The organism is Nocardia sp. NPDC050710 (assembly GCF_040654375.1).
Taxonomy (GTDB): Bacteria; Actinomycetota; Actinomycetes; order Mycobacteriales; family Mycobacteriaceae; genus Nocardia.
The window spans coordinates 267444-323057 of sequence record NZ_JBFAHV010000004.1; the positions used below are offsets into that span (position 1 = coordinate 267444).

Annotated in this window: 57 protein-coding genes (1 of these 57 cut by a window edge); 35 read left to right on the forward strand and 22 right to left on the reverse strand. The window is 67.9% G+C overall.

What is annotated here, in order from left to right; translation table 11 throughout:
- The first annotated feature begins 65 nt into the window (after positions 1–65).
- The 8 genes from AB0H61_RS11200 (at position 66) to AB0H61_RS11235 (ending at position 8399) form a co-directional block, all read left to right on the forward strand.
- The gene (locus tag AB0H61_RS11200) at positions 66–155 is read left to right on the forward strand and encodes an Ms4533A family Cys-rich leader peptide (RefSeq protein ID WP_309546086.1); all 90 of its coding nucleotides are present in this window, start codon (positions 66–68) and stop codon (positions 153–155) included.
- Between the two features lie 194 nt (positions 156–349).
- Positions 350–1396 (forward strand): sulfate ABC transporter substrate-binding protein, encoded by a 1047-nt coding sequence (locus tag AB0H61_RS11205; protein ID WP_357301946.1) that lies wholly within the window; start codon positions 350–352, stop codon positions 1394–1396.
- Positions 1397–1549: 153 nt separating this feature from the next.
- Positions 1550–2359, forward strand: coding sequence for a sulfate ABC transporter permease subunit CysT (gene cysT / locus AB0H61_RS11210; protein WP_357302305.1), 810 nt, complete (start codon positions 1550–1552; stop codon positions 2357–2359).
- Positions 2359–3165, forward strand: coding sequence for a sulfate ABC transporter permease subunit CysW (gene cysW / locus AB0H61_RS11215; RefSeq protein ID WP_357301949.1), 807 nt, complete (start codon positions 2359–2361; stop codon positions 3163–3165). The genes cysT and cysW overlap by 1 nt, the downstream gene beginning before the upstream one ends.
- Positions 3162–4157 carry a sulfate ABC transporter ATP-binding protein gene (locus tag AB0H61_RS11220; protein WP_357301952.1) on the forward strand — a complete coding sequence of 332 codons (996 nt, stop codon included), beginning with the start codon at positions 3162–3164 and terminating at the stop codon, positions 4155–4157. The genes cysW and AB0H61_RS11220 overlap by 4 nt, the downstream gene beginning before the upstream one ends.
- A gap of 346 nt (positions 4158–4503) precedes the next feature.
- Positions 4504–5637, forward strand: a complete 1134-nt coding sequence (locus AB0H61_RS11225; protein ID WP_357301955.1) for an Hsp70 family protein — start codon at positions 4504–4506, stop codon at positions 5635–5637.
- Positions 5638–5796: 159 nt separating this feature from the next.
- Positions 5797–6798, forward strand: a complete 1002-nt coding sequence (locus tag AB0H61_RS11230; RefSeq protein ID WP_357302307.1) for a diiron oxygenase — start codon at positions 5797–5799, stop codon at positions 6796–6798.
- Positions 6799–6812: 14 nt separating this feature from the next.
- The gene (locus AB0H61_RS11235) at positions 6813–8399 is read left to right on the forward strand and encodes an FAD-dependent oxidoreductase (protein ID WP_357301957.1); all 1587 of its coding nucleotides are present in this window, start codon (positions 6813–6815) and stop codon (positions 8397–8399) included.
- A 119-nt stretch (positions 8400–8518) separates the two neighbouring features.
- Here the strand turns inward: AB0H61_RS11235 and AB0H61_RS11240 are convergent, their stop codons facing one another.
- Positions 8519–9280 (reverse strand): glucose 1-dehydrogenase, encoded by a 762-nt coding sequence (locus AB0H61_RS11240; RefSeq protein WP_357301960.1) that lies wholly within the window; start codon positions 9278–9280, stop codon positions 8519–8521.
- Between the two features lie 578 nt (positions 9281–9858).
- Between AB0H61_RS11240 and AB0H61_RS11245 the strand changes: the two genes are divergently transcribed.
- Both AB0H61_RS11245 and AB0H61_RS11250 read left to right on the forward strand, forming a co-directional pair.
- The gene (locus AB0H61_RS11245; protein WP_357301962.1) at positions 9859–12111 is read left to right on the forward strand and encodes an Hsp70 family protein; all 2253 of its coding nucleotides are present in this window, start codon (positions 9859–9861) and stop codon (positions 12109–12111) included.
- A 633-nt stretch (positions 12112–12744) separates the two neighbouring features.
- Positions 12745–13545, forward strand: coding sequence for an HAD hydrolase family protein (locus AB0H61_RS11250; protein WP_357301965.1), 801 nt, complete (start codon positions 12745–12747; stop codon positions 13543–13545).
- Between the two features lie 7 nt (positions 13546–13552).
- Here AB0H61_RS11250 and AB0H61_RS11255 read toward each other — a convergent pair whose 3' ends face one another.
- Positions 13553–13960 carry a VOC family protein gene (locus tag AB0H61_RS11255; protein ID WP_357301967.1) on the reverse strand — a complete coding sequence of 136 codons (408 nt, stop codon included), beginning with the start codon at positions 13958–13960 and terminating at the stop codon, positions 13553–13555.
- A 91-nt stretch (positions 13961–14051) separates the two neighbouring features.
- Between AB0H61_RS11255 and AB0H61_RS11260 the strand changes: the two genes are divergently transcribed.
- A complete protein-coding gene (locus tag AB0H61_RS11260; protein WP_357301969.1) occupies positions 14052–14993 on the forward strand; it encodes a WYL domain-containing protein in 942 nt (313 codons plus the stop codon).
- Here AB0H61_RS11260 and AB0H61_RS11265 read toward each other — a convergent pair.
- Positions 14970–15671 carry an SGNH/GDSL hydrolase family protein gene (locus AB0H61_RS11265; RefSeq protein WP_357301972.1) on the reverse strand — a complete coding sequence of 234 codons (702 nt, stop codon included), beginning with the start codon at positions 15669–15671 and terminating at the stop codon, positions 14970–14972. The two genes, AB0H61_RS11260 and AB0H61_RS11265, sit on opposite strands and share 24 nt — an antisense overlap.
- A gap of 11 nt (positions 15672–15682) precedes the next feature.
- Entirely contained in the window at positions 15683–17089 is a 1407-nt protein-coding gene (locus AB0H61_RS11270) for an MFS transporter (protein ID WP_357301974.1), read from the reverse strand.
- Positions 17090–17186: 97 nt separating this feature from the next.
- On the opposite strand from AB0H61_RS11270, the gene AB0H61_RS11275 reads away from it, so the two are divergent.
- On the forward strand, positions 17187–17819 hold the full coding sequence (locus AB0H61_RS11275) for a TetR/AcrR family transcriptional regulator (protein ID WP_357301977.1): 633 nt from the start codon (positions 17187–17189) through the stop codon (positions 17817–17819).
- A 36-nt stretch (positions 17820–17855) separates the two neighbouring features.
- Here the strand turns inward: AB0H61_RS11275 and AB0H61_RS11280 are convergent, their stop codons facing one another.
- Positions 17856–18545: a hypothetical protein gene (locus AB0H61_RS11280; RefSeq protein ID WP_357301980.1), complete on the reverse strand. Its 690-nt coding sequence runs from the start codon at positions 18543–18545 to the stop codon at positions 17856–17858.
- A gap of 122 nt (positions 18546–18667) precedes the next feature.
- Here AB0H61_RS11280 and AB0H61_RS11285 point away from each other — a divergent pair, with 122 nt between their 5' ends.
- Positions 18668–20470, forward strand: coding sequence for an Hsp70 family protein (locus tag AB0H61_RS11285; protein WP_357301982.1), 1803 nt, complete (start codon positions 18668–18670; stop codon positions 20468–20470).
- A 94-nt stretch (positions 20471–20564) separates the two neighbouring features.
- Here the strand turns inward: AB0H61_RS11285 and AB0H61_RS11290 are convergent, their stop codons facing one another.
- The 10 genes from AB0H61_RS11290 to AB0H61_RS11335 all read right to left on the reverse strand — a co-directional run bounded on the left by AB0H61_RS11290 (position 20565) and on the right by AB0H61_RS11335 (position 29284).
- Positions 20565–21047 carry a hypothetical protein gene (locus AB0H61_RS11290; RefSeq protein WP_357301985.1) on the reverse strand — a complete coding sequence of 161 codons (483 nt, stop codon included), beginning with the start codon at positions 21045–21047 and terminating at the stop codon, positions 20565–20567.
- Positions 21048–21439: 392 nt separating this feature from the next.
- Positions 21440–22294 (reverse strand): class I SAM-dependent methyltransferase, encoded by an 855-nt coding sequence (locus AB0H61_RS11295; RefSeq protein WP_357301987.1) that lies wholly within the window; start codon positions 22292–22294, stop codon positions 21440–21442.
- A gap of 5 nt (positions 22295–22299) precedes the next feature.
- On the reverse strand, positions 22300–22641 hold the full coding sequence (locus tag AB0H61_RS11300) for a VOC family protein (protein WP_357301990.1): 342 nt from the start codon (positions 22639–22641) through the stop codon (positions 22300–22302).
- Complete coding sequence (locus AB0H61_RS11305) at positions 22638–22814, reverse strand: CopG family transcriptional regulator (RefSeq protein WP_357301992.1); 177 nt, start codon at positions 22812–22814, stop codon at positions 22638–22640. Before AB0H61_RS11305 ends, AB0H61_RS11300 begins: the two co-directional genes overlap by 4 nt.
- Positions 22815–23340: 526 nt before the next feature.
- Complete coding sequence (locus AB0H61_RS11310; protein ID WP_357301995.1) at positions 23341–24171, reverse strand: sirohydrochlorin chelatase; 831 nt, start codon at positions 24169–24171, stop codon at positions 23341–23343.
- A gap of 1 nt (position 24172) precedes the next feature.
- Positions 24173–25468: a GTP-binding protein gene (locus AB0H61_RS11315; RefSeq protein ID WP_357301998.1), complete on the reverse strand. Its 1296-nt coding sequence runs from the start codon at positions 25466–25468 to the stop codon at positions 24173–24175.
- A gap of 1 nt (position 25469) precedes the next feature.
- Complete coding sequence (gene cysD / locus AB0H61_RS11320; protein WP_357302001.1) at positions 25470–26402, reverse strand: sulfate adenylyltransferase subunit CysD; 933 nt, start codon at positions 26400–26402, stop codon at positions 25470–25472.
- Positions 26403–26475: 73 nt separating this feature from the next.
- Positions 26476–27195 (reverse strand): phosphoadenylyl-sulfate reductase, encoded by a 720-nt coding sequence (locus AB0H61_RS11325; protein WP_357302004.1) that lies wholly within the window; start codon positions 27193–27195, stop codon positions 26476–26478.
- Between the two features lie 13 nt (positions 27196–27208).
- Positions 27209–29020, reverse strand: a complete 1812-nt coding sequence (locus AB0H61_RS11330) for a nitrite/sulfite reductase (protein ID WP_357302007.1) — start codon at positions 29018–29020, stop codon at positions 27209–27211.
- A 171-nt stretch (positions 29021–29191) separates the two neighbouring features.
- Positions 29192–29284, reverse strand: a complete 93-nt coding sequence (locus AB0H61_RS11335; protein WP_357302009.1) for an Ms4527A family Cys-rich leader peptide — start codon at positions 29282–29284, stop codon at positions 29192–29194.
- Positions 29285–29497: 213 nt separating this feature from the next.
- Between AB0H61_RS11335 and AB0H61_RS11340 the strand changes: the two genes are divergently transcribed.
- The 7 genes from AB0H61_RS11340 (at position 29498) to AB0H61_RS11370 (ending at position 36373) form a co-directional block, all read left to right on the forward strand.
- Positions 29498–29908 (forward strand): SgcJ/EcaC family oxidoreductase, encoded by a 411-nt coding sequence (locus AB0H61_RS11340; protein WP_357302012.1) that lies wholly within the window; start codon positions 29498–29500, stop codon positions 29906–29908.
- 179 nt (positions 29909–30087) lie between these two features.
- Positions 30088–31272 carry a radical SAM family heme chaperone HemW gene (gene hemW, locus AB0H61_RS11345; RefSeq protein ID WP_357302310.1) on the forward strand — a complete coding sequence of 395 codons (1185 nt, stop codon included), beginning with the start codon at positions 30088–30090 and terminating at the stop codon, positions 31270–31272.
- 115 nt (positions 31273–31387) lie between these two features.
- Entirely contained in the window at positions 31388–31597 is a 210-nt protein-coding gene (locus AB0H61_RS11350) for a hypothetical protein (RefSeq protein WP_357302015.1), read from the forward strand.
- A gap of 657 nt (positions 31598–32254) precedes the next feature.
- The gene (locus tag AB0H61_RS11355; RefSeq protein WP_357302018.1) at positions 32255–33058 is read left to right on the forward strand and encodes an alpha/beta hydrolase; all 804 of its coding nucleotides are present in this window, start codon (positions 32255–32257) and stop codon (positions 33056–33058) included.
- A 206-nt stretch (positions 33059–33264) separates the two neighbouring features.
- Positions 33265–34296 carry a heat-inducible transcriptional repressor HrcA gene (hrcA, locus tag AB0H61_RS11360; protein ID WP_357302021.1) on the forward strand — a complete coding sequence of 344 codons (1032 nt, stop codon included), beginning with the start codon at positions 33265–33267 and terminating at the stop codon, positions 34294–34296.
- A gap of 180 nt (positions 34297–34476) precedes the next feature.
- Positions 34477–35628, forward strand: coding sequence for a molecular chaperone DnaJ (gene dnaJ, locus AB0H61_RS11365; RefSeq protein WP_357302024.1), 1152 nt, complete (start codon positions 34477–34479; stop codon positions 35626–35628).
- A gap of 4 nt (positions 35629–35632) precedes the next feature.
- Positions 35633–36373: a 16S rRNA (uracil(1498)-N(3))-methyltransferase gene (locus AB0H61_RS11370; RefSeq protein WP_357302027.1), complete on the forward strand. Its 741-nt coding sequence runs from the start codon at positions 35633–35635 to the stop codon at positions 36371–36373.
- 450 nt (positions 36374–36823) lie between these two features.
- Here AB0H61_RS11370 and AB0H61_RS11375 read toward each other — a convergent pair whose 3' ends face one another.
- A complete protein-coding gene (locus tag AB0H61_RS11375; RefSeq protein WP_357302030.1) occupies positions 36824–38092 on the reverse strand; it encodes an MFS transporter in 1269 nt (422 codons plus the stop codon).
- A gap of 192 nt (positions 38093–38284) precedes the next feature.
- Between AB0H61_RS11375 and AB0H61_RS11380 the strand changes: the two genes are divergently transcribed.
- From AB0H61_RS11380 to era, 6 genes are all read left to right on the forward strand, one after another.
- Positions 38285–39199, forward strand: a complete 915-nt coding sequence (locus AB0H61_RS11380) for a LysR family transcriptional regulator (protein ID WP_357302313.1) — start codon at positions 38285–38287, stop codon at positions 39197–39199.
- A 108-nt stretch (positions 39200–39307) separates the two neighbouring features.
- Entirely contained in the window at positions 39308–40459 is a 1152-nt protein-coding gene (locus AB0H61_RS11385; RefSeq protein ID WP_357302033.1) for a PhoH family protein, read from the forward strand.
- A 171-nt stretch (positions 40460–40630) separates the two neighbouring features.
- Entirely contained in the window at positions 40631–41185 is a 555-nt protein-coding gene (gene ybeY, locus AB0H61_RS11390; RefSeq protein ID WP_357302036.1) for an rRNA maturation RNase YbeY, read from the forward strand.
- Positions 41182–42561 carry a hemolysin family protein gene (locus AB0H61_RS11395; protein ID WP_357302038.1) on the forward strand — a complete coding sequence of 460 codons (1380 nt, stop codon included), beginning with the start codon at positions 41182–41184 and terminating at the stop codon, positions 42559–42561. The genes ybeY and AB0H61_RS11395 overlap by 4 nt, the downstream gene beginning before the upstream one ends.
- Complete coding sequence (locus AB0H61_RS11400) at positions 42554–42904, forward strand: cytidine deaminase (protein ID WP_357302041.1); 351 nt, start codon at positions 42554–42556, stop codon at positions 42902–42904. Before AB0H61_RS11395 ends, AB0H61_RS11400 begins: the two co-directional genes overlap by 8 nt.
- Complete coding sequence (gene era, locus AB0H61_RS11405; RefSeq protein WP_357302044.1) at positions 42879–43823, forward strand: GTPase Era; 945 nt, start codon at positions 42879–42881, stop codon at positions 43821–43823. Before AB0H61_RS11400 ends, era begins: the two co-directional genes overlap by 26 nt.
- 12 nt (positions 43824–43835) lie before the next feature.
- On the opposite strand, the gene AB0H61_RS11410 is transcribed toward era, so the two are convergent.
- Positions 43836–45311 (reverse strand): amidase, encoded by a 1476-nt coding sequence (locus AB0H61_RS11410; protein ID WP_357302046.1) that lies wholly within the window; start codon positions 45309–45311, stop codon positions 43836–43838.
- Between the two features lie 213 nt (positions 45312–45524).
- Between AB0H61_RS11410 and AB0H61_RS11415 the strand changes: the two genes are divergently transcribed.
- A complete protein-coding gene (locus AB0H61_RS11415) occupies positions 45525–46391 on the forward strand; it encodes an alpha/beta hydrolase (RefSeq protein WP_357302048.1) in 867 nt (288 codons plus the stop codon).
- On the forward strand, positions 46378–46977 hold the full coding sequence (locus tag AB0H61_RS11420) for a TetR/AcrR family transcriptional regulator (RefSeq protein WP_357302050.1): 600 nt from the start codon (positions 46378–46380) through the stop codon (positions 46975–46977). Before AB0H61_RS11415 ends, AB0H61_RS11420 begins: the two co-directional genes overlap by 14 nt.
- A 33-nt stretch (positions 46978–47010) precedes the next feature.
- On the opposite strand, the gene AB0H61_RS11425 is transcribed toward AB0H61_RS11420, so the two are convergent.
- Entirely contained in the window at positions 47011–48030 is a 1020-nt protein-coding gene (locus AB0H61_RS11425; RefSeq protein ID WP_357302052.1) for an NAD(P)/FAD-dependent oxidoreductase, read from the reverse strand.
- A gap of 81 nt (positions 48031–48111) precedes the next feature.
- Here AB0H61_RS11425 and AB0H61_RS11430 point away from each other — a divergent pair, with 81 nt between their 5' ends.
- The 4 genes from AB0H61_RS11430 to AB0H61_RS11445 all read left to right on the forward strand — a co-directional run bounded on the left by AB0H61_RS11430 (position 48112) and on the right by AB0H61_RS11445 (position 50823).
- Positions 48112–48699, forward strand: a complete 588-nt coding sequence (locus AB0H61_RS11430; protein WP_357302055.1) for an XRE family transcriptional regulator — start codon at positions 48112–48114, stop codon at positions 48697–48699.
- 49 nt (positions 48700–48748) lie between these two features.
- Positions 48749–49522 carry a DNA repair protein RecO gene (recO, locus tag AB0H61_RS11435; protein WP_357302058.1) on the forward strand — a complete coding sequence of 258 codons (774 nt, stop codon included), beginning with the start codon at positions 48749–48751 and terminating at the stop codon, positions 49520–49522.
- A gap of 162 nt (positions 49523–49684) precedes the next feature.
- A complete protein-coding gene (locus tag AB0H61_RS11440; protein WP_357302316.1) occupies positions 49685–50395 on the forward strand; it encodes an isoprenyl transferase in 711 nt (236 codons plus the stop codon).
- Between the two features lie 14 nt (positions 50396–50409).
- Positions 50410–50823, forward strand: coding sequence for a hypothetical protein (locus AB0H61_RS11445; protein ID WP_357302061.1), 414 nt, complete (start codon positions 50410–50412; stop codon positions 50821–50823).
- 48 nt (positions 50824–50871) lie between these two features.
- Here AB0H61_RS11445 and AB0H61_RS11450 read toward each other — a convergent pair whose 3' ends face one another.
- On the reverse strand, positions 50872–51846 hold the full coding sequence (locus AB0H61_RS11450) for a WYL domain-containing protein (RefSeq protein WP_357302064.1): 975 nt from the start codon (positions 51844–51846) through the stop codon (positions 50872–50874).
- A gap of 133 nt (positions 51847–51979) precedes the next feature.
- Between AB0H61_RS11450 and AB0H61_RS11455 the strand changes: the two genes are divergently transcribed.
- Together AB0H61_RS11455 and AB0H61_RS11460 are read left to right on the forward strand one after the other, a co-directional pair.
- The gene (locus AB0H61_RS11455) at positions 51980–52375 is read left to right on the forward strand and encodes a RidA family protein (RefSeq protein WP_357302319.1); all 396 of its coding nucleotides are present in this window, start codon (positions 51980–51982) and stop codon (positions 52373–52375) included.
- Positions 52376–52452: 77 nt separating this feature from the next.
- The gene (locus tag AB0H61_RS11460) at positions 52453–52929 is read left to right on the forward strand and encodes a DUF488 domain-containing protein (RefSeq protein WP_357302322.1); all 477 of its coding nucleotides are present in this window, start codon (positions 52453–52455) and stop codon (positions 52927–52929) included.
- 21 nt (positions 52930–52950) lie between these two features.
- Here the strand turns inward: AB0H61_RS11460 and AB0H61_RS11465 are convergent, their stop codons facing one another.
- Positions 52951–53571: a TetR/AcrR family transcriptional regulator gene (locus tag AB0H61_RS11465; RefSeq protein WP_357302067.1), complete on the reverse strand. Its 621-nt coding sequence runs from the start codon at positions 53569–53571 to the stop codon at positions 52951–52953.
- A gap of 102 nt (positions 53572–53673) precedes the next feature.
- On the opposite strand from AB0H61_RS11465, the gene AB0H61_RS11470 reads away from it, so the two are divergent.
- Complete coding sequence (locus AB0H61_RS11470) at positions 53674–54654, forward strand: hypothetical protein (protein WP_357302070.1); 981 nt, start codon at positions 53674–53676, stop codon at positions 54652–54654.
- A 203-nt stretch (positions 54655–54857) separates the two neighbouring features.
- On the opposite strand, the gene AB0H61_RS11475 is transcribed toward AB0H61_RS11470, so the two are convergent.
- Positions 54858–55304 carry a Fur family transcriptional regulator gene (locus tag AB0H61_RS11475; protein WP_357302073.1) on the reverse strand — a complete coding sequence of 149 codons (447 nt, stop codon included), beginning with the start codon at positions 55302–55304 and terminating at the stop codon, positions 54858–54860.
- A gap of 3 nt (positions 55305–55307) precedes the next feature.
- Positions 55308–55614 carry the 3' portion of a metalloregulator ArsR/SmtB family transcription factor gene (locus tag AB0H61_RS11480; protein ID WP_357302076.1) on the reverse strand. Its footprint extends 44 nt past the window's final position, so 307 of the gene's 351 nt are visible here — the last part of the coding sequence; its start codon lies beyond the right edge, outside the window — the gene reads right to left on this strand; its stop codon occupies positions 55308–55310.

Here is a 55614-nt window from a genome sequence, read left to right on the forward strand (position 1 = left end):
ATCGGTAGCTATACAGAAACGCTTCTGATTCGAATTCGGCGCCGAAGCTCTGCTACAGTCGCTGCGTGTCTTCGAGTGCCGTCCCGCAGGTCCGCCATGAATTGGCGTTGATCGCTGTCGGCAATCTCGCGGTCGCGGACATCCTCTGTCGCTGATCGGCGACCGGGCAGGTCTGCGCCTTTCTGCCCCGTAGACTGGCGTGCACCTTTTCGCAGACCTGTCCGAATCCGACGGCCCGTTGCGGCCGAGACGCGCCACTGCCGGATTCCGGCGGCAGGTCTACCGTCACTGCATTTTTCCGCGCTGTCGCATGTCCACCGATGGCGTTCCGTAGGAAGGGTCCACCCCCATGTCTCGCAAATCTTGGCTCAGCCCGCGCCGACGCTATGCCGCCGTCGCGCTCACCGCTATCGCGGCGGTAGCACTCACCGCGTGCGGTGGTGGAGCCAGCGACACCGTGGGCGGCGGTGGGGCCGACGGCAGCGGTGGCACCCTGAACCTCTACGCCTACGCCGTGCCGAAGCCGGGCTTCGACAAGGTCGTGCCCGAGTTCAACAAGACCGATCAGGGTAAGGGCGTCGTGGTCAACGGCTCCTACGGCGCCTCGGGCGACCAGTCCCGCAAGGTCAAGGACGGCGCCGAGGCCGATGTGGTGAACTTCTCCGTCGAGCCCGACATCACCCGGCTGGTCGACGCCGGTCTGGTCGACGCGAGCTGGAATGCCGACGCCAACAAGGGGATTCCGTTCGGTTCGGTCGTCGCCATCGTGGTGCGCCCCGGCAACCCGAAGGGCATCAAGGACTGGGACGACCTGCTGAAGCCGGGCGTCGAGGTGGTCACCCCGAATCCGTTCAGCTCGGGCTCGGCCAAGTGGAACCTGCTGGCCCCGTACGCGGCCAAGTCCGAAGGCGGCAAGAACCCGCAGGCCGGCCTGGACTATCTGAGCCAGCTGGTCTCCCCGGAGCACGTCAAGGTGCAGCCGAAGTCGGGTCGTGAGGCCACCGAAACCTTCCTGCAGGGCACCGGCGACGTACTGCTGAGCTACGAGAACGAGGCGCTGTTCTCCGAGCGCAAGGGCGACAAGATCGAGCATGTGATCCCGCCGCAGACCTTCAAGATCGAGAACCCGTTCGCGGTGCTCAAGAACAGCAAGAGCCCGGAGAAGGCCGCCGCGTTCCGCGACTTCCTGTACACCCCGGCGGGCCAGAAGGCCTGGGCCGAGGCCGGCTTCCGTCCGGTCGACCCGAAGGTCGCCGCGGACTTCGCCAAGGACTTCCCGACCCCGCAGAAGTTGTGGACCATCGCCGACCTCGGCGGCTGGAAGACCGTGGACAAGGAACTGTTCGCGCCGAACACCGGATCGGTCGCGGTCATCTACGACAAGGCCACCGAGTAGCTCGGTGACCTGGGCCACACAGGATACTTGACAACTGTGACTGACAGCAGCACCGCCGAGGCCGAGCTCGTGCCCGGCCCCGGCGGACCTGAAAAAGTGGGCGAACCGGCCCCCGTCGCGGGCGTACCCGCCGCCCGTCGCTCCGGGCGGCGGGTGCTGTCCTGGCTGCGGGTGAGTGGTTCGGTCGGCCCGCTCGGCATTGCCACCGCCGTGCTCTGGCTCAGCATCATCGTGCTGCTGCCACTGGCCGCACTAACCGTCGCCGCCTTCGACGACGGCTGGTCCGGCTTCTGGGAGGCGGTGACCGCGCCCGCCGCGCTGGACTCACTGCGCATCACGGTCTTCGTATCGGTGGTGGTCGCGCTGATCAACGTAGTGATGGGCACGCTCATCGCCTGGGTGCTGGTGCGTGACGAATTCCCCGGCAAGAGCATCGTCAACGCACTGATCGACCTGCCCTTCGCACTGCCGACGATCGTGGCGAGCATCGTGCTGCTCTCGCTCTACGGACCGCAGAGCCCGATCGACATCCACCTCAACGCGACCCAGCCGGGTCTGGTGGTGGCACTGGCATTCGTCACCCTGCCGTTCGTCGTGCGTTCGGTGCAGCCGGTGCTGATGGAGGCCGACCGTGAGGTCGAACAGGCCGCGCTCTCGCTCGGCGCGGACAACTGGACCTCCTTCCGCCGCATTGTGCTGCCCGCGCTGACCCCGGCCATCATCAGCGGCGGCGGCCTGGCCTTCGCCCGCGCCATCGGCGAATACGGTTCGGTGGTGCTGATCGGCGGCGCGATTCCGCGCAAGACCGAGATGGCCTCGCAGTACATCCAGAAGCAGATCGAGATCGACCGGCCGATGAACGCCGCGGCCGTCTCGGTGGCGCTGCTGGCGATTTCGTTCGTGACGCTGCTGGTGCTGCGCCTGTTCGCGGACCGCAGCGCACGCAAGGAACAGGCGAGCTGATGAAACTGTCCCCGCTGACCCGCATTTCACTGCGCACGGTGGCCCTCGGCTACCTGTTCGTGCTGCTGGTACTGCCGCTGATCATCATCCTGTGGCGGACCTTCGAGGACGGCATCGGCGCATTCATCGATTCGATCACCACGCCCGCGGCAATCTCGGCCTTCCAGCTGTCGTTGCTGATCGTGGCAATCGTGGTGCCGCTGAACGTGGTGTTCGGCATCGTCACCGCGATCGCGCTGGTGCGCGGGAAGTTCCCGGGGCGCAATCTGGTTCAGGGCATCGTGGACCTGCCGTTCGCGGTCTCGCCGGTGGTGGTCGGCGTCGCGCTGATCCTGCTGTGGGGTGCCGGCGGCTGGTTCGGCGGACTCGAGGACGTCGGCTTCAAGGTGATCTTCAACCTGCCGGGCATGGTGATCGCCACCATCTTCGTCACGCTGCCGTTCGTGGTGCGCGAGGTGGAGCCGGTGCTGCACGAGATCGGTGACGACCAGGAGCAGGCCGCGGCCACCCTGGGCGCGTCCCGGTGGCAGACGTTCTGGCGGATCACACTGCCCGCTATCCGCTGGGGCCTGACCTACGGCGTGGTGCTGACCGTGGCCCGCGCGCTCGGCGAATTCGGCGCGGTGATCATGGTCTCCTCCGCGTTGCCGGGTAAGTCGCAGACCCTGACGCTGCTGGTGCACGGTCGATACATCAACGACCACAACACCTTCGGTGCGTACTCCGCCGCGACTCTGCTGATGGGCATGGCCCTCGTAGTCCTTTTGTTCATGACCCTCCTCGAACGCAAGCGGGACGCCAAATGATTACCGTGACCAACGCGAAGAAGAACTACGGTTCGTTCGCCGCCCTCAACGATGTCTCGCTCGACATTCCGTCCGGGGAACTGACCGCATTGCTCGGTCCCTCGGGCTCGGGTAAGTCGACGCTGCTGCGCTCGATCGCCGGATTGGAGTCGCTGGACTCCGGCGTGGTGGTCATCGCCGACCGCGATGTCACCAATGTGCCCCCGCAGAAGCGCGATATCGGCTTCGTTTTCCAGCACTACGCCGCGTTCAAACATATGACCGTGCGCGATAACGTGGCCTTCGGCCTGAAGATCCGCAAGCGCCCCAAGGGCGAGATCAACAAGCGGGTGGACGAGCTGCTCGGCATCGTCGGTCTCGATGGCTTCCAGCACCGCTATCCGGCCCAGCTCTCCGGTGGCCAGCGTCAGCGCATGGCGCTGGCGCGCGCACTGGCGGTGGACCCCCAAGTGCTGCTTCTGGACGAGCCGTTCGGCGCGTTGGACGCCAAGGTCCGCGCCGACCTGCGGACTTGGCTGCGGCGGCTGCACGAGGAGGTCCACGTGACCACCGTGCTGGTCACCCACGATCAGGAGGAGGCGCTCGATGTCGCCGACCGGATCGCGGTGATGAACAAGGGCCGCATCGAGCAGGTCGGCAGCCCCGAGGACGTCTACGACCGGCCCGCGAACGAATTCGTCATGTCCTTCCTGGGCGCGGTGGCCCGGCTTAATGGACATCTGGTGCGTCCGCACGATATTCGCGTCGGCCGCGACCCGAGCATGGCGCTGGCCGAGCACGAGGGCACCGCGGAATCGGCGGGTGTCACCCGCGCGACCGTCGAGCGCGTCGTGCACCTCGGTTTCGAGGTGCGCGTCGAGATGCGCAATGCGGCCACCGGTGATCTGTTCGCGGCCCAGGTGACCCGCGGCGACGCGGAGGCGCTGCGGCTCTCCGACGGCGAGACCGTGTACGCCCGCGCCACCCGGATTCCGGAACTGCCCGCGGAGTAGGTCGCGCCCGATCCTGCGCTTGCCGGATGTCCGGGGATCCGTGGGTTCGCGGATGTTCCGGGACGAATGAACGTGTATCCACCCTGACACCGTGGCGTCTCGGCGCGGACCGCAAAATACCGACCGGTCATCATTGGAAATCGCCGTGCCGGAGGGGGATCCGCAGGCCGGGCCGCTCTTCGTGGCGCCCGCCCAGCTCAGGATTGCTGCGTGCTTGCTATATGCCGCTGACGTGGGTACCGGCGGCCGGCGGACAACCGGGTGTCCGGTAGTTGGCACACGGGTCGCCGAGTGGTTGCGTGTGGGGCGTTCGAAGCAAATCGGCTCGGCGATCAGGTGGATTGCGATGGCGGTTGGTCTCGGTTTGAGCATCGGCACGGTGAACACGGTCTCCGCTCTGGCGGAGGAGGGTTCGGCCAAGGCTCCGCCGGGGCGGCGGCGCGGAGTCCAGCGTTCGTCCGCCGTTACCCGGCGCACCACGCTCACCTTCGACAGCACCGGGCTGGCCCGGGTCGGCATGATTCCGCGACATGGTCGCGCCATCGCCGAATTCGCCGATCTCGGTCAGCGCGGCTCCACGCAGGCCCGGGTCGGGCATCGGGTGCTCGCACCCGCGGATCTGGTGGCGGTGGTGGCCGAATGCCTGATCACCGAGGCGCGACGGAATCCCAGGGCGGTTGGCGCGGGGATCGTCCTCACCCATCCCGTCGGCTATACCGAGGCCCAGGTGGCCGACCTGCGCGCCGCGCTCGACGCGCTCGACCTCGACGACGTGGCACTGATCGCCGAGCCGATCGCGGCGGCGACCTGGCTGGAGGCCGAGCGCGGCCCGCTCATGCCGGGGCTGGCACTGGTCTACGACCTGGGTGGGTCCAGTCTCGATGTCACGCTGGTGCGCGTCGGTGCGGGTCGTCCGAGCAATCCGATCGTGGGCGTGCCGTTGCGCTCGGCGGAATTCGGTGGGCGGGCCTTCGGCGCGATGGTGGCCGCCCGAGCGGGCGGCGGCCTACCCGCGGACTCCCTATCGGGAACGGCGCCGAGCGTGACCGCCGATGAACTGCGTACCGATCATGTGCGCGCCTCGCTGGAAGTGGTCTACCGGTGCCTGCGGAGGGCCGACGTCACCATGGTCGACGTCGACTGTGTTCTGGTGGTCGGCGGCGCGGCCAGGCCGGTCGAGGTGGCGCGAGTGCTGGCGGAGGAATTGGCCCGCCCAGTGGTCATAGGGGCGGATCCGGAGCAGACCATCGCTGACGGCGCCGCGATTCTCGCCCGGCGCACCGCCGCCGCGGCCGAGGAGCGGGCTGGGCGTGGACACGGCGCGCGTCGCCGGGTGACGACCCGCGCCCGGGTATTCACCCGCCGCACCCGGCGCAGGTTGGTCAGGGTGGCGCTGGCGGCGGGCATGTCCGCGGCCGGGGTGGTGCTCGCTTTTGCGCTTCCGGCCGATGGGGTAATCACTAGCCTCGGCGTCCGTTAGCAGTTCGTTAGCAAGGTGCTAGCAGTGGCGTTTCGGGCGGTGACCGGCGGCTTTGTTCCGATCGCCGCCGAATGCCGATCTGGGCGGGTTGACGTAACTCTCCGTTGGTGTAACTATGGGATACAGATAATTGGTCTCAGAGGAGAGGCAGTGACGACGATGTCCACAGCCGTGACGCCCGCCATCGATCCCGATCTCGCGAAGGCACAGGAGTACGCGTCCAAGCTGCTGCTGCTGTCCGAGGGCTCGGTGAACAAGCACTTCGATCCATTCGAGGACATCGATTGGGACAACCCGGATTTCGACGTGAACGCGGGTCCCGAGCGCTGGATCCTGCCGATCTCCGGTGACGCGCTCGGTCGCCACCCCTGGTACCAGGCGCTGCCGGAAGAGCGGAAGATCGCCATCGGCAAGTACCGCCAGGCCAATGTCGCCAAGGTCGGTCTGCAGTTCGAGTCCATTCTGATCAGCGGCATGGTGACGCATAACTTCGGCCTGCCCAACGGCTCGCCCGAGTTCCGCTACTGCTCCCACGAGATGATCGAGGAGCACAACCACACCCTGATGTTCCAGGAGATGGTGAACCGGATCGGGCTCGACGTCCCCGGTATGGGCCTGTTGGTCTCGAAGTTCAAGTACATCGGCGCCCCGGTGGCCGCGCTCTTCCCGAACCTGTTCTTCATGGCCGTGCTCGCCGGCGAGGAGCCGATCGACCACATCCAGAAGGCCATCCTGCGTTCCGGCGAGGAAGTGCACCCGATCATGCGTGGTGTCATGGCCATCCATGTCGCCGAGGAGGCTCGCCACATCTCCTTCGCGCACGAGTTCCTGAAGCAGCATGTGCCCGAGCAGAACGCGGCGAACAAGCTGGTGCTCTCCATCGCGATGCCGATCGTGATGTGGATTCTCGGTCGCTCGATCTACACCCCGCCGCGGTCGTTCTGGAAGGAATTCGATATTCCGGACTACGTCCGCAAGGAGTTGTTCTACGGCACCGAGCAGGCCGAACAGGAGTTCGCCGACTTCTTCGGTGACGTGCGCACCCTGGCCAAGGACATCGGCCTGATGAACCCGATCGCCAAGGCCATGTGGAAGCTGCTGAAGATCGACGGCCACACCACCCGCTACCGGTCGGAGCCGCTGCGCGGCAAGATCGCCTGAGCGGCGGACGAATAATGCCCTACGTCGTCACTCAATCCTGCTGTAGCGACGCGTCCTGCGTGTACGCCTGCCCGGTCAACTGCATTCATCCCACGCCCGACGAACCGGACTTCCTGACGGCGGAGATGCTGTACGTCGACCCGAAGGCGTGCGTGGACTGCGGCGCCTGCGCATCCGCCTGTCCGGTCGACGCCATCACTTCGTCGAAGAAGCTGACCGACGAGCAGAAGCCGTTCATCGAGATCAACGCCGACTTCTACCGGCAGTCCAGGCCACGTCCGCTGCTGGCGCGGCCGGTGCCCGCGGCGGAGATCCGGACCGAACGGGAACCACTGCGAGTGGCGATCGTCGGCTCCGGGCCGTCGGCCATGTACGCGGCCGACGAACTGCTGACCCAGCCCGGTGTGTCGGTGACGGTCGTCGACCGGCTGCCCGTGCCCTACGGCCTGGCCCGGCACGGTGTAGCCCCGGATCACGGCAGGACTCGCCAGGTGAGCAAGCTTTTCGATGTGATCTCGGCCCAGTCCGGATTCGGGTCGTATCTGAATCTCGAAGTGGGCAAGCATGTTTCGCATGACGAGCTGCTCGGACACTTCCACGCGGTGATCTACGCGGTCGGCGCGTCCTCGGATCGGAAGCTGCGGATCGCGGGTGAGGGACTGCCCGGCAATGTGTCCGCGACCGATTTCGTCGCCTGGTACAACGGGCATCCCGATCACGCGAACGCCGAATTCGATCTCTCGCAGCGGCGGGCCGTCATCGTCGGCAACGGCAATGTGGCGCTGGACGTGGCGCGAATCCTGACCGGTGATCCGGAGACGCTGGCGCACACCGATATCGCGCCCTACGCCCTGCGCGCGTTGCGGGGGAGCAAGATCGAGGAGGTCGTGATCCTCGGCCGCCGCGGTCCGGCCGAATCCGCCTTCACGGTTCCGGAATTCGTCGGCCTGCTCGGCGCCGACGTGGATATCGCGATCGAGGGCGAACTGCCCGAGCTGGGCGCGGAACTGCCGTACCAGGTCGAGCAGAAGCTGAAGTTGCTGCACGGCGTGCGGACGCGTCCGTTCGGCAAGCGCAAGAGAATCGTATTCCGGTACCTGGCATCTCCCACCGAGATTCTCGGCGCCGACGCGGTGACCGGCGTCGAGGTGACCCGCAATGTGCTTGTTCTCGGCGCGGACGGTCGCACCTGCGCGATCGCCACCGGCGAGACCGAGCGGCTCGACGCGGGTCTGGTCCTCACCTCGGTGGGCTACCGGGGCGTGCCGCTGGCCGGACTGCCGTTCGACGACATGGCCGGTGTCATCCCGAATCTGGACGGACGTGTGCTCGAGCATGCCGGTGGCGCGGTGCTGCCTGGCAGCTACGTCACCGGGTGGATCAAGCGCGGTCCCACCGGCTTCATCGGCACCAACAAGTCCTGCGCACAGGAGACCGTGCAGCAACTGGCCGACGATTTCAACGCCGGACGCCTGCGCGAACCTTCCGGCAGCGCGGCTGATTTCGATCGGTTGGTGCGTGGACGCCGTCCCGCAGTGCGGGCCGCGGGTGCGGTGCTGCGGCCGGTCGGTGGCATCCGTCGCGTGCTGGCTCGCGCCTGACACCGGCTCCTGCACGTCGTCACCCGGCGCGTGCGCGGTTTCCGCGCCGGGTGACGGCCCTCAATCGGCCTCGCGATGAGGGCGTTCGCCGAGCGAGATCGTAATGCCCGTGGCGGGTTTCACCGCGCGGTGAAACCGCCGTCGATGGCGAGGGCGGCGCCGGTGATGAAACTCGCCTCGGGACTGAGCAGGTAGGCGCAGAAGGAGGCGATCTCCTCGGGTCGGCTGATCCGGCCCATGGGGTGCAGCGCGGCGATGGCGGCCTCGCCTTCGGGGGTGGCGCCCATCGAGCTGCGGAAGGCGGGGGTATCGATTGCGCCGGAGACCAGTGCGTTCACCCGGATACCCTGTTCGGCGGCCTCGAGTGCGACCGCGCGGGTCAGGCCGACCACGCCGTGTTTGGCCGCCACGTACGGTGCGACCGAGCCCATTCCGACCACGCCCAGGTTGGAGGCGTTGTTCAGGATGGCGCCGCCGCCGGCCGCGACCAAGGCCGGAACCTGGTGCCGCAGACCGTAGAACACGCTGGTCAGATTGAGCTCCAGATCGGCGCGCCAGCCGGATTCCTCGATCTCGGAGACCGGTCCGAAGGCGTTCACCGCGCCCGCGTTGTTGAAGGCGGCGTCGAGGCGGCCGTATTCGGTCACCGCCGCCTGCGTCAGCCGCGCGACATCTTCTTCGACCGTGACATCGGTCGCGACGAACAGCGCTCGGCCACCCGCCGCGCGGATATCGGCGGCGACCTGCTCACCCGCGTCTTTGCCCCGGGCGCCGAGCACCACGGCCGCGCCCTCGGCCGCCACCCGCAGTGCGACCGCCTTACCGACGCCCGAGCTGGCGCCGGTGATGAGCACTACCTTGTCCGCGAACCGTGTCGACATTGTCGGTAATCCCTTTCCGTTCTTGCGATCTCACCTCGGTCGAGGTGATCGGCCGGTCTGATTCCGGCGCTGGCGAGTGTGCGTCGCCGAACCCAGTCAACTCGGCGCGGTGGGGCGGTGCTGGCGGAAAACGGGCGCCACATTTGATGCGTCATGTACCACGTGGGTGGATGTCTGCCGAGGGAATCCATAGTGTCGGCAATGAACTGGTTACCGACCAGTTGGTGTGTGCTGCCTGTTTTCCGAATCGCGTCCGATCGATTTTTGAAATCAGACCGACCGTAATGTTCTGGTTACTGGTGAATTGCGGAATCGTTCCTCGCGCAGGAGATTTCCGGCGTGTCGAGGCGGCTCAATTGGTTTCGTGTCAGTCGATCTAGCTGGGCGTTTAATGCAATGTCAACGTAATACGAACGTTTCATATCAATTCAGCATCCGAATCCGACGGTCAGCAGCTAGCCTGTGGGGGCTGTTTGGAAGACGACCGCGGCCACATGGTTTGACTGTGTGCTGGACGTGGTCACGGTGCGTTGACGGGATAGCGAATGACTACAGGGCTGGGTTTCAGCATTGGTTCAGTGAACTCCGTATCCGCCGCGGTGACCGGCGAGCGGCTACGACCATCCGTGCGGACCAGACGTACGGCGGTCACCTTCGACGACGTCGGAGGCGCGCGGATCGGTGGGATTCCCCAATTCGATATGGCGGTCACGGATTTCGCGGACCTCAGCCGCGACCCCGAGCCGGTGATCATCGGCGGCCGCATCTTCTCACCCGCGAATCTGGTTGCCGCGGTGGTGAATGGCTTGGTCACGGCATCGGAGCCGAGCGCCGGCGCCGTAACGACCTATCCCGCGGTCTATTCCGACAAGCAGGTGGCGCTGCTGCGCCAGGCGCTGGACCTGTCCGGATCCCGGGATGTGCTGATGGTGCCGGAACCGGTCGCCGCGGCGGAATGGCTGGAACACGAACGCGGCCCGCTGGAACCCGGCTTCGTTCTGGTCTACGACCTGGGCGGAAACAGTCTCGATGTCGCACTCGTGCGGGTAGGGCCGGACTGGAGCGATCATCCGATCGTCGGAAAGCCGTGGCGCTCCAACGATTTCGGCGGTCGGCCACTCGGCGCGGCCATCGCGCGGTACGCCCGCGGCGCGACGCCGGACGGGCTGGTGTCCTCGATGTCGACCCGCGATATCGACGGTCTGCGGACCGCGCATATCCGCAAGTCCTTCGATGTGGTGCGCGCCTGCGTTCGTACGAGCGGTCGGAGCTTCGCCGATATCGATCAGATCCTCGTCGTCGGCGGCGCCGCCCGGCCCGCGGAGGTCGCCCGGACACTCGCCGAACTCGGCAGGCCCGTGGTGATGTCGGCGGATCCGGGTCAATGCGTCGCGGCGGGGGCCGCGCACTTCGCCGCACGCGTCTTCGCGCCCGTGGACACCGGTGCCCGCGCCCCGCGGGTCGCGGTATTCTCCAGCGCCGCGGTCGCATCCGCGCTGGCCATGTCGGCGGCGACGGTATTCGGCGGCTCGGTGGATACGGACCTATCCCCGGTGCTGGACCGGTTCCCGGGCGCCGATGTACTCGCTGACAACCTGCTCTACGAACCGAACGGGGATACCGTCCTCGACCAGGGCATCAGACAGGGCAGGCCGGTGTGGGACCAAGCCGCGGACCTCGCCCCGGGTCACGGCTACGGCCAGCTCGTCGCCTCGGTCGTACGCAACGCCCCGATCGGCCCCTCGATCGCGGAATCCGGGCGGTTAGGTCGCCAGGATCCCCGATCCACCCGCCAGGACCCCCGATCCTGTTGCGCCCCGGGCCGAAGCGGCACCACGTACGCCAACCCGGCGAACTTCATCAATCCGCTGCCGTTCAAACATCCTGCGCCGCTGGCGGTCCCCGAGGGACAAGGCCGCGTGCAGAGCCCGGCCGCACCCAGCCCCCAGATACCCAGCGTCAGCATCTCCCCTCTGGACCAGACTCCGAATGCTCCGACGGTCCCGAGCGTTTCGCTGCCCTCCGCCCCGGGCGCGGCGCAACCCGGCACGTCGGCCCCCCACGGCCCCGGTGCCTCGACGCCAGGAACGCCGGGCAGCGGCACCGGTGAACCATCATCCGGCACAGGGACATCGGGTGCGGTGACCAGTGGAGGCGCAGCCTCGGGCAACACCGGTGGTAATGGAACTCCCGGCGGTACCGACGGTGGGTCGACCTCCAGCGGCGCGTCCTCTGGCGGCTCGGACACCGGTACGTCCGGCGGTGGCGCCACGTCGGGCGGTTCCACGGGTGGCGCGTCCGGTGGTTCCGCGTCCGGTGGCTCCACGTCGGGTGGGTCGGCATCCGGTGGATCATCCTCCAATGGGTCCTCCTCGGGCGGCAGCTCGTCGGGCGGTGCCTCCGGCGGGAGCTCCTCCGGTGGTTCGTCTTCGGGTGCTTCCTCGGGTGGTAGTTCCTCCGGTGGTAGTTCCTCGGGTCATAGCTCGTCGGGCGCTGCTTCCACCTCTGGCGGTGGTTCCTCGGGTCATAGCTCGTCGGGTGCCGCTTCCACCTCCGGTGGTGGCTCCCTCGGTGGTTCGTCCTCGGGCCGTTCGTCCTCCGGCGGCTCCAGCTCGGGCGGCAGTTCCTCCGGCCATTCGTCCTCGTCCGGTGGTTCGTCCTCGGGCGCGTCTTCCCACGGGTCCTCCACTTCCGGCGGCGGCTCCAAGGGCGGCTCCGGCGGAGGCTCCTCCTCCGCGGGAGGTTCCAAGGGCGGCTCCTCCTCCGCGGGAGGTTTCAAGGGTGGCTCGGGTGGCGGCGGCGGTGGCGGCGGAGGCTCCCGTGGCAGGTGAGCGCTGACCGCGTCGCCCCCCGCCGGATGAGGTTCACCGCCCGTCGAATACCCCGAGTCCGGAACACGCGGCGATGGATTCACCACGCGCCCCGATGATTCGGGCCGTGGGCGGCTGTCCCGGTACAGAGCGCGGTGCGCGAGTAGCGACGTGCCGCGTCGCCTGATCGGGGTCGGCTGGTTCCAAGGACGACCCTGTGTCCCTCGGGCGGTGGACACAGGGTCGATCGCAGGTGAGGGACATCGGTTGGTTGCGAGCCTGTTCCGTGCGGCGGCCATGGCTCAGCCCTCCGTAGCCGGTGCGGCCAGCGGTTTTCGGCCGATTCGCGGGGGCGATGCGGCTGGCTTCGGAGGTCCGCGTTCCCGTGGTTGCAGAGGATCGTGTCGGCCTATCGGTTGGCTACGGACCGTGGGCATTTCGGGTGGTCCAGGTCTCGGACGCGGTCGTCGGACGTGTAATGGGCCGTCGGACACGGGGACTGGGGCGGGTGTGTCGGGGTGAGGGGGTGTCGCGGGTCCGCCGACGATGCGGCGGGCCTGCGATTGCTGACCGTGGCGCTGGAAGTTCGCCGCCGCGACCGGGTGTGGGCTCGTATCGGTGACGGCGCGGCGACACTCGTTGCACAATGGGGTGATGGAAGTTCTCGGGGGAGGACCACGGCTGATCGCGCTGGACGTGGACGGTACCTTGCTCGAGACCGGGTCGCCGGTCAGTGAGCGGGTGGCCGAGGCGGTTCGCCGCGCGGTCGCGGCCGGGGCACACGTGGTCGTGACGACAGGCCGGACATTGTTGACGACGCGGCCGGTATTGCGGGAGTTGGGGCTGGTCGAGGGCCATGCGCTGTGCTCGAACGGTGCCGTGCACATCGACGTCGCCCGGGGCGAGCCGGTAGCCGTACAGTCCTTCGATCCGGCGCCCGCGGTCGCCGCGCTGCGAGCGTTGTTCCCGGACATGATCTTCGCGGTGGAAAAGGTCGGCATCGGGACCTGGGCCACCGGCATCAGCCCGGGTGAATTCTCCATCGGGGAGTATCTGCTCGTCGATCACGGCGAGTTGAGCAGGGAGCCGACACCGCGCCTCAACGGGTGGTGGCCGGAGGGATCCCTGGAGGAAATGCTGCCGCGACTGGAGTCGCTGCATGTGCCGGATACGAGCTGGGTACACGGCGAATTCGGTCCATGGCTGACGGTTTCGCGCCGGGGCGTATCGAAGGGCTGGGCGCTGGAGCGGTTGCGCACGGCGCTGTGCGTGCCGCGTTCGGCGACCCTCGCCATCGGCGACGGCTACAACGATCGGGAAATGCTGCGGTGGGCGGCGCATTCGGTAGCGATGGCGAATGCGCCCGCCGAGATCCGAGATATGGCCGACGAAGTCGCCGACGGTGTACTCGACGACGGCGTCGCGAAGGTGCTGGAGCGCTGGTTCCGGCCGTGACCGGTCGCTACGCCGAACCGGTCTTGGCCAGCACCTCGAGGTAGTGCGGGTTCGTCATGATGCCGAGCACATTGCCGAACGGGTCGACGACCGAGGCCGTGACGAATCCGCTGTCGCCCCGCTTGGTGATCGGCTCCCACTCCTTCGCGCCGAGTTCGAGCAGCCGATCGAAGACGGCGGTGATGTCGTCGACGTGCCAGTTGACGATCGCGCCACCGGGTTCTCTGCTCGCGGCCGCCGGGGCGTACGCGCGGTTGATGATGCCGAATTCGTGGTGGTAGTCGCCGATCCGGAACTCGTAGTAGCCGCCGGGGACCTGGAAGTACGGCGCGATGCCGAACAGTTCGCTGTACCAGTCCTTGGCGGCCTCGAGGTCGTCGGCGTAGAAGTTCACGGTGGCCATTCCTCGCAGCATGGGGACTCCTTCGTGGTTGATCCGTTGGTAAATACATCATCCAACTCAAAGTGATCACCGAATGAGCACTTTGTTCGGCAGAATCGAGAACATGCGAGCAGACCGATTGGTGGCGACCCTGTTGCTGATGCAGACCCGGGGCCGGGTGACCGCCGCCGAGATCGCCGAAGAGCTCGAGGTCTCCGTCGCCACCGCGCGCCGCGACCTCGAAGCGCTATCGGCGGCAGGGGTTCCGGTGTATCCGCAGCCCGGCCGGGGCGGCGGGTGGTCTCTCGTCGGTGGCGCCCGAACCGATCTGACCGGTCTGACCGGACCTGAGGCACAGGCGCTGTTCCTGCTGGCGGGTCCGTCGGCCGCCGCGGTCCCGGAGATGAAATCGGCGCTGCGCAAACTGGTGCGCGCGTTGCCGCAGACCTTCCGTGCCGATGCGCAGGCCGCGGCCGACGCCGTGGTGATCGATCCGGCACGCTGGGGTCAGCGCGACAAGACCCGTCCGGGCGTTGTCGATCTGCTACAGCGCGCGGTCGTCGAACGGCGTCGGGTGCGCCTGACCTACGAGCGGGCGGGTAAACGCACCGAGCGGATGGTGGATCCGTGGGGCCTGGTCGACAAGGACGCCATCTGGTATCTCATCGCGGGCACCGATCGGGGCAAGCGCACCTTTCGGGTGGATCGCATCGTCGCGGCGGCCGCTACCGACGAAACCGCGCACCGCCCGGCGGATTTCGACCTCGCCACGGCTTGGGAGGAGGTCGTCGGCGAGATGGAGCAGCGCCGGGCGGCGGTCGCTGCCACCGTGCTCATCGCACCGGAACTGCTTCCGGTGCTGCGTAATCAGCAGGGCAGGCACTGCGAGGTCGACGGTCCGGTCGAGGACGGCCGGATCCAGGTGCGCGTCACCGCGCCGACCCCGCGCATGATCGCCCAGCAGTTGGCGGGCTGGGGCGCCGAAATAGAGGTTCTCGCACCGCAATCGGTCCGGGACGAACTCGCGATATTGGGTGCCGAGCTAGTGGGAAGGTATCGGGGCTGAGGTGAGCGCGGGAATGAGCCCGCTCAGCGCCCGGACCGTCTCGCTCGCCACCACGGCGTGCCCGCTGGTGGTGAAGTGAATGAGATCCGCGCTCATCACATCGGGTCGCAGTCGCAGCGGGTGCTCCCAGAACTCCACCACCAGCGCGTCATAGCGGGCGCCGAGTTCACGGACGATGTCGTTGAGCGCCGCCATTCCGTCCCGCATCGGACGCATCGGAGCCATCCGCTCCGAGTCCCAGACATCGGCCAGGGTGAAAGTGAATACCTGTGCCCCGGTGCGGGTCACCGCGCCGAAGAGCGCATCCAGGTTCGCGCGCAGGTCGTCCATGCCACCGCGTCGGAACAGGTCGTTGCCGCCGCAGGTCAGATGAACCAGATCGGGCCGGAAATCGAGGACCGGCGGTAACTGCTCGGCAATAACCTGACCGGTTGTCGCGCCGATGCGGCCGGTATTCCGATATTCCAGCCCGGGATTCACCTCGGCGAGCATTGCGGCCACCCGGTCGGACCAGCCCGCGGTGCGGTAGCCGGGGCTGGGGTCGCCGACGCCCAGTGCGACCGAATCGCCCAGGGCCGCGAACCGCTGCCACGGAGCGTCCGCCAGCAGTTCGCGTGCGGCCTCGGGGGTGAGCAGCATCGGATCGGTCTCTTCGGTGCGAATATCATTGTCTGTCATGGTGATTGCTCCTATTTCGTGTTGAGGGGAGGCCGGGTCGGGATGGCGGTCAGGCCCGCGGCAACCACCGCGATGCCCGCGCAGACCGCGAAGACGGTGTGGAATCCGGCGAGCAGATCCGCCGGATGTGCGGCGAAGATGGCGGCCAGCACGGCGACGCCGAGCGCACCCCCCACCTGTCGTGCGGTCAAGTTCATGCCGATGCCCGCCGCGAACTGTTGTGGTGGAAGGGCATCGGCGGCGGCGGTGCCCAGTACGGTGACCACGATGCCGACGCCGCCGCCACCGAGCAGTCCGGCCGGGATCCACGCGGACCACAGCGCGGGCGTCGGCCCGAAGGCGTCGGTGCTCATCCAGATCAGCGTGCCCGCGAACATCAGTGTGCCGAGGACACCTACCCAGCGCCGGGGCGCCGGTGCGGTGATCCGGCCCGCGACGGTGGCGGTGATCATGGAGGCGACCGCGCCGACGGTCAGTGCCGCGGCCGAGCCGAGTACCGAATAGCCCCAGATCGCGTCCAGGAACAGGGGGCCGGAGAGCAGCCAGGCGAACATTGCCGCACCGAAGACGAATGAGGCCGCATTGGCCTGCGCGTACGGTCTGCTCCGCCACAGGTTCACCGCGATGGCCGGATTGTGGTGCCGGGTCGAGCGCACCAGCGCGACCAGCAACAGCAGTGCGCCCACGCCGAGTGCGGCGAGCGTGCCGACCGCTGTCCACCCCCAGCGCTGTCCCTCGGTGACCCCGGCGACCAGGCCGCCGAGTCCCGCTGCGACGGCGACGGTGCCGATCGGATCCGGCAGCGCGCTGCCCGGCTGCCGCACATCGGGCACCGGAATGCGCAGGCCGGGTCCGATGAGGGCAAGCGCCACCGGCACATTGATGAGGAAGACCGAGCGCCAGCCGAAGGCATCGACCAGTGCGCCGCCGAGCGCGGGACCGACCACGGCGGCGAACCCGCCCGCCGCGGACCATGCTCCGATGGCGGCGCCGATCTTGTCGCGGGGGGTTACGCCGAGGACCAGCCCGAGCGCCGAGGGCACCATCAGCGCCGCCGTCGCGCCCTGGAGCACGCGGCCGGCGATCAGCCAGCCCGCGGTGGGCGCCAGTGCGCACAGCAGCGACGTCAGCGCGAACCCGGCAAGGGCGATGACGAATACGCGGCGCCTGCCCAGCGTGTCGGCGAAGCGGCCCGCGGGGGTGAGCAGCGCCGCGAAGGCGACCGCGTAACCGCTGACGACCCAGGTCAGGGTGGTGGTCGCGGTGCCGGGGTAGTCGCGAGCGATCGAGGGGAAAGCGATATTGACCACGGAGAGGTCGAGGAAGGCGATGAAGGCGGCGCCGCACGCGATCAGCAGCGTGCTGGTCGCGGCCTTCGTCGGCGGGGATGCGGTGGTCCGTGCGGATACTTCGGTCATGGGGAAGCCCTTCTGAAACAAACAGTACGACCGTTCGTAAAATAAAAATACGACCGACCGTTCGTATTCGCAAGCCGAGAGTGGGACAATGGTCTACATGGCCGAGTCGTCAGTCGCGTCAGCACCGCAAGTCACCGATCAACGCCTGGTCAAGGGCGCGCGAGCCCGCGCCTCCATTGCCAGGCATGCCGCCGACGTGGCGTCGGTGGAGGGATTGACCGGGGTGAGCATCGGCAGGCTCGCCACCGATCTCGGCATCAGCAAGAGCGGAATCGCCACGCTCTTCGGCAGCAAGGAGGCGCTACAACTGGCAGCGGTGCGGGCCGCGCGCGAGGTGTTCGTCGAGCAGATCGTCGCCCCGAGTATGAGCGAGCCGCGCGGCCTTACTCGGCTCCGCGCGGTTGTCGACCGCTGGTTCGGCCACGTCCTCGAACCCGCCTTCCCCGGTGGCTGCTTCCGCGTCTCGACCCTGGCCGAATTCGACAGCAGGCCGGGTCCCGTGCGCGACGCGATCGTCACCGACCATGACGAATGGCTCGTCTTCCTGGCCAAGGAGATTCGTAAGGCCCAGGATCAGGGCGAGCTCGGTCCCGGCGACCCGGACGCTCTCGCCTTCGAACTCGACGCCGTGGTCAGCGCGGCCAATACCGCCCGGCAATTGGGCGCAGACGCCAAGGTCGCGACCGCGCGGGCGATCGCCGACAGGCTGCTGGGCCGAATCGAATCCTGAATCGGCCCGGTGACATGGGGTGAGCTCGGTGCCGGTTCAGTGCTGAGAGTTCCAGAACCCGATCCCGATCGCGCCCCACCAGCAGATCTGAGAGATCGCGCCCGAGGCTGCGCCCCAGAGCAGTAGCCGCCCGGAGATCGGCGCCGGAAGTTGCTGGGAGAGGCGCTTGCTCAGGATCATGGCCTGGAGGCCGTTGAGGGTGAGCACCAGAATCAATGCCATCTTGGTGCGGGTCAGGGCCGAGCCGAGATTCGGTTCGAGCACGCATCCACTGGCGATCAGACCGGCCAGTCCCGCCCAGATCGGGAAGTGCAGCCGGCCCATGCCGGTCAGTGCTTCGGTCACCGTGCTGCGACCGGCCAGCCACAGCAGCATCAGGTAATCCGCGATCAGCACGCCGCCGAATCCGAGTACGAGCGAGGCGAGATGCACGAACAATCCGGCGGTGTGCAACTGCGGATCGACTCGGACGTGGGTCGCGATCCACAGCGCCACGGCCAGTGTGAGGGTGGCCAGCAATCCGCTGGCAGCCACCAGTAGCCATGAATCATGCAGCCGCAGTGGACGTTTCGGATCGTTCTCCGGCCATCCGCTGCGACGCCGGTGGAGCGTTGTCGCAGGGTGGGCCGCGCCCCAGATGACGGACTCGCCGCGCGGTCTCGGCAGCACCACGACACCGGTAATGGTCGCCCGACCAGGTGGTTCGGCGGTTCGGCCATCGGACACGGTGCCTCCACGAGTGCGTATCAATAGTTTTGTTAGGGGAGGCTAAACTATATATTCGGTCGGGTAAAGGTGGTGGATCGTTCGCGCGGGCAGGCGTGGATCGGGCGCGAAGGCTGAGGGGTATGACCGTGGGATTGGGGCTGAGCATCGGCTCAGTGAACTCGGCGGCGGCCGTGGCCGCCGGGAGTGCCACACCTACCGTGGTGGCGGAGCGCCGTACTACGGTGCGATTCGACGGGGATGGGATGGCCTCTGTCGGAACGGTGCCGCGGACGGCCGCGGTACTCGCCGATTTCGCCGACCTGATGGCAGTGCGCGATCCCTTGGCGATCGTCGACGGCCGGGCGGTCACCGGCGCCGATTTGGTAGCGGTGGTGGCGAATCGGTTGATCGAGGATGCCGCGGCGTCGGGCGATACGGTGTTGGCCCATCCTGCCGTCTACCACAATGATCAGGTGTCCGCGCTACGGCAGGCGCTGGATCGGGCCGGACTGACCGCGGTGCGGCTGGTCCCGGAACCGCTGGCGGCTGCCGCGTGGATGGCGCCGCAGGACAGCACCGAAGAATTCGTCCTCGTCTGCGATCTGGGTGCGAGCAGCCTCGATGTGGCTGTGGTGCACCGCGATACACGCGATACGCGACTCCTCGGGCGTCCGGTGCGCTCCTACGATTTCGGCGGCCGCCCGTTCGAGACCGCGCTGGCACGCTACAGTCACGACCTCGCACCCGATGTCGCGCCGCCGCGTGCCGGAGTGGTTTCCGAGGCCGATCTTGTGGAGTTATGTGCGCGGCATATCGGCGAATCGCTGCCCTTGGTGCTCGATTGTGTTCGAGGGGCGGATATTTCGATCGACGATATCGGTCGCGTGCTGCTGCTCGGTGGTGCGGCGCATTCGGCCCCCGTGGCCCGGGTGTTCGCGGACGAGCTCGGCCTGCCGGTCGTACTCGGTCCGGAGCCGGGCCACACGATCGCCCTCGGTGCGGCGGTGCTGGCCGCCGCGACCCCCGTGCCGAACGATGACCGGGTGATCGTGGCGGTCGGGTCCCGTGGCCGGGGTGTGGCGCTGACGGTTTCGGCGGTCGCGGGCACCGGTCTGGTGCTGCCCGGCCTTCTGCTGGCCGACCGGATCGGCTCCGCCCCCGAGTCGAGTCTCCACCGAACCGATACAGCCGCACCGTATTACGACCCATACTTGGCTGTCCCGGGTGTCGCGACGGGCCAGGGCCGGTCCTCGGTGGAGCCCGGTGGCGTAGTACTTGCTCGCACCGATCGGCCGGGTGGTGCGCACGGTATCGCCGCCTTCGTCATGACGCCGCGCGAGGTGCAGCCCGACGTCGGGTCCGAGCAGATGCCGGAGCCGTCCGCGACACAGCTGCTCGAAACGCCGTCGCTCGCCTCGACATCGGGCGATGACGCGGTCGTCACGGTCGGCACGACGGACTTTCCGGACGCCGCGGCGTCTGTTCGATCGGGGCCGATCGATGAAGCGAGCCCCCCGCCGAAGACGGGCGACTGCGGCAATACGGAGACGGTACCGACGGATCTTGCTGCCTCGTCGAATACTTCTGCGCAACAAGGTAATTCAACCGACAATTCGGCCCGGTCGGACGCTGCGGGATCGAGCCCCGGCGAAGCGGCGTCAATGGATGCGGTATCCGCGGGTGCCGCCGCGGACACCGCATCGAGCGCCGACTCCGGTGCGACCGGCTCCGCTGGGACCGATTCCGGTGGGACCGGCTCTGGTGGGACCGATTCCGGTGGGACCGGCTCTGGTGGGACCGATTCCGGTGGGACCGGCTCTGGTGGGACCGGCTCTGGTGGGACCGGCTCTGGTGGGACCGGCTCTGGTGGGACCGGCTCTGGTGGGACCGGCTCTGGTGGGACCGATTCCGGTCAGAGTGTGCCGAATTCAGCCGGACAATAGGTGCCGACGGCGCGGTCGGGCTCCCACCGCGCCGTCACCCGACCGCGACCGGGCATGTTCTCCGCCTCCGATGCGGCAGCGGAGACAATCGGGCTCACGGAGCCGTGAACACACCCAACCCTGAGGACACATTGATGGCGAGGCCACCGGCGGTCGCGATTGCGGTGATCCGGCCCGCCCCGGTGGATACCCGCACCGGCGCCGGGGCGCAGTCGCAGGGCTGCTGCGCCGTTTCCCGATCAGCCACGTCGACCATGCCGGATGCTCCGGTTGTCATGTTCAACCAGTGGATCCGGGCGTGGGAGCCGAGCATGCTGTTCCCGCTGAAGGGTCCGGGGTTGGCGACACCGAAGGTGGTGACTCCGGGTTCGTCGCCGACCGTCGCTGTTAAAAAGATGTTGAGTTGCGTTGGAACACCCCATGTTTGGGTCAACTTCACCAGCGGGAGCTGGAATGTGGTCGTCTCCGCGGCGTGAGCGACGGTGTGTTGCCCCAGCACCAACGCACTGACCACCGCACCGGCGAAACCCAGCTTGGCGCCCCCGCTGGCAGCCCGGCGAACCACGGTTTTCGTCACTAGCCCTCCTCATAGTCGATTCCGGCCTGCATCGATTCCTGGCGACGCGATGACGATCGAGGACATGATCGCCGGATCGGCGTCACCAACAGCCGCATTCACGGTGCTACCTGCGCATTCGACAGGGCGCCGTGAACGAGCAGCCCGCCAAGTAAACAACACGAGTTGCGATAGTCGCGGCATCGACCCGCCCAGATTATCGCTGGAATCCCCTGGTAGGGACGGTCCTGCCGCGGTCGCCGGGGCTCGGCCAGCGGGAGGTGCAGCGACAGGTGGAACTCGCACTGGTTGCAGGACTGTCCGGAAGTCGTGCGCGATCTGCGGTGCCGCTTTCCCGCATGTGCGGAGCCGGTCGAACGCCACGACACTCATCGACTGTGACGTGCCCGGTATTAGGACGTCGCCACCAGGATCTGCTCCGACTCCGCGGGTCGCAGACCGTCGGTGCGGTCGGCGAAGTAGCGACGGGTGAGGTCATCGGACGAAATATGCTGGACCGCAGCGAAGCCCGCGTCCTCGGCCAGCGCGACTATCTCGCCGGGGCTGAAGAAGCTGATGAACGGAGTGTCCGATGCGTGGGCGCCCTGCTCGGCGAACCTGCGCATCTGGTGTTCGCCGGGGCCGACGAGTTCGAATGGCAGCATGAAGGTCGTGGCCAGGGTGGAGCCGGGCGCGAGTGTCGAAATCTGGCGCAAGGTGGCGATATTCGCCTCCCTGGTGAGGTACATCGAGACGCCGGTGGACGCCACGACCGCGGGCCTGCTCGGATCGAAACCGGCGGCCAACAGACGCTCCCACCAGGAGTCCACCTCGAAATCGACGGGTACCAGCCGCAACCACTCCGGGATATCGAACCCGAGTTCGGTGAGGCGTTGCCGCTTCCACGCCTGCGGGCCGGGCTGGTCGACCTCGAATACCGTCAGCCGCGCGGCCGACTCGGGCCTGCGCTGGGCGAAGGTGTCCAGTCCGGCGCCGAGGAGCACGTACTGATCCACGCCGCGGCCGACCTGTTCGGCGAGGAGATCCTCGACGAAGCGAGCGCGAGACACCATGCCCGCGCGCATGGGGCTTGTGCTCCGCGGATCCATATCCGGGCGGTGCTGCCAGTCGTCCTCGGGCGCCGCGAGCCGCAGCCCGATCTCGTCGTGGAAAACATGAGGGACCGCATCGATGCGCACATGTAGGGCCCGCCACAGCGCGACCCGGACCGCGGTGTGATCCGGGGCGATCGTCAGCTCGTTCGGCATCGCGCTCAGTCCTGGCCCGGCGCCTGCAGATTCCACTGCCGCCCATCCGGGTCGCGGACGGTCATCTCCTGGGTCCCGTAGTGGGTCTGCTCGAATTCGGTGACGATCTCGACATCGCCGCCGGGGCGGCTCTGCGTGTCGGCGACTTTCAGGACCAGCAGTGTCCGCGGATCCTGGGTCGGCGGGACCTCGGCCACGAAGACGGAGGGGCCATCACCGTTACGGAACTGACCCGAACCGTGGCCGGTCTCGAACTCGACCTCGAATCCCAGCTCCTGCAGAAACCGGGCCTGCTTGCCCCAATTGTGGGTCTCCAGGAACACGGCGTCGATGCCCTCGGTTCTCATCGCTGATCCTCTCCTGACAGTGACTGCGCGTGGGTGTCGTCGAGATACGCGCGCAGCGCGTCGGCAACCAACGCCGACAACGACATTCCCGACTCGATCGCCCGAAACTTGACCTGCTTGATCAGTCCGATCGGCAGGTAGACGTTGAACTGCTTCACATCCTCGTCGCCCACAATCCGATGCTAGCATGCTAGCAAACTAATAGGCTAGTAAAGTTCGGTACTCGGGAGGTGGGGGGCCGGTGCCGGCCGACGCAGACATGGAGTGAGCATGCGGATGCCGTAGACGAACGGTTCGTCTCGGTCGAGGCGGCAAGCGACGTGGCGGTAGAAACCGGCGGGCTTCGTCGCTGTCGCTCTGGCAATGAGTCGGCGCGGTGCTGTCAGCGTTGGATGAGCGGCCGGTGCCGGAATCCGGTGATCCCCAACGGATCACCGACCGCTTCTGTCGGTCCATCAGCGCCCTCGGGCGACTGGTTCCGGGGCACTGTGCAGAACGGTGGCTACCTGCCCGAGAGGTGTTGCGCTTCGGCCGCCGGATTTGTCGGTGGCGCGGAGGGATCGACGGCGGGAATCACCCCTTCGCGGCCGTTGTACTCGCGGCGGGAGCATCGATATCGAGCGTGCGGGTCGCTGATAGTCAGCGTGGGGTGGCTCCAGCCGGGGCGGGTCGTTATGCGGGAGGCTGAGGCAGCCGAATTCAGGCGGTGAGCGCCAAGGCGTCCGCGAGGGCGGCGTCGTAACGGTCCCAGATGATTTCGGTGAGGGCCGGGTGGGAGCCGATGACGCCGGTGTGCACCGAGTTCGGGGTGGCGGTGACGAGCCGGTCGGTGAGCAGGCCGGGGGCGAGGAACCACGGGGCGATGAGAATCCGGTCCGCGCCACGGGCGCGCAGGCGCGAAATCGCCTCGGTGACAGTTGGTTCGGTGGTTGCGAAGCAGATTTCGGTATGCCAGCCGGTGATCGCGGCCAGTTGCCGGGCCACCCCGGCGGTGCGGGCATTCGCGGCGGCGTTGGACGATCCGACGGCGGCCACGGCGATGCCGAGACGGTCATTGCCGCGGGACCACAGGGTATTCGGTGCGCCCGAGTGGGGGTCGAGTGCGGTGCACGCCTCCCGCACTCGATCCCGCAGCGCCGAGATGAGGCGGGCATCGGGACCCAATACATCGGCCTGGGTCAAGTGCAGGTGCGGATGCCGGGCCCGGGCCGCCTCCAGCAGGCCGGGCAGGTCGACGCGCGCGTGAAAGGCGCTGCCCAACAACAGCGGCGCGACCACGGCGTGCGTATGCCCCTGCGCCGCAACCGCGTCCACCACCTGTTCGACCGACGGCGCGCTGAGGTCGAGGAACGCCAGCCGTACGTCGAGATCGGGACGGGCAGCGGCCACCTCGGCGACGACCGCCGACATGGTCGCCGCCGACCGTGGGTCGCGACTGCCGTGCGCGACCGCGATCAGCGCCGGGCCGCCGGACACCCGCGCGGGTGTACCCGGGAGCAGCGGCGACGCGATGCCGATCGGGGTGCGCATCTCAGGCCCCGGTGCCGACCTCGACCGCGCTCAGCACGTCGCCGACCAGACCCGCTCCGAGGGTGTTGCCGCCGGCGGGGTCGATGAGCAGGAAGCTGCCGGTATGCCGGTTGGCCCGGTAGTCGTCGGCCGCGACCGGCTCGGCGACGCGCACCGAGATCCGCCCGATATCGTTGAGCTCCAACGACTCCGGGTTAGGGTCGGCGGCCAGGCGCTGCTCGTCGAAGCGCTCCAACAGCGTGCCGACGATGGCCTGGGTGGTGCGGGTGCCGTGCTTGAGCAGCAGCCGGGCGCCGGGGCGCAACGGCTTGTCGCCGAGCCAGCAGACGGTGGCGTCGAAATTGTCGATCGGCTCGGGGGCGTCGGTGACCGAGGCGATGATGTCGCCGCGGGAGATATCGACCTCGTCGGCCAGGACCAGTGTGACGCTGCGGCCGGTCTGCGCCACCGCCAGCTCACCGTCGGGGGTGTCGATGCGCTCGACGGTGGTGCGAATCCCCGAGGGCAGCACCACGATCTCGTCGCCGGGGGAGACCGATCCGGCGGCGATCTGCCCGGCATACCCACGGTAGTCCGGGTATTCGGCGGTGCGCGGCCGGATTACGTACTGGACCGGGAAACGCAGCCCGAGCGAGTGCACGCCGGTGCTGTCGGCGTCGACCGGCACCGACTCCAGGTGCTCGATCAGCGAGGGTCCGTCGTAGTACGGGGTGTTCTCCGAGCGCGAGGCGATATTGTCGCCGTGCAGCGCGGAGACCGGGATCTCCAGCACATCCTCCGCCGCCCAGCCGAGTGTCGTGGTGAGCGTGTTGAATTCGGCGGAGATCGCGGCGAAGACCTCGGCCGGGTTGTCCACCAGGTCGATCTTGTTCACCGCGAGTACCAGCTTCGGCACCCCGAGCAACGCGAGCACCGCGGCGTGGCGGCGGGTCTGCTCGATGACACCCTTGCGGGCGTCGACGAGCAGGATCACCAGCTGCGCGGTGGACGCGCCGGAGACGGTATTGCGGGTGTACTGCACGTGCCCGGGGGTGTCCGCGAGCACGAAAGACCGCTTGGGCGTGGCGAAGTAGCGGTACGCGACATCGATGGTGATGCCCTGTTCCCGCTCCGCGCGCAGCCCGTCCACGAGCAGCGAGAGATCCGGGGTGGCCAGACCCTTATCCACCGACGCGCGGGTGACGGCGTCGATCTGGTCGGCCAGTACGGATTTCGTGTCGTAGAGCAGCCGTCCGACCAGGGTGGACTTGCCGTCGTCGACAGAACCGGCGGTGGCCAGTCTCAATAGGTCGGACATCTCAGAAATAACCCTCTCGCTTACGGTCTTCCATCGCGGCTTCGGACACCCGGTCGTCACCACGGGTGGCGCCACGCTCGGTCAGTCGGGACGCGGCCACCTCGGCGAGGATCGCCTCGTTGTCGGCCGCGTCGGAAATGATGGCGCCGGTGGTGGATCCGTCGCCGACGGTGCGGTAACGCACCGAGCGGGTCTCCGGCACCTCGCCCTCGCGCGGGCCGCCCCACACGCCCGGCGTCATCCACATGCCGTCGCGCTGGTACACCGGGCGCTCGTGCGCGTAGTAGATGGTCGCGAGTTCGACGTTTTCCCTGGCGATGTAGCGCCAGATGTCGAGCTCGGTCCAGTTGCTGAGCGGGAACACGCGCACATGCTCGCCCGGCGCGTGCCGCCCGTTGTACAGGTTCCACAGCTCGGGGCGCTGCCGCTTCGGGTCCCACTGGCCGAAGGCGTTGCGCAGCGAGAAGATGCGCTCCTTGGCACGGGAGCGCTCCTCGTCGCGGCGGCCGCCGCCGAACACCGCGTCGAAGCGGTTCTCGGAGATGGCGTCCAGCAGCGGCACGGTCTGCAGCGGGTTGCGGATGCCGTCCGGGCGCTCGGTGAGCCTGCCGTCGGCCAGGTAGTCCTCGACGCTGGCGACATGCAGGCGCAGCCCGTACTTCTCGACCACCTTGTCGCGGAACTCCAGCACCTCCGGCAGGTTGTGGCCGGTGTCCACGTGCAGCAGCGCGAAGGGCAGCGGCGCGGGCCAGAAGGCCTTGAGCGCCAAGTGCAGCAGTACGGTGGAGTCCTTGCCGCCGGAGAACAGGATCACCGGCCTCTCGAACTCGCCCGCCACCTCGCGGAAGATGTGGATGGCCTCCGACTCCAACGCCGCGAGGGTGTCGAAGTCGGTGATGCCAAGAGAGCGTTCACTTCTGATGGTCTCGGTCATGCTGTGTCCTATCTGCCTGCCCGAGGGGGCCCTGCGTGGTTACGCAGGCTGCCTCCTCCGGGCCCTGACTCGGTCAGGCGGTGTGCAACCCGCATTCGGTCTTGGCGAGGCCGGCCCAACGGCCGCTTCGCGGATCGGATCCCGGCTCCGGCTTCCGTGTGCAAGGAGCGCAGCCGATGGACGGATAACCCTCCTCCACCAGGGGATTGACGAGGATGCCGTGCTTTTCGATGTAGGCCTGCATCTCGTCGTCGGACCACGGTGCGATCGGGTTGATCTTCACCAGGCCGAAGGCTTCGTCGTAGGAGATGAGCGGAGCGTTGGCCCGCGTCGGGGCTTCCACCCGGCGGATGCCGGTCACCCAGGCGTTGTAGCCCGCCAGCGATTTCTGCAGCGGCACCACCTTGCGCAACCGGCAGCATTCACCGGCGTCGCGGGCGAACAGATCCTTACCGAGTCGCTGATCCTGTTCGGCGACAGTGTGTTCCGGGCGTACGTTGATCACATTGACGCCGTACACCGCCTCGACCGCGTCCCTGGTGCCGATGGTCTCGGCGAAGTGGTAGCCGGTGTCGAGGAAGAGCACGTCGACACCCGAGCGAACCTCGGCGGCGAGGTGCACCAGCACCCCGTCCTGCATATTCGAGGCGACGATGTAGCCGGAGCCGAAGTTCTGCTCGGTCCACCGCAGCAGTTCGACGGCGGAGGCATCCGGCCCGAGCTCGGCCGCACCCTTTTCGGCGATGGCCCGCAGCTCGTCCTCGGACAGCTTATCCGCGAGTTTCGTTGTCACAATTGATCTCCCGTCACCGAAGGTCGGCTTCGTCGGCACGAACGGCCCACTGTGCGAACCGTTCGCCGTCCTCGCGGTGCTTGATGAAGTTGCGCACCACTCGCTCGATGTAGTCACCGAGCTCGTCGCTGGTCACCTTGTGCTGCCGCAATTTCCGGCCGAAGGCGCTGTCGAAGCCGAGGCTGCCACCGAGGTGAACCTGGAATCCCTCCACGTGATTCCCGGCGCCGTCGTCGACCAGCTGGCCCTTGAAGCCGATATCGGCGATCTGCGAGCGCGCGCAGGAGTTGGGGCAGCCGTTGATATTGATGGTGACCGGCACGTCCAGCTGGGCGTTCAGGTCCTCGAGCCGCTGTTCCAGCTCCGGAACCAGCACCTGGGACCGCTTGCGGGTTTCGGCGAAGGAGAGCTTGCAGAACTCGATGCCGCTGCAGGCCATCAGATTCCGTCGCCACAGCGACGGCCGGGCCTGCAGGCCGAGCGGTTCCAGTTCATCGATGAGCGCGTCGACCTTGTCGTCGGCGACATCCAGCACGATCAGCTTCTGGTACGGCGTGAACCGGATGCGGTCCGAGCCGATCCGCTCGACCGCGTCGGCGACCTTGGTCAGGATGGTGCCGGATACGCGGCCCGCGATGGGGGAGAAGCCGACCGCGTTCAGGCCGTTCTTCAGCTTCTGCACGCCGACGTGGTCGATCGGCTTGGTCGGCTGCTCCGGCGCCGGGCCATCGATCAGCTTGCGCTTCAGGTACTCGTCCTCCAGCACCTGGCGGAACTTCTCGATACCCCAGTCCTTCACCAGGAACTTCAGGCGAGCCTTGGTGCGCAGGCGGCGGTAGCCGTAGTCCCGGTAGAGCGAGACGACCGCCTCCCACACATCCGGCACCTCGTCCAGCGGCACCCACACGCCGACCCGCTGGGCCAGCATCGGGTTGGTGGACAGTCCGCCGCCGACCCACAGGTCGAGACCGGGGCCGTGCTCGGGGTGCTCGACGCCGACGAATGCGACGTCGTTGATCTCGTGCACCACATCCTGCTGGCCCGAGATGGCGGTCTTGAACTTGCGCGGCAGGTTGGAGTACTCCTTCTTGCCGATGTAGCGGCGCACGATCTCGTCGATGGCCGGCGTCGGGTCGATGATCTCGCCGAAGGACTCACCGGCCAGCGGCGAGCCGAGCACCACGCGCGGGCAGTCGCCGCACGCTTCGGTGGTCTTCAGTCCGACCGCCTCGATGCGCTTCCAGATCTCCGGGACGTTCTCGACCTCGATCCAGTGGTACTGGACGTTCTCACGGTCGGAGAGGTCGGCGGTATCGCGACCGAACTCGGTGGAGATCTGGCCGAGGGTGCGCAGCTGCTCGACGCTGAGCGCGCCCGCGTCGCAGCGGATGCGCATCATGAAGTACTTGGCCTCGAGAATGTCGATGTTCTCGTCGCCGGTCCAGCTGCCGTCGTAGCCCTGCTCACGCTGGGTGTAGAGACCCCACCAGCGGAAGCGGCCGCGCAGATCGCCCTTGTCGATGCTGTCGAAGCCCTGCTTCGAGTAGATGTTCTCGATGCGGGCCCGGACATTGAGCGGGTTGTCGTCCTTCTTGGACTGCTCATTCGGGTTCAGCGGCTCGCGGTAGCCGAGCGCCCACTGGCCCTCGGCCTTGCGTCGCACCGGCTTACCGGTGCGGGCGCGCGGTCCGGCCGCCGCTTCCGGACGCGGACGGTCGGGGCGAACACGCCGCTCGGAGGCGGGGCGTTCGGGACGTGCGTGCGGCCCCGGCCGGGATTCGGGCGTGGGCTGATCGCTGTGACCGGCGTCGGTGCTCGACGTCATGGGGTCGCTCCTGCTGGGTGGGTGGTACATCCGTGCTGAAGGCGCTCGGGGTGGCAGCCGGCGGAGCCGGCGGGGCGGGTGGGCGCTGTGCTGGCTCAACGCCCGCGGTGTCAGCGGGCCGATGCGATATCGGGATAACGCCGGGCAAACCCGGGAATGCGCGCCGCTGAGCTACCGGTGGGAACCGGGCAGACAGCAGGCACTGCAGACGCGCTTGTAGTCGACGTGGCGACGTGCCACAAGTCGTACTCCAGATCCGCGCATTCGCCCATTGTGCCATGGGGGATCGGCCGTTCCGACCGCCCTGCCAGTATTTCCCGCGCAATTGAGGGAAATTCCCTGGACCGCCGGGTCTATTTGTGACCGCTGTCATAGTTAGCCGGGTGAATGCGGCCGGTGATGCACTCGGCGGGTCCGATGTGATGCCCGTCCACCGGGTATTGACCTCGAGTTAGCTAGAGGTACGAAGCTCGTGACATGAATCTCGCAGCAATCGACCAGGATGTCGAAATCGAAGCAATCAAGCGGGTGGTCGCCGCCGTCGAGCAGGCTCAGCGCAACGAGCTCGTCGACGACTTCGTGCGGCTGTTCCGCGCCGACGCGATCTGGACCACCGGACACGGCAAACGACTCTTCGGCCGCGACGCCATCGCCGAGTTCACCGCCCAGGTGTTGCCAGGCGCCATGGGCGACCTGGTGCCCAGCTATGAAGTCGAACATGTGCTGTTCATCCGGCCTGACGTCGCCGCGGTCAAGGTTCGCCAGCAGTACTTCACCAAGGACGGTGAGCCCACCGGCGGGATCGGAACCCCGATGTACGTGATGTCCAAAGAGGATGGCCGCTGGCTACTGACCGCCAATCAGAACACCCAGGTGGTCGAGGACTGAGGTTCGCATCGGCCCGGTACGAGGCCGGGCCGATCCCGCCGCGGCGGCCCGCCGAACAACGGACCCGCGCCGCCCAGAGCGCAGGTGAGGTCGACGGCCGAGGCCATGTGTCGCCCGGAGAGGAGCGCGCGCGGGCAGGTCGTCACACTGGAGGGGTGAGTTCACCCGCCGCAACCCCGATGAGCACCGAGTCCGCGGACCCGGTGCTGCGCGATTTCGGCGGCGGCCAGTTCGGCATCTACGTGCACGTGCCGTTCTGTGCGACGCGCTGCGGATACTGCGACTTCAACACCTACACCGCGGGCGAGTTGGGCACGTCGGCCTCACCGCAGTCCTGGCTCGAGGCTCTGCGTGGGGAACTGGCCACCGCGGCGACGCGGTTCGACGCGCTGCCGAGCGCGACACCCGAGGTGGAGACCGTATTCGTGGGTGGGGGTACACCCTCGCTGCTCGGCGGCGACGGTCTGGCCGCGGTGCTCGACGCAGTGCGGGCGAACTTCACCCTCGCGCCCGGCGCCGAGGTGACCACGGAATCGAATCCGGAGTCGACCGCGCCCGCCTTCTTCGAGCGGATTCGGGCGGCGGGGTACACCCGGGTATCGCTCGGCATGCAGTCGGCCGCCCAGCATGTGCTGAAGGTGCTCGATCGCACCCACACCCCGGGCCGTGCGGTCGCGGCCGCACGGGAGGCGCGCGCGGCGGGGTTCGAACACGTGAATCTGGATCTGATCTACGGCACCCCGGGCGAGCGCGACGCCGACCTCGACGCCAGCCTGGACGCGGTGCTCAGCGCGGGCGTCGATCACGTCTCGGCCTACTCGCTCATTGTCGAGGACGGCACCGCGCTGGCCCGCAGGGTACGTCGCGGCGAACTCCCCGCCCCCGACGACGATGTCCTCGCCGCACGCTACGAACGCATCGATACCCGCCTGAGCGCGGCCGGGCTCACCTGGTACGAGGTATCCAATTGGGCCGCAGGCGACTCCGCGCGCTGCCGGCACAATCTCGGGTATTGGGACGGCGGTGACTGGCTGGGCGCGGGCCCCGGCGCGCACAGCCACCTCGGCGGCGTGCGCTGGTGGAACATCAAACACCCGGCCCGCTATGCCGACCGCGTCGCCGTCGGCGGACTCCCCGCGGCGGGCTGGGAGTCGCTCACCGACGACGAGCGCTACACCGAACGTGTGATGCTGACCGTCCGGCTGCGCACCGGCCTGCCCGTCGATGAGCTCGACGTGACCGGCCGTGCGGCCGTGCGCGGAATCGTCGCCGCGGGTCTGGCGACGGTGTCCGGCGAGCGGCTGGTGCTGACCGATCGCGGTCGGCTGCTCGCCGACGGTGTGGTGCGCGACCTGCTGGTCTGACCCGGCGACGGCGATCACCGACGCCTTGCGCGACTTCGCGCGAAGCCGGTTGCGGTGAAGGTACTATCGCCGTGCCGATGACCCGTATAGGCTCCGAGCAACCCCAAGGAGTCCTATGCCCCCGGCACGCCACATCACCCTTGTCCATGAGCAGAACGAGTTCGCTGAAGCGCGTGCCGCGGAGAAGGCGGAGAACGCCCGCCAGAGCGCGATAGCCGCACGGACCGTCGCCAGCCACTCCCATAATGCCGATGATTGCCAGTCGCTGCTGGCCATGCTCGGCCTGGACGCACTCGCGGGCAAACAAGCCAAAACCCTGCGCTAGCGGCGGCATCCGGCGTGACCCCGTCGCTCGCTCGGCGATGGATGACCGGCGTGGCGAAGCGCCGAGCGCGGTGAGTCACGGAACTTCAGCGCCGTGATGGCGGTGTTCGCTGCCGCCGGACCGGCACTGGAGGCTGTCCGGTCGGCCGAAAGTCTCGGACCGCCCGGCCGAAGACGGACTCGACCTTGTCCACGGGGATGGACGCCGTTACCCGGCTCGGTGACGTCCCGCGGGCCGCGCGGAGGCGCTGGGCGGTGCATGACGGATCGCGAAAACCGTGGAGGCGGGCGATCATCGAGACGAATCGGTGCCTGCTGTCCGGTCGGATGAGTTCGCTGCGTACGCCGAGGCGAGCAGTGCGCGGTGGTGATCGTGTGCCGGGTGAGGGGCCGATATCCGCGCCGGACGATGCTCGCTGCCGATAGCCGCGGGCCGATCGGACCGGACCGTGTCACAGGCGGGACCGTGCCGGAGACGGCAGTCCGGTTCGCCTATAAAATGCATCGGGTTGACCCTGGCATCACCGAGTAGGTGGTGCTCGCCGTCCGCGGATGCTCGCGGACCACGGTTGGCGCATCGTGGCCGATATCGCACTGGAATTCCTCGACGAGCAACTGCCGAACGACCCGCTCGGCGACTGACGAAGGAGTGTTGGCGATGAAATTTGGGACTATCGCGCGCGGTGCCCTCACCGCGCTGGCACTATCGGTGACCGCCGCCGTGGCGGTCACCCCGGCGCAGGCCGCGCCGATGCCCACCGTGGTACTGGTGCACGGCGCCTTCGCCGACACCACCAGCTGGGACGGTGTTTCCGCCCAGCTTCGGGCCGACGGCTATCGCGTTGTCACACCGGATAATCCGCTGCGCGGACCGGCCTACGACGCCGCCGCCGTACAGCGAACGCTGGACACCATTTCGGGACCGATAGTGCTGGTCGGGCACTCCTACGGCGGCTTCGTGATCAGCCAGATACAGGACCCACAGGTCGAATCCCTTGTCTACATCGCGGCGTTCGCCCCGGTGCAGGGTGAGATCGCGCAGGCATTGCTGGATCCGATCCGCTTCCCCGGCAGCCAGCTGTGGCCGCCGGCGTTGCAGGTGAAGATGGTCGACGATCCGCAAGGCCTCGCGGGGAGGAACATCGACGGTTATCTCGCGCAGGACCGGTTCCACGATGTCTTCGCCCAGGACGTCACAGCCGCCACTGCCGCTGACATGTTCGCTCACCAGCGCTCGATCGCGCTCGTCGCGAATCTGCAGCCGTCGGTGCGCCCATCCTGGTCGGACACTCCGAGCTGGTACCTGGTGTCGGGCGGCGACCGTGTGATTCCGCCCTCGTCGCAACGATTCATGGCCAACCGGATGGGTGCGCGTACGGGTGAGATCGACTCCTCGCACGTCTCGCTCGTCTCACGGCCCGCAGCGGTGGCCGCGGTGGTCGAGGAGGCCGCCGGGCGCTGATCGGTCGGCCCACCACGCCACAGCCGCGTGTGACCACGGCGGCCCCGGGAACCCCCTTGCCTCCGAGTACCCCCGTCGGTGAACGGGGCAGTTTGTGTGATGGCAACTAAACTGGATACTCAGACGGAATCGGGAATCGGCGGCTGATCGTCCTCCCGGGTACGTCGACGGGTCTTCGACGTACCGAGAGCGAGGAGGTGGGCCTGATGTCGAGCACCGAGGATCGGCGCTTCGAGGTCCTGCGCGCGATCGTCGCCGACTATGTCGCGACCAAGGAGCCGATCGGGTCGAAAACCCTTGTCGAACGGCATAACCTCGGTGTCTCGAGTGCGACCGTGCGCAACGATATGGCGGTGCTGGAGGCCGAGGGCTACATCACCCAGCCGCACACCAGTTCCGGCCGCATCCCGACCGATAAGGGCTACCGGCAGTTCGTGGACCGGATCTCGGAGGTCAAACCGCTGTCCGTGGCCGAGCGGCGGGCGATCATGGAGTTCCTGGAGTCCGGTGTCGACCTGGATGACGTGCTGCGCCGCGGTGTCCGCCTCTTGGCCCAGCTGACCAGGCAGGTCGCCGTCGTCCAATACCCGACCGTATCGGCGTCGACCGTCCGGCACATCGAGGTGGTGGCGTTGAACCCGGCGCGGCTGCTGCTGGTGGTGATCACCGATACCGGGCGCGTGGACCAACGGCTGGTCGAACTCGGCGCCCTCGTCGACGACGAGGATATGGCGGCGCTGCGCGGCATGCTCGGCGGCGCCATGGACGGCAAACGGTTGGCGGCGGCCTCGGCTGCGGTGGCCGAATTGCCCGAACGTGCCCCGCTCAAGCTGCGCGATGTGCTGATCCGGGTGTCGACCGTGCTGGTGGAGACGCTGGTCGAGCATCCGGAGGAGCGGCTGGTGCTCGGTGGCACCGCCAACCTGACCCGCAATGCCGCGGACTTCGGGCTGCCCGGTTCGCTGCGTCAGGTGCTGGAGGCGCTGGAGGAACAGGTGGTCGTGCTGAAGCTGCTGGCCGCGGCGCAGCAGCCGGGCACCGTGACCGTCCGCATCGGCGAGGAGACCCAGGTCGAGCAGATGCGCGGCACGTCGGTGGTCTCCACCGGCTACGGCGTTTCGGGCGCGGTACTCGGTGGCATGGGGGTGCTCGGCCCGACCCGGATGGACTATCCGGGCACGATCGCGTCGGTCGCTGCGGTGGCTCGGTACATCGGTGAGGTACTTGCCGAACGCTGAGGTTCGGCGTCGCTGCTACCCTCGAACTTCCGGCCGGATAAAGTTGAGTGCATCCGACTAATGCTGTCGGCGGCGGTCTTCCGCTGTCACGCGCTTCGGTTGGAACGGTGCAGACAAGGATGAGCCCACGCCCGGCTGACCGGTCGGACGGTGGAGAGCGACCAAGGACTAGAGACTCAAGTGGCACGGGATTACTACGGACTGCTCGGCGTCGCCAAGAACGCGACCGACCAGGAGATCAAGCGCGCCTATCGCAAGTTGGCGCGTGAACTGCATCCCGACGTCAACCCCGACGAGGCGGCGCAGGCCCAGTTCAAAGAGGTGTCGACGGCCTACGAGGTGCTGTCCGACCCGGAGAAGCGGCGCATCGTCGATCTCGGTGGCGACCCGATGGAATCCGGTGGCGGCGGCGCGGGCTTCTCCGGCGCGGGGTTCGGCGGTCTCGGCGATGTCTTCGAGGCCTTCTTCGGCGGGATGAGCGGGACCGGCGGTCAGCGCAAGCCGCGCGGCCGGGTGCAGCCCGGCGCCGATTCCCTGCTGCGGACGCGATTGAGCCTGGCCGAATGCGCGGTCGGTGTGACCAAACACCTGACCGTCGACACCGCGATCCTCTGCGATATCTGCCACGGTTCCGGAACCAACGGCAAATCCAAGCCGGTGCGCTGCGAAACCTGCGGTGGCGCAGGCGAAGTGCAGTCGGTGCAGCGTTCCTTTCTCGGTCAGGTGCTGACCTCGCGGCCCTGCCCGACCTGTCGCGGCGCGGGCGAGACCATCCCCGACCCCTGCCACAAATGCGGTGGTGACGGCCGGGTGCGGGCTCGCCGCGAGATCGCCGCGCCGATCCCGGCCGGTGTGGCCAATGGCATGCGGGTGCGGTTGGCGGCGCAGGGCGAGGTCGGCCCCGGCGGTGGTCACGCGGGCGACCTCTACGTGGAGATCGTGGAGCAGCCGCACGACGTCTTCGTGCGCGACGGCGACGATCTGCACTGCACCATCCGGGTCCCGATGGTGGATGCCGCGCTGGGCACCACCGTTGTCATCGACACCATCCTCGACGGCCCGACCGAGCTCACCATCTCGGCGGGCACCCAGCCCGGCGAGGTGTCGGTGCTGCGCGGCCACGGCATGCCGCGGTTGCGTTCCGGTGCGCGCGGTGATCTGCTCGCGCATCTGGACATCGTGGTGCCGACGAAACTGGACGCCAAGCAGACCGATCTGCTGCGCAAGTACAAGGGAATGCGGGAACGCGATCGCGCCGAGGTGATGTCGGCCCAGTCCGAGCACAACAGCGGCCTGTTCGCCCGGCTGCGCGCATCGTTCAGCGGGCGCTGAGCCGTTGGCCGCCACGGTCTTCTATCTCGACGACATCCCGGAGCCGGGATCCATTGCCGTCCTCGACGGCCCGGAGGGGCGGCACGCCGCTACGGTGCGCCGCATCCGGGTCGGCGAGCCGATCACCCTGTCGGACGGACGCGGGCTGCTCGCGGAATCGGAAGTCGTTGCGGCCCAGCGGGATCGGTTGGATCTGAAGGTCCTGAACCGTACCGTCGCGCTGCGGGTCGCGCCGCTGGTCACGGTGGTGCAGGCGCTGCCGAAGTCGGACCGATCAGAACTGGCCGTCGAGCTGATGACGGAGGCGGGCGTCGACACCATCATCCCGTGGCAGGCCGCTCGCTGCGTCGCCAACTGGGAAGGCAAGGCGGCCAAGGCCGTTGACAAATGGCGCGCGGCGGCCCGCTCCGCCGCCCGCCAGTCCCGCCGTCCCTATATTCCGGAGGTAACCGACCTCCATCGCACCCGCGATCTGCTGGACCTGGTCCGAAAAGCCAAGTCCGACGGTGCGATCGTGGCCGCACTGCACGAATCCGGCACCGCCCGCTTCACCGAGCTACCCTTCGCCGACGCCGCCGACGTCATCCTCATCGTCGGCCCCGAGGGCGGTCTAGACGAATCCGAACTGTCCGCCCTGACCGAGGCCGGCGCCCACCCGGTCCTGCTCGGCCCCACGGTGTTGCGCACCTCGACCGCCGCAACCGTCGCCCTAGGCGCACTCGGCGCCCTCACCCCCCGCTGGTAGCGGGTCTTCACAGAGTTTCGGTGCGGTTCACAGAGATTAGAGCCGCTGTGAACCGTGCGGAAGCTCTGTGAGAGCCGAATCCCATCCCGGTGGCCCAGGTGCGGCGGAGCAGTTGCTGGAAGTAATGGCGGGGGATTTCCGAGACGGCTCCGCATGACCGGCATTCCAGCGCGTCGCGGGTGCTGAACTCGGCGATCGGCTTTCCGTAGATCGAGATGGTGGTGACGAGTTGGCGTAGGCCGTGGTCGGCCGGAGCGACGCAGCAGTAGCAAGGGATTTCCAGTACGGCGTGGTATCGCACGGCGCGCCGCCATCCCCAGGGAACCAGCACGACAACCCCCAATAATCGGACTCGACGACGATGACCCTACCGACTCGGCACAGTGCGCGCCCGCGCGGTGGCGTTACCACCGAGCGCTGGTAGGGCGACGAGTGCGGCCACGCAATCGGTCAGGCCGCGCCGTTCGCTCCACGCGCAGGCGATGTCCGCGGTGCGGCATGGCCGCCGAATACCAGGGCCGTGACGAGTGCCGCTGCGACGGCGACGAGTGCCGCGACACAACAGGCCAGACCGATCCAGCCACCGCGAGCGTAGGCGATGCCCGCCATGCCACCGATTACGGCGCCGCCCAGGTAGTAGGCGAACAGGTAGAGCGAGGACGCCGCGCCGCGGTTCCCCCCGGCCATGGTGCCGACCCAGGCGCTCGCGACGGTATGCGCGCCGAAAAACCCCGCGGTGCACAGCAATATGCCGAGAATGACGGTCGCCAGGTGATCCGGGACGCTGACCGCGACGCCGACGGCCATCACTGTCACCGAGGCGGTGAGGACCCGATGCCGGCCCACACGGTCGGCCAGCCGACCGGCGAAGGCCGAGGCCGCCGTGCCCGCGAGGTAGAGCAGGAATACCGAACCCGATACCGCCGAAGGCAATTCGAAGGGCGGCTCGGTCAGGCGGTAGCCCAGGAAGTTGTATACCGAGACGAAGCCACCCATCAGGACGAAGGCCAGTCCGAACAGGGCGAGCAGCCCGCGGTGCCGCAGCGTGACCGCGAGATCACCCAGCACCGTACGGATTCCGGCGGGACGGGCCGTGAAGCCGCGCGACGGCGGCAGCGCACGAAGGAACCAGACGGTGCAGATCGCGGCCGCCACTCCGATCGCGGCCTCGGCCCACCGCCACGAGGTCAGGTCGAGGGTGAAGGTCGGAATCAGTCGCCCGGCCAGCCCGCCGATCGAGGTGCCCGCGACGTAGACGCCCATCGCGGTGCCGAGCCCCGCGCCGCCGACCTCCTCGGCCAGATATGCCATCGCCACCGCGGGCACCCCGGCCAGCGCCAGACCCTGTAGCGCGCGGCCCGCGAGCAGCACGTCCAGTGTGGGGCTGAGCGGCAGCAGCAGACCGATGATCGCGGCGGCCACCGCGGACCCGACCATCACCCTGGTACGCCCCATCCGCCCGGACAGCGCGCTCACCGGAATGATGGCCAGCGCCAGGAAGCCGGTGGTGAGCGATACCGCCAGCGCCGCACGCGCCGGTGTCGCGCCGAACGCCGCCGACAGGCTCGGCAGCAGCGCCTGCGCGCTGTACATGGACGCGAAGGTGGTCAATCCCGCCGCGAAGAGCGCGGTGGTGATGCGGCGCTCGTGGGCGGTGTCGGTCCGATGCGGGTGCGCGGTGTCGCCGAGCCTGGTCGTATCGGTATCTGCGCTGGTCATGGCACCTCCTGTAGTCAGGATCGCCACTTACACCGCGCGATGGAAATGAATAATAATGAGAGAGTTGATGCGTCCAGTACATATAGCGTGCTTACCGAGCCGGGGCCGGCGACGTGCGTGGTCCACGACACTCGCCGTAGATGTGCGCGATGGCCGCACGGATGGTCGTGGACGCAGGACGGAGGTATGCCGATGTTGGGTGAGGACCTGCAATGGTTCATCACACTCGCGGAATTGGAGCGGGTCGGCGCCGCCGCGGAACGCCTGCATATCGCCCAACCGACGCTGTCGCGCATGCTCGCCCGGCTCGAACGCAGGCTCGGCGCGGAATTGTTCGACCGCTTCGGGAAGCGGATCACGCTCAACGAATTCGGCCGCGTCTATTACGAACACGCGCGACGCGCGCAATCCGAGCTCGATGCGGCGGCCCGAACCATCGCCGATCTCACTAATCCGGCCAAAGGGGTTGTGCGACTGGCGTTTCTGCACTCCTTCGGCGGCTGGCTGGTGCCGCAGTTGGTGGGTGGGTTTCGCCGCGGCTCCGGTGGCATCACCGTGACACTGCGCCAGGGGGCCGCCGAAAAGCTGACCCACCTGGTGCTCGACGGTGTCGCGGATCTGGCCATCGTCTCGCCGCGCCCCGCGGTGCCCGGCCTCGGCTGGCGCGGGTTGCTGCATCAGCCGCTCGTCCTGGCCGTGCCCGCGGAGCACCGGCTGGCCGGGCGGCGTCAGGTCCGGCTCGCCGACCTCGCGGACGCCGAATTCATCACCATGCATCCGGGTTTCGGCATGCGCCGCATCTTCGACGACCTGTGTGCGGCGGCGGATATCCGACCGCGCATCGCCTTCGAGTCGAGCGATCTGATGACCGTATCCGGGCTGGTCGCCGCGGGCCTCGGGGTGGCGGTGCTGCCGCTGGAGGATCCAGCGCCGGTCGGGGCCCGGATCGGGCCCGTCACAATTCCGTTGGCCGACGCGGGCGCCGCGCGTGAAGTCGGGCTGATCTGGTCGGCCGCCGCCGCGCCGTCGGACGCGGTGCGCCGATTCCGTGATTTTGCCGAGGATTGGGCGCTGCGCAGGCGGGGAATCCCGACCGTACGGCGGTAAACGAGACCCGATCGGTAGCGGTTTATTCACTGTGCGGTGTCGGTGGGGCGCGTTAAACTTTGAGCTACGAAGCATCTGACGAGACCGGAAAGCAGGCTATAGCCACTTTTGAGAACACAAGGCGAGATCGGCGACCCGACCACCCCCGCAGCAGGCATGCGTTCATCCACCCCGCCGGCTTCGCCGGTTGCCGACCCCCGTGGTGCCGGCGACAACGGTTCGGGCCCCGCGGCGCGCACCGTGCGTTCCAGCATCGAACTCGCTCCCGAATCCGTGTTCCCGTTCCTCGGTTCGGCCGACCAGAATCTGCGTGAACTCGAGCAGTTGCTCGACGCGGATATCCATGTCCGCGGTAATTCCGTGACTCTCACCGGTAAGGCGGCCGATGTCGCCCTCGCCGAGCGTGTGATCGAGCAGCTCGTCGCGCTGACCGGCCGCAATCGCGTGGTGACCCCGGAGGCGGTGCGGCATACGGTGTCCATGCTGACCGAGGGTTCCTCGGAGTCCCCGGCGGAGGTGCTGAGCCTGGACATCCTGTCCCGGCGCGGCAAGACCATCCGACCCAAGACCCTGAACCAGAAACGCTACGTCGACGCGATCGACGCCAACACCATCGTGTTCGGTATCGGTCCGGCCGGTACCGGTAAGACCTATCTGGCGATGGCCAAGGCCGTGCAGGCGTTGCAGTCCAAGCAGGTCAACCGGATCATCCTGACCCGTCCCGCCGTCGAGGCGGGGGAGCGGCTCGGTTTCCTGCCCGGCACGCTCAACGAGAAGATCGACCCGTACCTGCGCCCGCTCTACGACGCGCTGCACGACATGATGGATCCCGAGGCGATCCCGAAGCTCATGGCCGCGGGCGTCATCGAGGTCGCGCCGCTGGCGTATATGCGCGGTCGGACGCTCAACGATTCGTTCATCATCCTGGACGAGGCGCAGAACACCACGGCCGAGCAGATGAAGATGTTCCTCACCCGCCTCGGCTTCGGTTCGAAGATCGTGGTGACCGGTGACGTCACACAGGTCGACCTGCCGACCGGAGCCCGCTCCGGCCTGCGCGCCGCCAGCGAGATCCTCATAGACATCGAAGATATCCACTTCGCCTATCTCACCAGCAGCGATGTGGTCCGGCACCGTCTGGTCTCGGATATCGTCGACGCCTACGACCGCTTCGAATCCGAAACCCGTCCGGCCGTCGGCCAGCACTACCCGGGTAACCGGGCTCAGCGTCGCGCAGCCAACCGCGGCGACCGGCATTGATTCCATACGGCAACACATGACGATGGCGTTCGGACGATCCGGACGCCATAGTCGTGTTTTCGCGGTGCGAGCCGGGCGGGCCGCGACCGGGCGCGCCGAAAAGTCGGCCGCCTCGCCCGCGCTCGGGGCTGCGGGCGGACCATGTCCATCGGCGTCTAATACGCTGTTCAGGTGAGCATTGAGATCGCCAACGAGTCGGGGATCGACGTACCCGAAGAAGACCTGGTCAGTGTCGCGCGCTTTGTGATCGCCCGGATGGACGTGCACCCTGCGGCGGAGCTGTCGATGGTGCTTGTCGATCTCGACACCATGGCGGACCTGCACATGCGGTGGATGGACCTACCGGGACCCACCGATGTGATGTCGTTCCCGATGGATGAGCTGGAGCCCGGCGGGCGGCCCGACAGCCCGGAGCCGGGACCGTCGATGCTCGGCGACATCGTGCTGTGCCCGGAGTTCGCGGCCGGTCAGGCGCGCAAGGCGGGGCATTCGCTGGATCACGAGCTCGCTCTGCTCACCGTGCATGGCGTTCTCCACCTGCTCGGCTACGACCACGCCGAGCCGGAGGAGGAGAAAGAGATGTTCGCGCTACAGGCGCGGCTCCTCGAGGAGTGGTACGAAAGTCTGCGTGAGGCGCAGCGGCGGGCCGAACTCGCCGAACGGGACGCCCGGCTGCTCGGTAAGGCGGGTTTCACGACACCGGGTGACGCACTGGGCCCCGCGTGAATTCTCTGACCCTGATCGTGCTGGCCTGCCTGCTTGTCCCGGTGGGTGGAATGTTCGCCGCTATCGACGCGGCACTGAACACGGTCTCCCCGGCCAGGCTCGACGATATGGTGCGGGCCGAACGCCCCGGCGCGGTACGGCTGCGCCGCATCGTCGCCGACCGCCCGCGGTATGTGAATCTCATGGTGCTGCTGCGCATTCTGTGCGAGATCAGCGCGACGGTGCTGCTGGCGGCCGCGCTCATCGCCATCTGGGACGACGACTGGGCGCTGCTGGTCACCGCCATCGTCATGGTCCTGGTGGATTACGTGGTGATCGGTGTCGGACCGCGCACCCTCGGCCGCCAGCACGCGTACTCCATCGCGCTGTCCTCGTCGCTACCGTTGCAGTTCATCGGCATGGTGCTCGGCCCGGTCAGCAGGCTGCTCATCCTCATCGGTAATGCCATCACCCCCGGTAAGGGTTTTCGCAACGGCCCCTTCGCCTCCGAGATCGAGCTGCGCGAGGTCGTCGAGATGGCAAGTGAGCGTGGCGTTGTCGCCGATGACGAACGCCGGATGATCCAGTCGGTCTTCGAACTCGGCGATACCGCGGCGCGCGCGGTGATGGTGCCGCGTACCGAGATGGTCTGGATCGAGGCGGATAAGACCGCGGCACAGGCGATGTCGCTGGCGGTGCGCAGTGGGCACTCGCGCATCCCGGTGGTCGGTGAGAACGTCGACGACATTCTCGGCGTGGTGTACCTGAAAGACCTGGTGCCGTATACGGATCGGAGCCGGAAGGTGCGGGTGCGCGACGTGATGCGCCCCGCGGTCTTCATGCCCGACTCCAAGCCGCTGGACGATCTGCTCGACGAAATGCAGCGCCGCCGCAACCATATGGCGCTGCTGGTCGATGAATACGGCGGTATCGCGGGCCTGGTGACCATCGAGGATGTGCTGGAGGAGATCGTCGGTGAGATCGCCGACGAATACGACACCGATGAGACCCCGCCGGTGGAGAATCTCGGCGACGGCCGCTTCCGGGTTTCGGCGCGGTTGTCGGTGGAGGATCTCGGTGAGCTCTACGGCCTCGTCATCGAGGACGAGGATGTCGACACCGTCGGCGGATTGCTGGCCCACGAGCTCGGACGGGTGCCGTTGCCCGGTTCCAAGGTCGCCGCGTATGGCCTGGTGCTGCGCGGCGAGGGCGGCGCCGACGCCCGTGGCCGGATGCGGGTGAATACCGTCGTGGTGCGGCGGGCGCCGGAGAAGAACACCGCCGAGAAGTCGAACGGCGACAAGCCCACCGGCGAGAAGAACGGCAAGCGGAAGGGCAACGGATCGGATCGGGAGACCCCCGACGATCGTCACGAGGACGGAGACACCGATGACTGAATTGGACGCCGAGGACAACAAACTGGTGGTTCTGGCCCGCGGTGCGCTCGGCCGCACCGGCGGTACCACGGGTGCCGCCATCCGCGACACCGACGGCCGCACCTACGCGGCGGGCGAGGTGGCGCTCCAGGCGCTGCGCCTGACCGCATTGCAGGCTGCTGTTGCCGCCGCGATCTCCAGTGGCGCGGAGGGATTCGAGGCCGCCGTGGTGGTCGGCGCGAAATTCTCCGACGCCGGAGTGAGCGCGGTGCGCGAGGTCTCCTCGGCCGCGCGGATCGTCTTCGCCGACCGTGACGGCGCCGTCTTCGACATCATCGATGACGCCGAGGTGCACGGTGGCTGACGGTCGCCTGGCGGGTGATACCGCCGAATTCCGTTCCGGCTTCGTCTGTTTCGTCGGCAGGCCGAATACCGGCAAGTCGACGCTGACCAATGCGCTGGTCGGCGCCAAGATCGCGATCACCTCCTCGCGCCCGCAGACCACCCGCCACACCATCCGCGGCATCGTGCACCGCGAGCATGCCCAGCTGATCCTGGTCGACACCCCGGGGCTGCATCGCCCGCGCACCCTGCTCGGGCAGCGGCTCAATGATCTGGTGCGCGATACGTATTCGGAGGTCGACGTCATCGCGCTGTGCATCCCGGCCGACGAGAAGATCGGCCCCGGCGATCGCTGGATCGTGCAGCAGGTCAGGCAGATGGCGCCGAAGACGACCCTGCTCGGCGTGGTCACCAAGATCGATAAGGTGAGCCGCGACCAGGTCGCCGCCCAGCTGCTCGCCGTCTCGCAGCTACTCGGCCCCGAGGCCGACGTGGTCCCGGTCTCCGCCGTCAAGGGTGAGCAGGTCGAGATCCTGGTCGATGTCATCGCCTCGAAAATGCCGGAGGGCCCGGCCTTCTACCCCGACGGTGAGCTGACCGACGAGCCGGAGGAAACCCTCATGGCCGAGCTCATCCGGGAGGCGGCGCTGGAGGGTGTGCGCGATGAACTTCCACACTCGCTGGCCGTCGTCATCGAGGAGGTGCTGCCGCGCGAGGAGAACGAGGACATGCTCGACGTCCACGCCCTCCTCTACGTCGAGCGCCCGAGCCAGAAGGCCATCATCATCGGTAAGGGCGGCGCCCGCCTCAAGGAGGTCGGCACCAACGCCCGCAAGCAGATCGAACACATCCTCGGCGTCCGCATCTACCTGCACCTGCACGTGAAGGTTGCCAAGGATTGGCAACGCGACCCGAAACAGCTCGGCAAACTGGGCTTCTGACGCCTGGCGCGGTCACCACCAGGGTGCGGGGCGGCTCCGTTCCCAGTGCAGTTCCGATTCCAGTTGCGAGGCAACGGAAACCAGCAGGGGTTCGGTGCTCGCCGTGCCCATCAGCTGTGCGCCGATCGGCAGACCCGCGCCGGTGAAGCCCGCGGGCACGTTCACGCTCGGCCAACCCAGCACATTCCACGGCCAGGTGTACGGGCACGCGGCGGTGATGAGGTTATTGGTGGCGTTGACGCCGATGCCGTCGATCTCCTCGGCGCGGGGCGGGGGAGTCGCGGTGGTCGGCGCGAGCACCAGATCGTAATCGTGGAAGAACGATCCGATCCGCTTGTGCAGCAAGGGTTCCGCCTTTCGGGCGGCGAACAGGGCGGGACCGCTGAGCAGTTGGCCGATGCGGGCATTGGCGCGGGTGCGCGGATCGACCACGGCGCCGGGCATCTGATCGGACACCAGCCGGATACCCGCCATCGAGCGCGGCAGGAAGGACGCGCCGACCATGAGGCCGTAATGCAGGTCCGCGATGGTGACCGAATGTCCGAGCTTGCGCAGCGTCGCGGCCATCCGCCGGACCGCGGCCTCGACCTCGGGATCCAGCGCGGTTCTGGTGGCGGTGAACGGTATTCGCAGTGATAGCGCGATCCGCAGCCGTCCCGGATCGCGGCCGACCGCGTCGGAGACGGTGATCGGTTCCGGCGTGTGCCTATCCCCGCAGTGCGGGCCCGCGGCCAGGTCGAGCAGCAGGGCGGCATCGGCGATCGTGCGCGCGAGCGGACCGTTCACGGTGAGTCCATGGAATGCCTCGGCATGCGGCCAGGTGGAGATGCGTCCGCGCTGCGGCTTGATCCCGACCAGATTCGTCCACGATGCCGGAATGCGGATCGAGCCCGCGCCGTCGGAACCCAGTGCGGCCGGGACCAATCCGGCCGCGACGGCGGCCGCCGAGCCGCCGGAGGAGCCGCCGGGTGTGCGCTCGCCGTCCCACGGGTTACGGGTATGCCCGAAGGCGGCGCCGCTCGTGAACGGCAGCTGGCCGAGCTCGCAGGTATTCGTCTTGCCGACGATCACCGCGCCCGCCGCGCGCAGCCTGCGCACCGCCTCGGCATCCTCGGTCTTCGGCGCGAATTCCCCGCCGCAGCCGAAAGCCGTTGGTTCGCCGACGATGTCGGTGTCGTCCTTGATCGCGATCGGTACGCCGAGCAGCGGTAGTCGCTCGCCCGCGGCCAATCTCCGATCCGCCTCGGCGGCTTCGGCGAGCGCCTTCTCGCGTCGCACGATCCGGAAGGCGTTGAGCGTCGGCTGGCTGGCCTCGATCCGATCGAGGGCGGATGTGACGGCGTCGGTGGAACTGATCGTGCCGCCCGCGAGCGCGGCCGCGAATCCGGCCAACCCGAGATCGGCCGTCGGGTCCCGGGTGGCGTCCGGGGCCGTGCGGTGCTCGACGGGATCGGGTACCGCCGCGAGCCTGCGGTTCGAGGTGGTCATGTGAGCTCCATCTCTTCATACATTGCAGTGAACGGTAGCTCGCATCTGGTCGACCGTCCACATTGGTTATCGCGAATAAGACGCAAACCGCACGGTCTTATTTGAGGGGGCATTCGATCTCTTCCGGAACCGAGCCACAGGTATAGACATACATACCGTATGTATGTAAAAATCGGCCGGGACCGCACATGGAGCTGGAGAGAGGCGAGAAACATGGGAATCAGCACTTCGCTCGGCACGACCCACGAGGTGGACCTGCCCGGCGGTCGCATCGAATACCACGACACGGGAACGGGTGCACCGGTCCTTTTCGTGCACGGCCTGCTGGTCAACGCCGACCTCTGGCGCGGGGTCGTCCCCGGTATCGCCGCGGCGGGCTACCGCTGCCTGACCCCGACCCTGCCGCTCGGCGCGCACCGGATCCCGGTACCCGATGCCGACCTCACCCCGACCGGCGTCGCCGACTTGATCGCCGACTTCCTGGAACGCCTCGACCTGACCGATGTCACCGTCGTCGCCAATGACACCGGCGGCGCGATCACCCAGGTGTTACTGACCCGCAAGCCCGAGCGCATCGGCCGGGTTGTCCTCGCCTCCGTGGACAGTTACGAGGGCTTTCTGCCGCAGCCCTTCACCCTCCTGCCGCTGCTGGCCAGGATTCCGGGTTCGATGCGTCCGCTCACCGAGGCGATGCGCATCCGCGCGCTGCACCGGTTGCCGCTGGCCTTCGGCTGGGTCGCCAAACGTCCGGTGCCGCCCGAGATCGCCGACTCCTACCTGCTGCCGAGCCGCAACTCTGCCGCCATCCGGAAGGATCTGCGCCGCTTCCTGACGTCGGCACACCGCCACTACACCCTGGAGGCCGCGCGGCATTTCGGGGACGTCCGGGTGCCGGTCCTGCTGGTGTGGGCGCGGGAGGACAGAATCTTTCCGATCGAATTCGCCGAGCGCCTGGCCCGCGATCTGCCCGACGCGACACTGACCCTCATCGACGACTCCTACACCTTCCTCCCCGAGGATCAGCCCGAGTTGCTCACCGAACGGATTCTGGAGTTCACTCGGCTGCATGCCACGCCGTAGCCAGGAGGATCGCTCCCGCAGTACCCGGACCGCGCTCGAACAGGCGGGGCGCCGCCTGTTCACCGAGCGCGGCTTCGCGGGTATCTCGGCCGAGCAGCTCGTGGCCGAGGCGGGCGTCACCCGCGGCGCGCTGCACCACCACTACGGCGATAAACGGGGTCTGTTCCTCGCGGTACTCGAACGGCTCGAGCTCGACAGCACCGCCGAGATCGAAAATGCCATCCGCGCGACAGGCTCCGATGACATCCTGATCTCGATGGCCGCCGGCCTCAATGCCTTTCTCGAGATCTGCCAGCGCCCCGAGATGATCCGGATCGCCCTCTTCGACGCCCCCGCCGTCCTCGGCTGGGAGCAGTGGCGCGAACTGGAGGCCCGCTACGGTCTCGGCCTGATCATCTCCGAATTGGAGCGGGCCCGGGGCGCCGGCCTGATTCCTGATATCCCCATCCAGACCATGGCCCAATTGATCCTCAGCGCGGTCGGCGAGGCGGGTCTGATCGTCGCGCACGCCGAGGACAAGGACACCGCCCGCGCCCACGCCCAGCAGTCGCTGATGCTCCTCGTCGGCGGCCTGCTGCGTAGGTGAGGGTGTCGCCGCGAGGTGCGTCGGACGGCCGGTTCAGAGCCCGTGACGACGGTCGCTGGTGATCAGTTCGGACACGTGGGATTCGGATTCGGCGGAGAGCGGGTCGCGGTAGGCGGCGACCGCCGCGCGGGTCTCCTCGGTGACCAGATCGAAGTTGATCTGGGCGCCCGCCGCGGCACCGGCGGCGGCCGCGGCGCCGACCTGGGCGGCGAGATCGGTGACATTGCCCGCCAGCCAGAGGCCGGGAACTTCGGTGCGGCCGGTGGGATCGGTGGGGATGTGGTCGCCGACGCCCGACGGATGCGGGGTGGGGCGGAGTCCGAGCGGGGCGAGGAAATCTGCCCGCGGGGTCATCCGGGACGCGATCGCCACCGCGTCGCGGGGGATCACCCTGCCGTCGGACAGTTCCACGCCCGCGATGGCGTCCTCGACGATCGCGAGGGACGCGACCGTGCCGGGCACCAGGCGGATGCCGCGAGCGGCCAACTGTTCGGCCTGCTCGCCGGTGGGTGCGGATGTCGTGTGGGTGAAGTAGGTGATGTCGGAGCTCAACTGACGGAACAGCAATGCCTGGTGTACCGACATCGGGCCGGTGGCGATGACGCCGATGGCGCGATCGCGGACCTCGTAGCCGTGGCAGTATGGGCAGTGCACCACATCTCGGCCCCAGCGTTCGCGCAGTCCCTCGATATCGGGGAGTTCGTCCACCAACCCGGTGGTCACCAGTAGACGGCGGGCCCGGATGGTGTCGCCATCGGCCGATGTCACGGTGAATCCATCACCCTCCCGCGCCGTGGTCGTGACCGTACCGGTCACCACCGCGCCGCCGTATCCGCGGACCTCGGCCCGGCCACGCTCCAGCAACTCGGCGGGTGGGAGCCCGTCGTGCCCCAGGAGTCCGTGTATGCCCTCGGCGGGCGCGTTGCGCGGGTGACCGGAGTCGATCACCAGGACCGAGCGCCGCGCCCGGACCAGCATCAGCGCCCCGTTCAATCCCGCGGCGCCACCGCCGACTACCACCACGTCATAGCTGTTGTTCAGTTTTTCGGTCATCGAGACCACCTCCTGCGTCGACCATGCGACAGGATCGGCCGATATGGCAAAGATGTTTGCCGATATGGCAAACTGGATGGCATGGATGCCGACCTCGATCAAGCCCTGGACGCGGTCGGGCCTCGGCTGCGTGCGCTCCGCAAACAACGGGACACCACGCTGGCCGACCTGTCCGAGCGGACCGGGATCTCGGTGAGCACACTGTCCCGGCTGGAATCCGGCGCTCGCAAGCCGACGCTGGAACTGCTGTTCCCGCTGGCCCGCGCGCACGGCGTCACCCTGGACGAACTCGTCGACGCGCCGCCCACCGGCGATCCGCGCATCCATCTGCGCCCGGTCACCTATCGCGGCATGACCATGGTGCCGCTGACCCGGCGCGCAGGCGGTATCCAAGCCTTCAAGGTCGTGATGCAGGCCGGTGGCAGCCGGGAGCCCGATCCGCAAACCCACGAGGGCTACGAGTGGGTCTATGTCCTCAACGGACGGCTGCGGGTCGTCCTCGGCCAACACGATCTGGTGCTCGCGCCCGGCGAGGCGGCCGAGTTCGACACGCGCGTCCCGCACTGGTTCGGCGCGACCGACGCCGAACCGGTCGAATTCCTGAGCCTGTTCGGCAAACAGGGCGAACGCGCGCACCTGCGCGCCCGCCCCAGGGGCGCATCCGGATAACCGCAGCGGCCTGCCGTCGGCTGTCGCCCGACCGTGCGAGGATGAGCCTGTGCGTTTGTATCGGGACGAGGCAGTGGTGGTGCGCCAGCACAAGCTGGGCGAGGCGGACCGCATCGTCACGTTGCTGACACGCCGCTACGGCCTGGTGCGGGCGGTGGCCAAGGGGGTGCGGCGGACCAAATCCCGGTTCGGCGCCCGGCTGGAGCCCTTCGCCTATATCGATGTGCAGTTGCATCCGGGGCGGACGTTGGACGTGGTCACCCAGGTGCACACCATGGAGGCATTCGCCGCCGACATCATCGACGACTACGGCCGCTACACCACGGCCTGCGCCGTACTGGAAACCGCCGAACGGCTGGCGGGCGAGGAACGCGCCCCGGCCCCGAAACTGCATGCGCTCACCGCGAGCGCGCTGCGCGCCATCGCCGCCAAACAGCGTCCGCACGAATTGATCCTGGATGCGTTTCTCTTGCGCGCCATGGGTTTTGCCGGGTGGGCTCCCGCACTGGACGAATGCGCCAAATGTGCCACACCCGGTCCGCACCGCGCCTTTCACGTCGCCGCGGGCGGTGCGGTCTGCGTGCACTGCCGCCCACCCGGCGCGGCCACCCCGGCGCCCGGTGTACTCGATCTGCTGATCGCCCTGCGCAAGGGGGAATGGGACTACGTCGCGACGGTGCCCGATTCCGTGCGTAAGCAGGCCAGCGGGTTGGTCGCGGCACATCTGCAGTGGCATCTGGAACGACAGTTGCGCACCTTGCCGTTGATCGAGCGGTCGGCCGCTCCGGTCAGGGAGCCCGCGGCGGCCGAGCGGGCGGGATGACTTCGCGCTTCCCGTGCTCGAGCGCCCGGGCGCATCAGGCAGGATAGAACCGTGATCCTCCGCCGCGATTCCGCAACGACAAGGTCGACCAACACCCGATCGGAAGCCAGCCGATCGGTACGTCCGCCGTCGCCGCATCCCTCGGGGGCCACGCCGCCGGATCTGCCGCCCGAGCTGGTCCCGAACCACGTCGCGCTGGTGATGGATGGCAACGGGCGCTGGGCCCAGGAGCGCGGGCTGCCGCGCACCGCGGGGCACGAGCGCGGCGAGGCGGTGCTGATGGACACCATCGAGGGCTGTATCGAGATCGGTGTGAAGTGGCTATCGGCCTACGCGTTCTCCACCGAGAACTGGCGGCGCAGCCCGGACGAGGTGCGCTTCCTCATGGGATTCAACCGGGATGTGATCCGCCGCCGCCGCGACGAGATGCACGAGATGGGTGTGCGGGTGCGCTGGGCCGGACGTCGCCCGCGCCTGTGGCGCAGCGTGATCAACGAACTGGAGACCGCCGAGGAGCTGACCAAGAACAACACCGTGCTGACTCTCACCATGTGCGTCAACTACGGTGGCCGCGCCGAAATCGCTGATGCGGCAAGGGAAATTGCACGGCGGGTGGCGGCGGGCGAAATCGATCCGGAGAAGGTCTCCGAGGCCACCCTCGCCAAATACCTGGACGAGCCGGATATGCCGGATGTGGACCTGTTCCTGCGCCCTTCGGGCGAATTCCGCAGCTCCAACTTCCTGATCTGGCAGTCCGCGTACGCCGAATACGTCTTCCAGGAAACGCTGTTTCCCGATTTCGACAGGCGCAACTTGTGGGAGGCCTGTCTCCAGTACGCTTCGCGTGATCGCCGATTCGGCGGCACGAAGTGAACGGCGGCACGGATATGGACGCAGCGGTCACCCCGGAGCAGGAGCTACAGGCGCGGGCCGGCGCCTGCCTGTCGCTCTACGACGTCGATGTGCGCGTCGACCCGGAGGGTTCGATCGGATTCGAGTACGAGGGCGCGCTGTGTTCGCTACGCGCGGTGACCCTGGCACCCGGCCTGGACGTACTGACGCTGACCTGCGTGCTGGCGTGGGACCGGCCGCTGAAGCCGCAGCTGCACAAGCGAGTCGCCGAGCGCAACAACGCGTTGCAGTTCGGTTCGCTCACCGTGATCGGACACGGCAAGCTGGCCGATGTGATCCTGCGCTACACCTTCCCGGCCGCCGGACTCGACGATCAGGCGCTGGCGACCATGCTGTTGCTGGTGCTCTCCGGCGCGGGCCGGGCTCGGACCGGCCTGCTCCTGCCCTGAGGCGGTCCGAATCGCATCGGCCAGCGGCCTGGCAGAAGGCGACAACTCTCAGGGTGACTCTCCGTAGCGGGTGGCAATCGCGGCGGCGCGGTCGCGTAGGGAAGTGCGCAACGATCGCGGGGCCAAGGCTTCCGCGTCCGTGGTGAGCTGCCACAGCGCCCATTCGGCGTGTCGTGAATCTTGGAAGGTCACCTCCATCCGCAGCCAGCCGTCTGCGTCGGCTTCCTCGGTGCGGACGGCCAGTGCGGTGCTCACCAAGTCGTCGCGCCGCGCCGGATTCACCCGTACCAGCACGGCGATTTGGTCGCCGCCGGTCCGAAACCGGGTGCTGCGTTCTTGCCAGGCCCGGTCCAGATCGACCCGGTCTGGTCGTTGTGCCTGTTCGGGAAGTTCCTTTGCGGCCAGCACCCGCGACAGCCGGTAGGTGCGGTCCGCGCCGGACCTCGTCGCCAGCAGGTAGCCCCGGTCGCGAACGACGACCAGGCCGATCGGGTCCACCGTGCGCCACTTCGGGGTCTGATCGACAGCCGCGTAGTGGATGCGCAGCTTATTTCCGGCGAATACCGCGCGCCGGACCTCGGCCAAGATGGTGCCGGGCACCTCCTCACCGCTCAGTCGACGCGACAGCAGATCGGTCTCCGGTTCGATGAGCAATCGCTCGGCCACGTCAGCCGCGGTGTCGCGATAGCTTTCGGGTAGCGCGTCAACCACCTTGAGCATCGCCGAAGCAAGCGCCGAGCCGAGGCCGAATGCCTGCGCGCCGCGCCGCGATCCGGCGACCAGTAAGGAAAGCGCCTCGTCGTGGTTCAGCCCGGTGAGCTCGGTCCGGAAACCGGGTAGCAACGCGAAACCGCCGTGCCGACCGCGTTCGGCGAAGACCGGGATACCTGCGGCGGACAGCGCCTCGATGTCGCGCAACACCGTGCGGGTGGACACCTCCAGCTCGTCGGCCAGCTCGGTCGCGGTCAGCTGACCGCGCTGGCGCAGCAGCAGCACCAGCGACACCAACCGGTCGGCGCGCATTCGAAAACTTTACCGAATACACGACACAGGATGTCGTGATTTGCTGGGAGGCTTACCACCACGACGTCGAAGATGGCGGCTCCCGAGCCGTGGACGTACGTATCTCGATGAATCGAATGGAGTGGATGTGGCAGTGGAACGAACGGCGGTCAACCCGGTCACGTGGTCGGTGGAGATGGGATTCAACCAGGGTGAGCTGGTCTCCGGGCACACCCGGACCCTGTACTGCTCCGGGCAGACCGCGATGAGCGGCGACGGCGAGCCCCAGCATGCCGGTGATATGGCGGCGCAGTTGGCGCTGAGCCTCGAGAACTTGGAGGCCGTGCTCGGAAAGGCCGGCATGACCCTCGCGAACCTCGTCCGACTCAACGTCTACACCACCGACGTCGATCTGCTTTTCCAGCACTACGGCGTGCTGGCGTCGCGGTTGGGCGCTTGCGAGGTGGCACCGACGACCACGATGCTCGGGGTCACACGACTGGCGATCCCCGGCCAGATGGTCGAGCTCGAGGGGACCGCCGTCGACTGAGGCCGCCTCGCCGCCTCCGGTAGGGCTGCCGGAGGCGGCGGGTAAGCAGGAAGGTAGGTGATTTCCCGGTGCTCAGAATGGTGACAATCGGCGTCTATGGCTTCGACGGTGAGTCCTTCCTGCAACGGCTACGGCACGCGGATGTCCGCCTGCTGCTCGATGTTCGCCAGCGCCGCGGTGTCCGCGGACCCGAGTACGCCTGGGCGAACTCACGGCGACTACAGGAGGCCCTCTCCCGAGCCCGGATCGCCTACGAGCACCACCGCGAACTCGCCCCTACCACCGAACTTCGCCAGCTCCAGTACGCCGAGGATGACCGCCGCGGGGTCGGCAAGCGCTCGCGCCGTGAACTCGCTGCCGAGTACACCCGCCGCTACACCACCGAGATCCTCGACCGCGCCGACCTCGCCCCGATCGTGTCCGCATTGCCGAGCAGCGGGATCGCGGCGCTTCTCTGCGTAGAACGCGACCCTGAGGCTTGCCACCGCTCATTGATCGCCGAGCGGCTGACCGAGCAGCACCACGTCACGTTCGAGCACCTGTGCCCGTGGTGACGCGGGAATTCCTCGAGTGCCCTAGGTGACGACCGGATGCGCCACATTCTCGCCGTAGGGGAGCAGTGTGCGCACCCCGAGCGCCAGCGTCTCCGGTGACGGATCGCCGATGATCAAGTGCTGCAGGATGAATCCGGGCAGCAGCCCGATGATGGCGACCGCGACCGCATGGGTGTCGGCGTCCTCGGGCAACCAGCCGATGTCCCTCATCTTCTCGGCGTATTCGTGCCAGACATTGCGCATGGCGAGGATGGCCTCCTTGACGTAACCCGCCGCCTCCGGTTCGACCAGCGCCAATGCCCAGGCCTGCGGGGCCAGTCGGATCGGGCCGTCGGGGCCGCTGCGCGCCACGATGTTCTCCGCGAGCAGGGTGACGATCTGCGCCGGGGTGGGCAGCGGATCGTTGTGGATCGCCTCGATCATGATGGCGCGCACCTCGACCATGGTCTTGGTGGCCAGGGCGGCGATGATGTCGTCCTTGCTCTTGAAATAGCGATAGACGGCCCCGGCCGAGAGCCCCGATTCCGCGAAGATGTCCTGCATCGAGGTGTCGTGGAAACCCGTGCGGGCAAAGCACAGCCGCGCGGCGTCCAAGATCTGCTGTCTGCGGCGTTCCAGGTGTTCTTCGCTGACTCTGGGCATGAGCCCAAAGTAAAACGAATATCCGTTCTTGACAAGCGCGGTGCCCCGTGCGATGGTAGGGCCATCGAAAAAGAACGGACATTCGATTTTCGGGAGAACTTCATGAACAGCACGCAGCGAGCGCTCGCCGTCGGTATCGGCGCCGCCCTGCTCCAAGCCCTGATGCTGATCGCCTTCGCCTGGCCCGCCGCCAATATCGCGCCGCGCGATCTGCCCATCGCGATCACCGGTCCGCAGGCGAGTCAGATCGCGGGCAAGCTGGCCGAGCACAGTCCCGACGCTTTCGAAATCACCAGCCCAGCCGATGAGGCCGCCGCCCGCGCCGCCATCGCGGACCGCGAGGTCTACGGCGCGATCCTCACCGGCGGCGGCGCGCCGCGGGTCCTCGTCGCCTCCGGTGCGAGCCCGGCCGTCGCCCAGCAACTCACCGCCGTCGCCCAGCAGCTGTCCGGCGCACCGGCCGCCGCGGTCGAGGACGTGATCGCGGCCGATGCCGACGACCCGCGCGGTGTCGCCTTCGGGGCCATGGTGCTGCCCCTGGTGATGGCGGGTATCGCGGCGGGCGTGCTGCTCAGCCTGGTGATCCCGTCGGTCACCGCCCGGGTGGTCGGCCTCGTCACCTTCGGCATCGCGGGCGGCTTGGTGAGCATGGCGATCATCCAGGGCTGGATGTCGGTGGTCCCCGGCCCGTTCCTCACCCTGGCGGCGGTGGCCGGCCTGGTCTCCTTCGCGGTCGCGGGCACGGTCGTCGGTCTGGCCACCGCTATCGGCCGCGCGGGCATCGGTATCGCGGCCTTGACCATGCTGCTCGTCGGCAACCCCTTCTCCGCCGCCACCTCGGCCCCCGAATTGCTGCCGCAGCCGTGGGGTGTCATCGGCCAGTACCTGCCGCCCGGCGCGGCCGCCTCACTGCTCCGCTCGGTCGCCTTCTTCGACGGCGCGGGTGCGGCGAAACCGCTGATGGTGCTGCTGACCTGGGCCGTCGTGGCGGTTGCTCTGCTGGGTGTGGGAGCTCTGCGCGACCGCGGCGCTGCGGCCGCCCCGGTACCCACACAATCGCCCGACCCGGTCCCGGCCGCCTGAGCCGATCCATCGAATCGACCGCCATCCGACCGGGACGGCGGTCGATTCGCTGTCCGTGGCACGCGGGAGGACGGACGATCCGTCGCCGGGTCAGCCGACGGTGAAGGACAGGGTCGGTGCGGTGGCCGCCGGATCACCCGGCTGACCCGCGGCGGTTGCCTAGACGGCCGGGGTGCGCGTCACTGATGTCCGGGCGGACCGGTTCAGACGGTCCGGCCCACCTTGTCCGGTTGCCCTGCCGCGCAGTCCCGGCAGGTGCCGAAAATCTCCATGGTGTGGCTCACCTCGGTGAAACCGTGTTCTCCCGCAATGGCTTCTGCCCATGCCTCGACCGTCGGCCCCTCCACCTCGACGGTGCGACCGCAGTGTCTGCAGACCAGGTGGTGATGGTGCCCGTTGGAGCACTGGCGGTACACCGACTCCCCGGAATCGGTGCGCAGCACATCGACCAGCCCGGCATCGGCCAGCGATTGCAGGGTGCGGTAGACCGTTGTCAGCCCGATGCCCTCGCCGCGGCGGCGGAGTTCGTCGTGCAACTCCTGCGCGGAGCGGAACTCGTCGATATCACCGAGCAGGGCGGCGATCGCGCTGCGCTGGCGGGTGCTGCGGATGCCGACCGGTTTCTGCGGATTGAGCGTCTTGTCAGGCACGAATCACCCTTCCTCGGCGTGCGCGACGGCATCGACGACGATATGCGCCAGGTGGTCGTCGACCAGTTCGTAGAGCACCTCGCGGCCGGATCGCTCACCGTGTACGACGCCCGCGGACTTCAGGATGCGCAGATGTTGGCTGACCAGCGGTTGGGTCACGCCGAGCGCCTCCACCAACTCGTGCACACAGCGCGGCGATTCGCGTAGTTGTAGCACGATCGCGATGCGCACCGGTGCCGCCAGGGCACGCAGCAACTCGCCGGCATCCTCCAGGACAGCCCGCGCGGGCACCGGCGCGGGGCCGGGGGAC

Excerpts from the sequence above, each read along its gene's own strand:
- AB0H61_RS11205 (WP_357301946.1), top strand. The coding sequence starts at position 350 with ATGTCTCGCAAATCTTGGCTCAGCCCGCGCCGACGCTATGCCGCCGTC.
- cysW (WP_357301949.1), top strand. The coding sequence starts at position 2,359 with ATGAAACTGTCCCCGCTGACCCGCATTTCACTGCGCACGGTGGCCCTC.
- AB0H61_RS11220 (WP_357301952.1), top strand. The coding sequence starts at position 3,162 with ATGATTACCGTGACCAACGCGAAGAAGAACTACGGTTCGTTCGCCGCC.
- AB0H61_RS11225 (WP_357301955.1), top strand. The coding sequence starts at position 4,504 with ATGGCGGTTGGTCTCGGTTTGAGCATCGGCACGGTGAACACGGTCTCC.
- AB0H61_RS11230 (WP_357302307.1), top strand. The coding sequence starts at position 5,797 with ATGTCCACAGCCGTGACGCCCGCCATCGATCCCGATCTCGCGAAGGCA.
- AB0H61_RS11235 (WP_357301957.1), top strand. The coding sequence starts at position 6,813 with ATGCCCTACGTCGTCACTCAATCCTGCTGTAGCGACGCGTCCTGCGTG.
- AB0H61_RS11240 (WP_357301960.1), bottom strand. The coding sequence starts at position 9,280 with ATGTCGACACGGTTCGCGGACAAGGTAGTGCTCATCACCGGCGCCAGC.
- AB0H61_RS11250 (WP_357301965.1), top strand. The coding sequence starts at position 12,745 with ATGGAAGTTCTCGGGGGAGGACCACGGCTGATCGCGCTGGACGTGGAC.
- AB0H61_RS11255 (WP_357301967.1), bottom strand. The coding sequence starts at position 13,960 with ATGCTGCGAGGAATGGCCACCGTGAACTTCTACGCCGACGACCTCGAG.
- AB0H61_RS11260 (WP_357301969.1), top strand. The coding sequence starts at position 14,052 with ATGCGAGCAGACCGATTGGTGGCGACCCTGTTGCTGATGCAGACCCGG.
- AB0H61_RS11265 (WP_357301972.1), bottom strand. The coding sequence starts at position 15,671 with ATGACAGACAATGATATTCGCACCGAAGAGACCGATCCGATGCTGCTC.
- AB0H61_RS11270 (WP_357301974.1), bottom strand. The coding sequence starts at position 17,089 with ATGACCGAAGTATCCGCACGGACCACCGCATCCCCGCCGACGAAGGCC.
- AB0H61_RS11275 (WP_357301977.1), top strand. The coding sequence starts at position 17,187 with ATGGCCGAGTCGTCAGTCGCGTCAGCACCGCAAGTCACCGATCAACGC.
- AB0H61_RS11285 (WP_357301982.1), top strand. The coding sequence starts at position 18,668 with ATGACCGTGGGATTGGGGCTGAGCATCGGCTCAGTGAACTCGGCGGCG.
- AB0H61_RS11295 (WP_357301987.1), bottom strand. The coding sequence starts at position 22,294 with ATGCCGAACGAGCTGACGATCGCCCCGGATCACACCGCGGTCCGGGTC.
- AB0H61_RS11300 (WP_357301990.1), bottom strand. The coding sequence starts at position 22,641 with ATGAGAACCGAGGGCATCGACGCCGTGTTCCTGGAGACCCACAATTGG.
- AB0H61_RS11310 (WP_357301995.1), bottom strand. The coding sequence starts at position 24,171 with ATGCGCACCCCGATCGGCATCGCGTCGCCGCTGCTCCCGGGTACACCC.
- AB0H61_RS11315 (WP_357301998.1), bottom strand. The coding sequence starts at position 25,468 with ATGTCCGACCTATTGAGACTGGCCACCGCCGGTTCTGTCGACGACGGC.
- cysD (WP_357302001.1), bottom strand. The coding sequence starts at position 26,402 with ATGACCGAGACCATCAGAAGTGAACGCTCTCTTGGCATCACCGACTTC.
- AB0H61_RS11330 (WP_357302007.1), bottom strand. The coding sequence starts at position 29,020 with ATGACGTCGAGCACCGACGCCGGTCACAGCGATCAGCCCACGCCCGAA.
- AB0H61_RS11335 (WP_357302009.1), bottom strand. The coding sequence starts at position 29,284 with ATGCGCGGATCTGGAGTACGACTTGTGGCACGTCGCCACGTCGACTAC.
- AB0H61_RS11340 (WP_357302012.1), top strand. The coding sequence starts at position 29,498 with ATGAATCTCGCAGCAATCGACCAGGATGTCGAAATCGAAGCAATCAAG.
- hemW (WP_357302310.1), top strand. The coding sequence starts at position 30,088 with ATGAGCACCGAGTCCGCGGACCCGGTGCTGCGCGATTTCGGCGGCGGC.
- AB0H61_RS11350 (WP_357302015.1), top strand. The coding sequence starts at position 31,388 with ATGCCCCCGGCACGCCACATCACCCTTGTCCATGAGCAGAACGAGTTC.
- AB0H61_RS11355 (WP_357302018.1), top strand. The coding sequence starts at position 32,255 with ATGAAATTTGGGACTATCGCGCGCGGTGCCCTCACCGCGCTGGCACTA.
- hrcA (WP_357302021.1), top strand. The coding sequence starts at position 33,265 with ATGTCGAGCACCGAGGATCGGCGCTTCGAGGTCCTGCGCGCGATCGTC.
- AB0H61_RS11375 (WP_357302030.1), bottom strand. The coding sequence starts at position 38,092 with ATGACCAGCGCAGATACCGATACGACCAGGCTCGGCGACACCGCGCAC.
- AB0H61_RS11380 (WP_357302313.1), top strand. The coding sequence starts at position 38,285 with ATGTTGGGTGAGGACCTGCAATGGTTCATCACACTCGCGGAATTGGAG.
- AB0H61_RS11400 (WP_357302041.1), top strand. The coding sequence starts at position 42,554 with ATGACTGAATTGGACGCCGAGGACAACAAACTGGTGGTTCTGGCCCGC.
- era (WP_357302044.1), top strand. The coding sequence starts at position 42,879 with ATGACGCCGAGGTGCACGGTGGCTGACGGTCGCCTGGCGGGTGATACC.
- AB0H61_RS11410 (WP_357302046.1), bottom strand. The coding sequence starts at position 45,311 with ATGACCACCTCGAACCGCAGGCTCGCGGCGGTACCCGATCCCGTCGAG.
- AB0H61_RS11415 (WP_357302048.1), top strand. The coding sequence starts at position 45,525 with ATGGGAATCAGCACTTCGCTCGGCACGACCCACGAGGTGGACCTGCCC.
- AB0H61_RS11420 (WP_357302050.1), top strand. The coding sequence starts at position 46,378 with ATGCCACGCCGTAGCCAGGAGGATCGCTCCCGCAGTACCCGGACCGCG.
- AB0H61_RS11425 (WP_357302052.1), bottom strand. The coding sequence starts at position 48,030 with ATGACCGAAAAACTGAACAACAGCTATGACGTGGTGGTAGTCGGCGGT.
- AB0H61_RS11430 (WP_357302055.1), top strand. The coding sequence starts at position 48,112 with ATGGATGCCGACCTCGATCAAGCCCTGGACGCGGTCGGGCCTCGGCTG.
- AB0H61_RS11445 (WP_357302061.1), top strand. The coding sequence starts at position 50,410 with ATGGACGCAGCGGTCACCCCGGAGCAGGAGCTACAGGCGCGGGCCGGC.
- AB0H61_RS11450 (WP_357302064.1), bottom strand. The coding sequence starts at position 51,846 with ATGCGCGCCGACCGGTTGGTGTCGCTGGTGCTGCTGCTGCGCCAGCGC.
- AB0H61_RS11460 (WP_357302322.1), top strand. The coding sequence starts at position 52,453 with ATGGTGACAATCGGCGTCTATGGCTTCGACGGTGAGTCCTTCCTGCAA.
- AB0H61_RS11465 (WP_357302067.1), bottom strand. The coding sequence starts at position 53,571 with ATGCCCAGAGTCAGCGAAGAACACCTGGAACGCCGCAGACAGCAGATC.
- AB0H61_RS11470 (WP_357302070.1), top strand. The coding sequence starts at position 53,674 with ATGAACAGCACGCAGCGAGCGCTCGCCGTCGGTATCGGCGCCGCCCTG.